This window comes from Flavobacterium agrisoli (assembly GCF_016522065.1).
Taxonomy (GTDB): domain Bacteria; phylum Bacteroidota; class Bacteroidia; order Flavobacteriales; family Flavobacteriaceae; genus Flavobacterium; species Flavobacterium agrisoli.
In genome coordinates, this window is the sequence record NZ_JAEHFV010000008.1 from 57672 (window position 1) to 110753 (window position 53082).

The 53082-nt window shown below is 35.3% G+C and carries 55 protein-coding genes (1 of these 55 cut by a window edge); 22 read left to right on the forward strand and 33 right to left on the reverse strand.

Going from position 1 to position 53082, the window contains the following annotated elements; all coding sequences use genetic code 11:
• Positions 1-135: the end of a phosphate signaling complex protein PhoU gene (gene phoU, locus I5M07_RS14725; protein ID WP_200107209.1), read on the forward strand. The gene continues 552 nt to the left of window position 1, outside the view; the window shows 135 of its 687 coding nt (coding positions 553-687); its start codon lies off the left edge, out of view; its stop codon occupies positions 133-135.
• A gap of 68 nt (positions 136-203) precedes the next feature.
• Here phoU and I5M07_RS14730 read toward each other — a convergent pair whose 3' ends face one another.
• The 5 genes from I5M07_RS14730 to I5M07_RS14750 form a co-directional block, all read right to left on the reverse strand.
• Complete coding sequence (locus tag I5M07_RS14730) at positions 204-1280, reverse strand: glycosyltransferase (RefSeq protein ID WP_200107210.1); 1077 nt, start codon at positions 1278-1280, stop codon at positions 204-206.
• A gap of 102 nt (positions 1281-1382) precedes the next feature.
• A complete protein-coding gene (locus I5M07_RS14735; RefSeq protein WP_200107263.1) occupies positions 1383-4805 on the reverse strand; it encodes a hypothetical protein in 3423 nt (1140 codons plus the stop codon).
• A gap of 118 nt (positions 4806-4923) precedes the next feature.
• A complete protein-coding gene (locus I5M07_RS14740) occupies positions 4924-6183 on the reverse strand; it encodes an aspartate kinase (protein ID WP_200107211.1) in 1260 nt (419 codons plus the stop codon).
• A gap of 23 nt (positions 6184-6206) precedes the next feature.
• Entirely contained in the window at positions 6207-6683 is a 477-nt protein-coding gene (locus tag I5M07_RS14745; protein WP_200107212.1) for a GNAT family N-acetyltransferase, read from the reverse strand.
• 268 nt (positions 6684-6951) lie between these two features.
• Positions 6952-7383, reverse strand: coding sequence for a tellurite resistance TerB family protein (locus I5M07_RS14750; protein ID WP_200107213.1), 432 nt, complete (start codon positions 7381-7383; stop codon positions 6952-6954).
• Positions 7384-7572: 189 nt separating this feature from the next.
• Between I5M07_RS14750 and I5M07_RS14755 the strand changes: the two genes are divergently transcribed.
• The 3 genes from I5M07_RS14755 to I5M07_RS14765 are packed head-to-tail and all read left to right on the forward strand — an operon-like array spanning position 7573 to position 10204.
• Positions 7573-8166: a HupE/UreJ family protein gene (locus I5M07_RS14755; protein ID WP_200107214.1), complete on the forward strand. Its 594-nt coding sequence runs from the start codon at positions 7573-7575 to the stop codon at positions 8164-8166.
• A gap of 3 nt (positions 8167-8169) precedes the next feature.
• Positions 8170-8601 (forward strand): deoxycytidylate deaminase, encoded by a 432-nt coding sequence (locus I5M07_RS14760; protein WP_200107215.1) that lies wholly within the window; start codon positions 8170-8172, stop codon positions 8599-8601.
• A gap of 28 nt (positions 8602-8629) precedes the next feature.
• Complete coding sequence (locus tag I5M07_RS14765) at positions 8630-10204, forward strand: S41 family peptidase (protein ID WP_200107216.1); 1575 nt, start codon at positions 8630-8632, stop codon at positions 10202-10204.
• A 15-nt stretch (positions 10205-10219) separates the two neighbouring features.
• Here the strand turns inward: I5M07_RS14765 and I5M07_RS14770 are convergent, their stop codons facing one another.
• From I5M07_RS14770 to I5M07_RS14780, 3 genes are all read right to left on the reverse strand, one after another.
• Positions 10220-10825: an FAD-dependent oxidoreductase gene (locus I5M07_RS14770; RefSeq protein ID WP_200107217.1), complete on the reverse strand. Its 606-nt coding sequence runs from the start codon at positions 10823-10825 to the stop codon at positions 10220-10222.
• On the reverse strand, positions 10826-11029 hold the full coding sequence (locus tag I5M07_RS14775) for a hypothetical protein (protein ID WP_200107218.1): 204 nt from the start codon (positions 11027-11029) through the stop codon (positions 10826-10828).
• Between the two features lie 101 nt (positions 11030-11130).
• Positions 11131-11709, reverse strand: coding sequence for a MarC family protein (locus I5M07_RS14780; protein ID WP_200107219.1), 579 nt, complete (start codon positions 11707-11709; stop codon positions 11131-11133).
• 169 nt (positions 11710-11878) lie between these two features.
• On the opposite strand from I5M07_RS14780, the gene I5M07_RS14785 reads away from it, so the two are divergent.
• From I5M07_RS14785 to I5M07_RS14825, 9 genes are all read left to right on the forward strand, one after another.
• Positions 11879-12454, forward strand: a complete 576-nt coding sequence (locus I5M07_RS14785; protein WP_200107220.1) for a DUF3109 family protein — start codon at positions 11879-11881, stop codon at positions 12452-12454.
• Between the two features lie 316 nt (positions 12455-12770).
• Positions 12771-13748, forward strand: coding sequence for a ribonucleotide-diphosphate reductase subunit beta (locus I5M07_RS14790; RefSeq protein WP_200107221.1), 978 nt, complete (start codon positions 12771-12773; stop codon positions 13746-13748).
• Between the two features lie 290 nt (positions 13749-14038).
• Positions 14039-16429, forward strand: a complete 2391-nt coding sequence (locus I5M07_RS14795) for a ribonucleoside-diphosphate reductase subunit alpha (protein WP_200107222.1) — start codon at positions 14039-14041, stop codon at positions 16427-16429.
• A gap of 149 nt (positions 16430-16578) precedes the next feature.
• The gene (locus I5M07_RS14800; protein WP_200107223.1) at positions 16579-16893 is read left to right on the forward strand and encodes an HPF/RaiA family ribosome-associated protein; all 315 of its coding nucleotides are present in this window, start codon (positions 16579-16581) and stop codon (positions 16891-16893) included.
• 77 nt (positions 16894-16970) lie between these two features.
• A complete protein-coding gene (locus tag I5M07_RS14805) occupies positions 16971-17474 on the forward strand; it encodes a nuclear transport factor 2 family protein (protein ID WP_200107224.1) in 504 nt (167 codons plus the stop codon).
• Between the two features lie 198 nt (positions 17475-17672).
• Positions 17673-19040 carry an ammonium transporter gene (locus I5M07_RS14810; protein WP_200107225.1) on the forward strand — a complete coding sequence of 456 codons (1368 nt, stop codon included), beginning with the start codon at positions 17673-17675 and terminating at the stop codon, positions 19038-19040.
• 114 nt (positions 19041-19154) lie between these two features.
• Positions 19155-19832 carry a tRNA (guanosine(46)-N7)-methyltransferase TrmB gene (gene trmB, locus I5M07_RS14815; protein WP_200107226.1) on the forward strand — a complete coding sequence of 226 codons (678 nt, stop codon included), beginning with the start codon at positions 19155-19157 and terminating at the stop codon, positions 19830-19832.
• 28 nt (positions 19833-19860) lie between these two features.
• Positions 19861-20499 carry a LysE family transporter gene (locus I5M07_RS14820; protein ID WP_317191334.1) on the forward strand — a complete coding sequence of 213 codons (639 nt, stop codon included), beginning with the start codon at positions 19861-19863 and terminating at the stop codon, positions 20497-20499.
• A gap of 12 nt (positions 20500-20511) precedes the next feature.
• A complete protein-coding gene (locus tag I5M07_RS14825) occupies positions 20512-20847 on the forward strand; it encodes an MGMT family protein (RefSeq protein ID WP_200107227.1) in 336 nt (111 codons plus the stop codon).
• Positions 20848-20868: 21 nt separating this feature from the next.
• On the opposite strand, the gene I5M07_RS14830 is transcribed toward I5M07_RS14825, so the two are convergent.
• Positions 20869-22479, reverse strand: coding sequence for a L,D-transpeptidase family protein (locus I5M07_RS14830; RefSeq protein ID WP_200107228.1), 1611 nt, complete (start codon positions 22477-22479; stop codon positions 20869-20871).
• Positions 22480-22882: 403 nt separating this feature from the next.
• On the opposite strand from I5M07_RS14830, the gene I5M07_RS14835 reads away from it, so the two are divergent.
• The 4 genes from I5M07_RS14835 (at position 22883) to I5M07_RS14850 (ending at position 25365) form a co-directional block, all read left to right on the forward strand.
• Positions 22883-24013 carry an Mrp/NBP35 family ATP-binding protein gene (locus I5M07_RS14835; protein ID WP_200107229.1) on the forward strand — a complete coding sequence of 377 codons (1131 nt, stop codon included), beginning with the start codon at positions 22883-22885 and terminating at the stop codon, positions 24011-24013.
• Between the two features lie 55 nt (positions 24014-24068).
• A complete protein-coding gene (locus I5M07_RS14840) occupies positions 24069-24308 on the forward strand; it encodes a NifU family protein (protein ID WP_200107265.1) in 240 nt (79 codons plus the stop codon).
• A gap of 198 nt (positions 24309-24506) precedes the next feature.
• On the forward strand, positions 24507-24980 hold the full coding sequence (locus I5M07_RS14845; RefSeq protein ID WP_200107230.1) for a hypothetical protein: 474 nt from the start codon (positions 24507-24509) through the stop codon (positions 24978-24980).
• Positions 24981-25047: 67 nt separating this feature from the next.
• The gene (locus I5M07_RS14850; RefSeq protein ID WP_200107231.1) at positions 25048-25365 is read left to right on the forward strand and encodes a 2Fe-2S iron-sulfur cluster-binding family protein; all 318 of its coding nucleotides are present in this window, start codon (positions 25048-25050) and stop codon (positions 25363-25365) included.
• 58 nt (positions 25366-25423) lie between these two features.
• Here I5M07_RS14850 and I5M07_RS14855 read toward each other — a convergent pair whose 3' ends face one another.
• The 10 genes from I5M07_RS14855 to I5M07_RS14900 all read right to left on the reverse strand — a co-directional run bounded on the left by I5M07_RS14855 (position 25424) and on the right by I5M07_RS14900 (position 34770).
• Entirely contained in the window at positions 25424-27181 is a 1758-nt protein-coding gene (locus I5M07_RS14855) for a mechanosensitive ion channel family protein (protein WP_200107232.1), read from the reverse strand.
• A 103-nt stretch (positions 27182-27284) separates the two neighbouring features.
• Positions 27285-28016, reverse strand: a complete 732-nt coding sequence (locus I5M07_RS14860) for a DUF2490 domain-containing protein (protein ID WP_200107233.1) — start codon at positions 28014-28016, stop codon at positions 27285-27287.
• Positions 28017-28071: 55 nt separating this feature from the next.
• Entirely contained in the window at positions 28072-28521 is a 450-nt protein-coding gene (locus I5M07_RS14865) for a PepSY-like domain-containing protein (RefSeq protein WP_200107234.1), read from the reverse strand.
• Between the two features lie 109 nt (positions 28522-28630).
• Positions 28631-29911, reverse strand: coding sequence for a sensor histidine kinase (locus I5M07_RS14870; protein WP_200107235.1), 1281 nt, complete (start codon positions 29909-29911; stop codon positions 28631-28633).
• Entirely contained in the window at positions 29908-30585 is a 678-nt protein-coding gene (locus I5M07_RS14875; RefSeq protein WP_200107236.1) for a response regulator transcription factor, read from the reverse strand. Before I5M07_RS14875 ends, I5M07_RS14870 begins: the two co-directional genes overlap by 4 nt.
• A gap of 124 nt (positions 30586-30709) precedes the next feature.
• Positions 30710-31492 carry a DUF3050 domain-containing protein gene (locus I5M07_RS14880; RefSeq protein WP_200107237.1) on the reverse strand — a complete coding sequence of 261 codons (783 nt, stop codon included), beginning with the start codon at positions 31490-31492 and terminating at the stop codon, positions 30710-30712.
• A gap of 157 nt (positions 31493-31649) precedes the next feature.
• A complete protein-coding gene (locus I5M07_RS14885) occupies positions 31650-32828 on the reverse strand; it encodes an acyl-CoA dehydrogenase family protein (protein WP_200107238.1) in 1179 nt (392 codons plus the stop codon).
• Positions 32829-32919: 91 nt separating this feature from the next.
• Complete coding sequence (locus I5M07_RS14890; RefSeq protein ID WP_200107239.1) at positions 32920-33627, reverse strand: tRNA1(Val) (adenine(37)-N6)-methyltransferase; 708 nt, start codon at positions 33625-33627, stop codon at positions 32920-32922.
• 43 nt (positions 33628-33670) lie between these two features.
• Positions 33671-34195: a ribosome maturation factor RimM gene (rimM, locus tag I5M07_RS14895; RefSeq protein ID WP_200107240.1), complete on the reverse strand. Its 525-nt coding sequence runs from the start codon at positions 34193-34195 to the stop codon at positions 33671-33673.
• Between the two features lie 14 nt (positions 34196-34209).
• Positions 34210-34770: a 30S ribosomal protein S16 gene (locus I5M07_RS14900; RefSeq protein WP_200107241.1), complete on the reverse strand. Its 561-nt coding sequence runs from the start codon at positions 34768-34770 to the stop codon at positions 34210-34212.
• Between the two features lie 233 nt (positions 34771-35003).
• Between I5M07_RS14900 and I5M07_RS14905 the strand changes: the two genes are divergently transcribed.
• The 4 genes from I5M07_RS14905 to I5M07_RS14920 all read left to right on the forward strand — a co-directional run bounded on the left by I5M07_RS14905 (position 35004) and on the right by I5M07_RS14920 (position 40467).
• Positions 35004-35339 carry an RNA recognition motif domain-containing protein gene (locus I5M07_RS14905; RefSeq protein ID WP_200107242.1) on the forward strand — a complete coding sequence of 112 codons (336 nt, stop codon included), beginning with the start codon at positions 35004-35006 and terminating at the stop codon, positions 35337-35339.
• Positions 35340-35574: 235 nt separating this feature from the next.
• Positions 35575-37296, forward strand: a complete 1722-nt coding sequence (locus I5M07_RS14910; RefSeq protein WP_200107243.1) for an IPT/TIG domain-containing protein — start codon at positions 35575-35577, stop codon at positions 37294-37296.
• Entirely contained in the window at positions 37283-38629 is a 1347-nt protein-coding gene (locus I5M07_RS14915) for a hypothetical protein (protein ID WP_200107244.1), read from the forward strand. The genes I5M07_RS14910 and I5M07_RS14915 overlap by 14 nt, the downstream gene beginning before the upstream one ends.
• A 122-nt stretch (positions 38630-38751) precedes the next feature.
• Positions 38752-40467 carry a tetratricopeptide repeat protein gene (locus I5M07_RS14920; protein WP_200107245.1) on the forward strand — a complete coding sequence of 572 codons (1716 nt, stop codon included), beginning with the start codon at positions 38752-38754 and terminating at the stop codon, positions 40465-40467.
• 277 nt (positions 40468-40744) lie between these two features.
• Here I5M07_RS14920 and leuB read toward each other — a convergent pair whose 3' ends face one another.
• The 8 genes from leuB to I5M07_RS14960 all read right to left on the reverse strand — a co-directional run bounded on the left by leuB (position 40745) and on the right by I5M07_RS14960 (position 49883).
• Complete coding sequence (gene leuB / locus I5M07_RS14925) at positions 40745-41800, reverse strand: 3-isopropylmalate dehydrogenase (RefSeq protein ID WP_200107246.1); 1056 nt, start codon at positions 41798-41800, stop codon at positions 40745-40747.
• 168 nt (positions 41801-41968) lie between these two features.
• Positions 41969-43486 carry an alpha-isopropylmalate synthase regulatory domain-containing protein gene (locus I5M07_RS14930; RefSeq protein WP_233622081.1) on the reverse strand — a complete coding sequence of 506 codons (1518 nt, stop codon included), beginning with the start codon at positions 43484-43486 and terminating at the stop codon, positions 41969-41971.
• A gap of 199 nt (positions 43487-43685) precedes the next feature.
• The gene (leuD, locus tag I5M07_RS14935; protein ID WP_200107247.1) at positions 43686-44282 is read right to left on the reverse strand and encodes a 3-isopropylmalate dehydratase small subunit; all 597 of its coding nucleotides are present in this window, start codon (positions 44280-44282) and stop codon (positions 43686-43688) included.
• Positions 44283-44342: 60 nt separating this feature from the next.
• The gene (locus tag I5M07_RS14940; protein WP_200107248.1) at positions 44343-44696 is read right to left on the reverse strand and encodes a four helix bundle protein; all 354 of its coding nucleotides are present in this window, start codon (positions 44694-44696) and stop codon (positions 44343-44345) included.
• Between the two features lie 67 nt (positions 44697-44763).
• Complete coding sequence (leuC, locus tag I5M07_RS14945; RefSeq protein ID WP_200107249.1) at positions 44764-46158, reverse strand: 3-isopropylmalate dehydratase large subunit; 1395 nt, start codon at positions 46156-46158, stop codon at positions 44764-44766.
• Positions 46159-47410: 1252 nt separating this feature from the next.
• Positions 47411-47839 (reverse strand): DUF1801 domain-containing protein, encoded by a 429-nt coding sequence (locus I5M07_RS14950; RefSeq protein ID WP_200107250.1) that lies wholly within the window; start codon positions 47837-47839, stop codon positions 47411-47413.
• Between the two features lie 223 nt (positions 47840-48062).
• A complete protein-coding gene (locus I5M07_RS14955) occupies positions 48063-48959 on the reverse strand; it encodes a hypothetical protein (RefSeq protein ID WP_200107251.1) in 897 nt (298 codons plus the stop codon).
• A 291-nt stretch (positions 48960-49250) separates the two neighbouring features.
• Complete coding sequence (locus tag I5M07_RS14960) at positions 49251-49883, reverse strand: ribonuclease H1 domain-containing protein (protein WP_200107267.1); 633 nt, start codon at positions 49881-49883, stop codon at positions 49251-49253.
• A gap of 253 nt (positions 49884-50136) precedes the next feature.
• Between I5M07_RS14960 and I5M07_RS14965 the strand changes: the two genes are divergently transcribed.
• Positions 50137-50481: a hypothetical protein gene (locus tag I5M07_RS14965; RefSeq protein WP_200107252.1), complete on the forward strand. Its 345-nt coding sequence runs from the start codon at positions 50137-50139 to the stop codon at positions 50479-50481.
• Positions 50482-50655: 174 nt separating this feature from the next.
• On the opposite strand, the gene I5M07_RS14970 is transcribed toward I5M07_RS14965, so the two are convergent.
• From I5M07_RS14970 to I5M07_RS14995, 6 genes are all read right to left on the reverse strand, one after another.
• On the reverse strand, positions 50656-50979 hold the full coding sequence (locus I5M07_RS14970) for a type II toxin-antitoxin system PemK/MazF family toxin (RefSeq protein ID WP_200107253.1): 324 nt from the start codon (positions 50977-50979) through the stop codon (positions 50656-50658).
• Positions 50970-51215, reverse strand: a complete 246-nt coding sequence (locus I5M07_RS14975; RefSeq protein WP_200107254.1) for an AbrB/MazE/SpoVT family DNA-binding domain-containing protein — start codon at positions 51213-51215, stop codon at positions 50970-50972. Before I5M07_RS14975 ends, I5M07_RS14970 begins: the two co-directional genes overlap by 10 nt.
• A 214-nt stretch (positions 51216-51429) precedes the next feature.
• Complete coding sequence (locus I5M07_RS14980) at positions 51430-51783, reverse strand: HepT-like ribonuclease domain-containing protein (protein WP_200107255.1); 354 nt, start codon at positions 51781-51783, stop codon at positions 51430-51432.
• A complete protein-coding gene (locus tag I5M07_RS14985; protein ID WP_200107256.1) occupies positions 51776-52075 on the reverse strand; it encodes a nucleotidyltransferase family protein in 300 nt (99 codons plus the stop codon). The genes I5M07_RS14980 and I5M07_RS14985 overlap by 8 nt, the downstream gene beginning before the upstream one ends.
• 189 nt (positions 52076-52264) lie before the next feature.
• Positions 52265-52621, reverse strand: a complete 357-nt coding sequence (locus tag I5M07_RS14990) for a helix-turn-helix domain-containing protein (protein ID WP_200107257.1) — start codon at positions 52619-52621, stop codon at positions 52265-52267.
• Positions 52622-52626: 5 nt separating this feature from the next.
• Entirely contained in the window at positions 52627-52920 is a 294-nt protein-coding gene (locus I5M07_RS14995; RefSeq protein WP_200107258.1) for a type II toxin-antitoxin system HigB family toxin, read from the reverse strand.
• Positions 52921-53082 lie beyond the last annotated feature (162 nt).

The window sequence follows — 53082 nt, forward strand, 5'->3', positions numbered from 1 at the left end:
ATTGTATTAAAACATTTGGAGCGCATTTCGGAACATTGTACCAATATAGCCGAATATGTGTATTTTATGATAAATGCCAAAATAATCAAACACGATAAGTTAGGCGATATTGAAGGTTTAGAAGGAGAAGAATAAAAGAAAAAGCGTTAGGTTCTGATGATGAACGTAACGCTTTTTTCGATTGGAAGGCAAAGAATTAATAATTAACTAGGCTTTTCAAAAACAGTAAATAAAGTTTCCCAATCAATTTGGGAATGCAGTTTGGGTAATCCTTCAAAAGTATCAATTTTGGAAACTTGTTCCATACAAAAATCATCTTGCAAAGCATACGGAACGAGTTTTTCTTCTTGTAATTTTTCGGCTAGATACACTTGCTCGTATTGACCAGGAGTAGGGATAAAAAAGGCCTTTTTTTCCAATTTCACTAAATCCATTATGGTGGTATAACCCGAACGGCAAACTATTTTATCACTTTCATTAAAAGTTTGTTCAAGTTGTTTGGTGTTCATATAATTGTAAAAAGTAATATGATCCACTTGTTCTTTTACTTGGTTTTTTTCGACAATACCTTTTATAAAAACCACTTTTCCGGTGTATTTTAAAAGTTCGGCTTTGAGTTTGTCTTCTAGCAAACTGCGTTGCGGCTCAGGACCGGATAAAATCACCATTAAATCGTATTGTTTGTCGATTTCCTTCTTTTTCATTCGGCTCAACGGACCGATGTATTTTAATTTTAAAGAATTGCTTTTTACATGGCCTAAATCGCCTGTTAAATTGGGTTTTCCGGCTAAATCGGGTACCCAGCATTCGTTGTATTTTTTTATAAAATGTTGGTGCCATTTACTAGTTAACCAAGTGGTGTTTCCGGTTAAAACATTCAGTTGGTGGGTAATGAAAACCGAAGGAACTTTCGAACTAAAAACACCCAAACGATTGTCGGAGATAATGCCTTCAATTCCGTATTTTTTTACCCATTTGTTAATTAACCGTTTCTCATCTAAAACCGCTTCAATCATTTTGGGTGAATTTTTAATCAATTTCCATTTGAAATTTTTACCATTTTTGGCGTATTCAATTTGATAAGAAGGCAGTGTTAAAGCTTGAATATAAGGGAATTCTTTTTTTAATAATTCTAATGCAATTCCGTCTGAGGCAATAATCGGAATGTAATTGTTTTCTTGTAGGGCTTTGATAATCGGAATGCAGCGTGTAGCATGACCAAGCCCCCAATTTAAAGGTGCAACTAATATGGTTTTATTTGTAGGACCAATTTGGTTCATAGTTTAAAAATTGAATTAAAGGTAATTTAAAGTTACATTTAAACTGTTTCAAGCATATTTTTTTAAGATTACTAAACGATTAAGATTCACGGTTTTTCTGCCCTAAAAATACGCTCGAAGTTGCACACTTCCGGTATGGATGGTGTTGCTTGTGGCCGCTTTTCGTCCCTGATAATTAACGTTAACGTCTAAAAATTGTGTAATGTTTTTCTGAATCAAACAGCGCCAAACTAAGTTTTGCCCCGCCTGTAATCCTTCCAACATTTGAAAGCCTACAGCCGATAATTCGTTACCTTTAAATTTGTTTTCGTATAAAGAAAATTCGCCATTGAGTGTTACTTTTTTAGTACCAGCATACGAAAAAGAAGTTCCTAATCGGTGTTGTTGTAGGGTTTCGAAAGCACCAATTTGATTGTTTTTTTGGGTGTGTTCGTAAAAGAAATCCAAACTGCTGCTTTTAGAAAAAACGTAACTCACTTTAGGCGCCAATTGGTAGCCATTAATGCGGTAATTTTTATCGACAAAATCAGCCGATTCTAACGTGGTAAAAATGCTTTTGGTGAAAAAACCCAATAGCCACGTTTTTTGCAACAAATGGTTGTATTGCAATTGATGCGAGCTGTTTTTGGTGGCTTGCGACCCAATATTAAGCAAACTCTTGGTTTGATTTTGTAAATACGTATAGGTTACCGAATGGTTTTGTTTGCCCCGATTATAAAACAAACTATTACGAATGCTGCTGTTTAATCCCAATGCATTTTCTGCATCTAAATCAAACGGATTCAATTCAAATTTAGAGCCGTCGTTTTTTACTTTTCGTTCCAAAAGCAAGGCGGTTTGGTTGTAAAAATGGGATAGTATTTTTTGAAAACCTGTTTTGTTTTGCCATTGCGAAGGGTTGAAAGTGAGTGATTGCGAAAATTTATTTTGATTGGTTTTGATGTAAACCCGATTGGGTAAAAATACCCGAATATATTGTGCTTGATCCTGAAATGCAGCAACTTCAAACTCCTCTAATTCTTGTGTGCCATTGCCGTTATAATCAATCCAAGTGTAAACGCCTTGACCAACTGGGACTTCTACATAAGTGAACTCTTGCTGTGGTAATGTTCCTGAGGTGGTTTCGTATAAAGTGGTACTCAACAACAATTGATTAAACCAGCGGTCGTTATACAACACACGCGAATTTAAAGAGGAAACCGAAGGCTGATTGGTCTCTTCATAATGCAGCGTTCTGTAATGGGCATAAACCGATAAATCACTTTTTGAAGTTTGTAAAATTCGAGATTTGATTTGCCAACTATTCGAACGGTTAACACGTTGTAAAATATTATTTTGTACACTATCGTTAACGCGATTCAAATAACCTAATTCTACAAAAACTTTCGTGCTGTCACCACGACCGGCAAAGAAACTGTATTCCGAAAAACGTTGGCTTAACGGGGTAACGGTTTGTGTAATGTTGTTTTTTTGTTGATTGTCTTCATTCCGGATTTTGGAGCTTATCCAATTTTTATTCCATTGGTACTGAAGTTTACTGTTGTTTCGTAAAAACTGCGAATTATTAGGTTCTCCTCGACTTTTTAAATAACTTCCTTTTGTGTCAAAATACCAATGTTTGCTTTGAAAATTACCCCAAACCGAATGACGATTTCCGTTGTAATAGGTTCCCAAATCCAATTTCTCGAAACTATAATTGAAATGTGCCGATACGGTGGCCGATGGTAGCCAAGCAAATTGCAAACCCGAATTTAGTAAACTTTGATTGCCCGAAAGCAAGGTCGAAATGTTCCAGTCACGACTAAACTCAATAGTATACAAGCGTTCAACCGACTGAAAATTTTCTTGAACAAATTGGTAATTAGCATACGCATCTAAATTCCATTTTCCGGTAAAAAAACGATGTTTACTGCGAATGTTTCCGGCTAGCCCCGTATTGTTAGCGTCGTCTAAATTCGAATACAAATTCAAATCGTTATTGCTCACACCCAATTCGAAATTTATATCGGTTTTTTCAGCCGATTGGTATCCGCCAAAAAAAGTCGCCACTTGTTTTTTTATGGGTGCAATTAGTTTGATAACTGGCGCATAATTCCCTTGTGAAATGCCATCAATAGGTGCTATATATTCATAAATGCGGTTAACGGTGGTGTTGCTTTGTAAGACATAATTTCCGAAGCCAGTGCCGACTAAAGAAAATTTCACATTGTAAAGCACTTGTGCCGTATCATCGGAATATTCGAATATTTCTTGACCGTCTTGAATGGTTTTTTTATATAAAACTGCATTTTCGGTATAAGTTTCTTCGTAAGCCGAAGGGGCTATCATCAAATCTGGATTGTCTCCAGCTTGGGCTAAAATAGCGGTTTGTTCGAGTGTTAAATTTTGTTGAAGCGGTTGGTTCTTTAAGTCGTTTTCCGAATAAAGGTACGAACCAAAATTCCATTTTCCAGTAGTGTGTTTGACTCCGTTGTAAGTAACAAATCGGGTGTAATTTTGTTGACTGTATTGGTATTCAACACTAATTCGCATTTCAGAAGTAATGGTAAACAAAGAGGTAAACGTGATTTCACCAGCATTGTAATCAATAGTATACTGATTGTTTTCGCCTCGGGTCAGCAGCGTTCCGTTTACATACACTCGCTCCGATCCCGAAACTACTAAAACATACAATTCACCATTTTGACCAATTAATTTATAAGGACCTTGATTGCCTTCCTGACCCACAAAATCACTTTTGGCATATTGTCCTCTAACCAAAGAAGCAGAGGCAAAGGCATTGGTTTTGCTTTTTTCTGTTTCCCAATCAACGTTAAGAGCCAAACCTTGTACTTTTTTTGTAAAGCGTAAAAACGAACTGCTGTTGTTTTCTAAGAAAATATCGCCCGCTCTAATGGACCAACTATCGGTAAATAATTCCATGAAAATGTTGTCGAATTGATCTAGTTTTTGCGAATAACCACCGTCTTGAAGCGGAATGTTACTGTCTTGTAAAGAGGTTCTTAAACTAACTTTGTCCGAAATTTTTCCGGTGATTTGAAGGTCTAAGTTTGAATTGACAACCGAATTTTGATTATTGCCAATCGTCAATCCACGGCTGATGCTTCCTGAAGTAGTCAATCCATCAAAAGGAGTGAGAATGTTTTTGGGAGGTTCAATTTCGTATAAAGTTCCCGTTACGGCATCATTGCTAATAATTTGATTGGAATTATAAGTACCGTATTCTTTGGTTAGAAAATCGGGATATAGCAAATAATAAACAGTAACGGAGTCGGTTTGAGCACGAAGTTTTTCGGTTAAAAATACAGCAGCTTTCGTGAAATCAACTGCGTAAAAATGGGGAGCAATCGTGTTTTGGTTCGCATCTTTAATTTCGAAATAACTGGCGTTTATACTGGTTTTTTCTAAATAAAGGGTATCTAAAGTGGTGGCAAAGGTACTGCTTTTGTATAGCGATTCGTGTTCTTGAGCCGTAAGCCCCAAACAGCGAAACAAAACAACAAATAAGAGTACTTTTTGCAACATAAATATACAACTCCAAAAATTCAAAAGTAGTGTTTAAAACGCTAAATTACGTAACTAAAAAAGGGTTTTGCCCGATAAGCAAAACCCTTCATGAATTGATAATTATCCAACTACAAGTTTAATTGATTTCCTTAGTGATAATTTGCATGGTTTCGCGACTTACTTGTTTTAGCAAAACCGTTTTATTTGTTTCTACCATTTCTGCGGCTTCTTCGTTGAAATGACGAATGGTATATAAAGTAACATTTTCGGTAAATTCGACTTTGAATTTTTTAGATAAAATCGAATTCAACTCGTTAAAATTTTCAAATTTATCTTCTACACAAACCGAAAAGCTAATAGCCGAATTCTGAATTAAATTCACTTTGATTTTGTAATCGTGAAATAATTTGAAGATTTCACTAATGTTTTCTTCCATGATAAAAGAAAAATCAATTGAAGAAAGTGAAATTAAAAGTTGGTTTCGTTTTACGATAAAACAAGGGTAATACGGCTCTAAATCAACTCCTTTTGATACCGAAGTTCCCGGTAATAAAGGATTAATAAATGATTTTACGTATAACGGAATTTCTTTTTTCTGTAAAGGTTGCAACGTTTTTGGGTGAATAACCGACGCTCCGTAAAACGCCAATTCAATAGCTTCGCGGTACGAAATTTGGTTTAATAAACTTGCATTTTCAAAATAACGCGGGTCAGCATTCATTACACCAGGAACGTCTTTCCAAATGGTTACGCTTTCAGCATTTAAGCAATAGGCAAAAATAGCAGCCGTATAATCTGAACCTTCGCGACCTAAAGTGGTGGTAAAGTTGTTTTCATCCGATCCCAAAAATCCTTGCGTAATGTTCAAGCTTTTGGTTTTGATGTTTTGTGCAATGTTTTGTTGCGTGAGTTCCCAATCAACTTCGGCATCGCGATAGTTGGCATTGGTTTTTACAAAGTTACGGACATCAATCCATTGAGTGTCTATCCCCATAAAACTCATAAAATGGCTCAAAATAGTGGTGGAGATAATTTCTCCCATACTTACGATTTGGTCGTAAACAAAGTTGTAATTCGGCGATTTGTTGTGCGCTAAAAAATATTCTAAATCGGAAAAATGCGCTTGAACGGCTTCAAAAACGGCATGGTTTTCGTCGTCGAATAAATCCAATAAGATTTGATTGTGGTATTTTTTTATTTCTTGAACGGATGAACTCAGTTCAGCCGATTGTTCAAAATAATTTTTAATTACGACTTCTAAAGCATTGGTTGTTTTGCCCATTGCCGAAACGACAAGCAATACATCTTCATAGCCGGCTTTTTGCAAAACCTCGTATACGTTTCTAATTCCGTCAGCATCTTTTACCGATGCGCCACCAAATTTAAATACTCTCATTTTATTCCTTCTAAAATTTTAAATCATTTTTTTTGGTTCAAAAATGCTGTAACGCCTTCTTGGTCTATTTGAACCACACGCCAGTCGTCAAACACTTTTGCTCCCGATTTTTCATAAAATTTAATTGCGGGTGTATTCCAATCCAAAACATTCCATTCTACTCGACGCACATCGTCTTTTTGAGCTTGTTTAAATATTTCGGTATACAATGCCATTCCAATTCCCAACCCTCGTTTGCTGTCTTTAACGATAAGGTCTTCTAGATGAATTGTTTTGCCTTTCCAGGTAGAATAGCGGTAATAATACAAAGCAATGCCCACAATTTCTTGTGCTACTTCGGCAATAAAAACATGAAATAACGGATTAGCTCCAAAACCATCGCGTTCTAAATCGGCAACCGTAACTTCAACCGCATCCGGTTCTTTTTCGAATGTAGCCAATTCTTGAATTAAATCTAAGACACCAGGCATGTCTTGTATGTTGCCTTTTCGGATAATCATCGTTGTTTTGAGTTTTAATGTGAAGCAGATGGACAATCTGTAAATTGAAAACCACAATTAAAGGGGCAAATATACTGTACACAAGTCAGATGAGCGGCTGTTTAACTTGTTTTTCACAAAATAGTGTTTTTTGTTATTTCGTGTTGTATTACTTGGTGTTTAAATGGGTTTGAGTGTTCATAATGAATAAAGTATAATTTGCTTAAACATAAAAAGGTTATTTCAATTCTAAAATCGAAATAACCCTTTGTATTTAAAGTGCATTATTTTATTTGTGCATGTGTTGCATTTCGTAAATAAAGGTGTCTAAATCTACTTTTTTATCAACTAAAGACAATGCTTTGGCAATAATATAATTAACATTGCTTGGGGTAAAGCCCAAACCAACACCAATTTTGCGAAGCATGATTTCTTGTTTGTCTTCCAAATGATGATCGGCATGTACCATGCGCGCTAAATCGTACAAACGCTCTAAACGTTGTGTGTGTAAATAAGGTGGGTTAATAGGGTATTTTAAAGGATCAGAAAGAATTTCTACGTATTCTGCATCTGAAATTTCAAGTTGAGAAGCCAATTTGTCCAAAAAGTCTTTTTCTTGCGGATGTAAAATTCCGTCGGCTAATGCTACACGAACAATAGCTGAAAAATGACCTTTATTACGTTGTTTGAATTCGCTATCAAATAAATCTGAAAATGACATAATTAATAAGTTTTTATGCCGCAAAGATAATTCTATTTTTAAATTTATAATTTTAATTTCTTTATAAATTTTACAGCATTTAATAGGTTAAAATACGATAATTTAGGGCGTATTTAGCCCAAATTGGTATTCGTTTTTCAAAATAAATTGTAAGTTTACAACCCCTTATCATTTTTAAATTAAGTACCTATGTCGGAGTTTTGGATTTATTTTCAATTTGGTTTACAGCATGTTCTAAATTTTCATTCGTACCATCATGTTTTGTTTTTAATAGCACTTGCTATTCCGTATGCTTTTAAAGATTGGAAACGCATGTTGTTGTTAGTTACCGTGTTAACAGTAGGTCATTTTTTAGCATTATTGCTTTCATTGTATGGTGTGATTAATGTCAAATCGAGTATGATTGTGTTTTTAATTTCTATAACCATCTTGATAACGGCATTTTTTAATTTATTCACCGCCGGTAAATCCTCGAAAACAGAAAGTGTAAACATCATATTTTTTGTGAGTTTGTTTTTTGGCGTAATTCAAGGTTTAGGATATGCGGCTCATTTTAAAAATGTTTTGGCGCGTCACGGTGGTTCAAAATTGTTACCTTTAGCGGAGTTTGAATTGGGTATCGAAGCGGCACAAATCGTGGTGGTTTTGGTAGTTTTGATTCTTTCGTATCTGGTACAAACCGTGTTTCGATTTTCTAAACGCGATTGGACTTTAGTAATGGCTTCGTTTATCATTGGTGTAGTTTTGCCCATGATTATTCAAAGCGAAATTTGGAACAGATAATCTATGGAGGTTAAAAAGTTAAATAAATACGATAAAGCCTATTTGCGCATTGCTAAAGAATGGAGTTTGTTGTCGTATTGCAAACGCAAACAAGTAGGAGCAATTATTGTAAAAGACCGCATGATTATTTCAGACGGTTACAACGGAACGCCTTCGGGTTTCGAAAATTGCTGTGAAGACGAAAACGGTCTTACCCGTTGGGATGTATTGCATGCTGAAGCGAATGCTATTTTAAAAGTAGCCCGTTCTACTCAATCTTGTGAAGGTGCAACCTTGTATATCACACTTTCGCCTTGTAAAGAATGCAGCAAGCTAATTCATCAATCCGGAATAAAACGGGTGGTGTATCAAAACGGTTACCGAGATGATTCGGGTATTGCCTTTTTAGAAAAAGCGGGTGTAGAAGTAACGCATATTCCTAATTTAGAAGAATAAATTCTAAGTTTTTTTAATTTGAACTACTATGAAGTTTAATTCCCATTATTTGCCTATTGTAATCGGTGCATCATTGGCCATTGGAGTGCTGGTGGGAAGTTTTGTGAGTAATCCTAATCCAACTTCTTTTTCTAAAACGTCGGTTTCAAAGAACAAACTCAACACCTTAATCGATTTTATTAATAACGAATACGTGGATAGTGTCAATACCGATTCTATTGTAAACATGACTGTTGATAAAATTTTGTCTCAATTAGATCCGCATTCGGTTTATATTCCTCCGTCCGAATTGGCGCAGGTTAGCGAAAATATGAAAGGGGATTTTGTAGGTATCGGTGTTAATTTTTACATGTACAAAGATTCGGTTGCCGTTATCAAAACCATCGAAAATGGCCCTTCTGAAAAAGCCGGAATTTTGGCCGGAGATCGTATTTTGTACGCTGGGAAAACGAAATTATTCGGACGAAATTTGCCTACCGATAGTTTGTTTGCTCAATTAAAAGGAACACAGGGTTCGGAGGTTGAACTTACTTTGTTTCGAAAATCCATCGGTAAAAAGTTAAAAGTCAAATTAAAACGCGATGTAATTCCGATTAAAAGTGTTGATGCCGCTTTGTTGCTGACACCGAAAATGGGGTATATTAAAATCAATCGTTTTGCCGAAACGACTTTTGCTGAATTTAAAAAAGGACTTTCGCAATTGCAAAAAAACAAAATAAATGCGTTGGTGCTCGATTTAAGAGAAAATGGCGGTGGTTATATGGAAGAAGCGATTGCTATTGCCGATGAATTTTTAAAAGAAAAGCAATTGATTGTTTTTACGAAAAGCAAAAATGGGACCGAAGAAAAAACCTACGCCACAAATAAAGGCAGTTTTTTAAATGGTAAATTGTATGTTTTAATTGATGAAAATAGTGCTTCGGCTAGCGAAATAGTCGCGGGTGCTATACAGGATAATGATCGCGGTATAATTGTAGGGCGTAGGTCTTTTGGAAAAGGTTTGGTACAACGCGAAATGGATTTTAAAGACGGTTCTGCCATCCGACTAACCGTGGCGCGTTATTACACGCCAACAGGTCGTTCTATTCAAAAGCCATACAATCACGGAAAAGAAGATTATTTTAAAGAATACGGCGCTCGTTTTAAGTCGGGCGAATTATATGTAAAAGACAGTATAAAAGTAGCCGATTCGCTAAAATTTAAAACACCAAAAGGTAAAATTGTATACGGCGGCGGCGGAATAGTACCAGACGTTTTTGTGCCTACCGAAATTGAACAAGGCGATGAGCATGTGGGGTATATTCTCCAATCTGGAATGATTGGCCGCTTTGTTTTTGAATATTTAGATGCTAATCGAAATGAATTTAAAAATACTAGTTTTGAGGATTTTCGAAATAAAATGAAAAACTCGGATCAGTTTTATAAATGGTTTCAATCGTATGTATATGATGCCAGTTTTGAGGTACCTTTGGCTAAAAACAAAGAGTTGATAAATCGGTATGTGGCGGCAGAATTTGCAAGACAATTGTATGGAGAAAAGCAGTATTACCTTTTAACACTTGGGAATGACGCCATGATTAAAAAAGTATTAAAACAAAAATAAGGATAAATTCACAGCTTATCGAGTACTGTCGTGGGCGTGAGTTTGAATGCCGTTATTCCACAAAGTAAGCAAATCGGTTGCTACCGCAGCACCACTACCAGCGGCAATGGCCAACTGACTTCTCCATCCGGCCAAAGTTCCTATTACATATAAACCATCGGCCACTTTATGATCGCAATTTTTAAGTTGGATGCGTTGTTTTTCGGGTAATGCTTTTTGATGCGGCTCTACATAGTGCATCAGTCCTTCGATAGCAAAGGTATTAGCTGATCCAATGCCAACCACGATGTTATGAGTGGTGTACGAATTTTTGTTGGTGATTACCGTAAAATGAGGAAATTCGCCCTCAACACGAATGACTTTTTCAGAAGGGATTTGAGTGATTTCGGGATATTGTTCAGATAGTTGTTCCAAACTTTCGGTTAAGATTTCTGAACCTAATTTTCCAGCAGGAATTCCATAAGCATTATTAAAAAGAGCATCTTGTAATGATGAACTTTTTTGATGAGTAAAGATGCCGATTTTTTTATCGGACATAAATGGTTTTTGTAAAGCCGAACCTAATACCAAAGCGCAAGAAACGCCCGAAGCACCTCCGCCAATAATTAAAACATCAAACATTTAAATTTTGTTGTTCAATTTGTTTTCTATCTTTTTAGAAAGTCTAAAAATGATTAAAATCAAAACGGCACAAAGTGAGGCTGCTATACCAATAAAAGCAACGGCACTGTCTCCTTGCAACGGATTTTTAAAGTCAATCAAGGTAATGTTAAAAATAATTAGGGCCAGTGCTATAACAACTAGAACGCCAGTAAAAATTTTCATATTTGGTAATTTTTATCTAAATATTTAGCTTTTTTCTTATAAAATAAATGAAAACACCGTAATATTTAGGGAATTATAGGGTAAAAGTATAAAAATTTATCTTAGACGAACAAACCTTTAACATTAGCGGCAAATAATTTAACAGCAATAGCCAATAAAACCACACCAAATGTTTTACGAATAACGCCCAATCCATTTTTCCCCAATAGCTTTTCGATTTTAGAAGACGATTTTAGGACGGCATAGACCAATATAATGTTTAATAGGATGGCTATAACAATATTAATGGTGTGAAATTGCGAGCGTAATGATAATAACGTAGTCATAGTACCAGCGCCAGCAATTAACGGAAAAGCCAAAGGAACAATCGAAGCAGTGCTGGCTTCTTCGTCTTTGTAAATATGGATGCCTAAAATCATTTCTAAAGCCAAAAAAAACAACACAAATGAACCGGCAACGGCAAACGAATGTACGTCAATACCAATGATTTTTAAAAATCCTTCGCCAATAAACAAAAAAGTAATCATGATTACTCCAGCAACTATCGAAGCTTTTTCAGATTCAATAATGCCGACCTTTGCTTTCAAATTTACAATAATAGGGATAGAGCCCACAATATCAATCACGGCAAATAAAACCATGCTAGTTGTAATGATTTCGTTTATATTAAAATCTAACATTTTAAGTTGATTAAGTTATATTTTTTGCAAATATACTACAATTTGGCTTTTGTGGGATTTTTTTTAAAACAACGAGAATGTTCGCTTTTGATTAATTCTAAATTGAAGGTAAGTAACTAAAAAGTGAATGTTTGCGTATCTTTGCAGCTTGTAATTTGATTTTGTAAATATGTTTCAGTTAGGGAAAACCATAGTGTCGGAGGATATTCTTGAAAAAGAATTTGTGTGTAATTTGAGTGCTTGTCATGGGGCTTGCTGCGTGGATGGGGATGCAGGCGCGCCCTTACAAGAATCGGAAACTAAAATTTTAGAAGAAATATATCCCAAAGTTAAGCCGTTTTTAAGGAAAGAAGGTATTGCAGCTATCGAAGCGCAAGGGACTTGGGTAGTGGGTACCGATGGTGATTTGGAAACGCCACTTATTGATAATAAAGATTGTGCTTATGTTATTTTTGACGGTAAAACCGCGCTTTGCGGAATAGAGCAGGCCTATAACCAAGGAATTGTAGATTGGAAAAAACCAGTATCGTGTCATTTGTATCCTATTCGGGTTAAGGATTTTACCGAATTTGCAGCCGTTAATTACGATAAATGGGATATTTGCGACGCGGCTTGTTCATTAGGTAAAGAATTGGAAGTGCCCGTATATAAATTTGTAAAAGAAGCGCTCGTAAGAAAATTTGGTGAAGATTGGTATGCTGAATTGGAATTAACGGCACAAGAATGGAGCAAACAGAAAAAATAATTTCCTAGACTTTTTTCGATAAAATACAAGCTGAGTAAGTCGGTTTTCAGAATTTCATTTTTTCAAATTTTAACTTGCTTATTGTTTTAAAAGTTCTATATTCTACGCCTCTTTGGAGGCTTTTTTTTGTATTTAAATATTTGAAAAATAAGCAGTTAGTAGTTGGTGCTAAATAAGTGTCTTTTCGGTGGGTTGTTAAAAACTAGGAGTTATTGTGGATAAGTTTAGCTTTTATTTTTGACAACAAATTGCAACCTTTGTAAGGTACTCAAAAATCCAGAATGGGTTGCATTTATTTACAGAAAAAACTTAGGATATGTCTCAAATAGAACCAATTTTACAAGAAAATAAAAATCGTTTCGTAATTTTTCCAATCAAACACCACGATATTTGGGAATGGTACAAGAAAATGGAGGCTAGCTTCTGGACTGCTGAAGAAATCGATTTGCATCAGGATTTGTCAGATTGGAACAATAAATTGTCAAATGAGGAGCGTTATTTTATCAAACACATCTTGGCTTTTTTTGCTGCTTCAGACGGAATTGTAAATGAAAACTTGGCAGAGAATTTTGTAAACGAAGTGCAATATGCTGAAGCAAAATTCTTTTACGGCTTTCAAATCATGATGGAAAATATCCACAGTGAAACCTATTCATTATTGATTGATACGTATGTGAAAGACGATGCCGAAAAAGACGAGTTGTTTAATGCGTTAGAGGTTTTTCCGGCAATCAAGAAAAAGGCTGAATGGGCTTTGAAATGGATTGAATCAGATTCTTTTGCTGAGCGTTTAATTGCTTTTGCTGCGGTTGAGGGAATTTTCTTTTCGGGTGCTTTTTGTTCTATTTTTTGGTTGAAAAAACGTGGTTTAATGCCAGGTTTGACTTTTTCTAACGAATTGATTTCGCGTGATGAAGGTGTTCATTGCGATTTTGCGGTGCACTTGCACAACCACCATTTGGTAAACAAAGTGCCAGTGGAAAGAATCAAAGAGATTATCGTTGATGCTTTAAATATCGAACGAGAATTTATCACGGAATCTTTACCGGTGAGTTTGATCGGAATGAATGCTACTTTAATGACGCAATATCTTGAGTTTGTTGCCGATCGTTTATTGGTAGAATTAGGATGTGAAAGAGTATATAATTCAGCTAATCCGTTTGATTTTATGGACATGATTTCGCTTCAAGGAAAAACCAATTTCTTCGAAAAAAGAGTTGGAGAATACCAAAAAGCAGGCGTTTTGAATAACGATTCTGATGCGCAAAAAATTTCATTTGACGCCGATTTTTAATAAAAGCCTTCTGTTTTAGTGTTGACCACGAACACTAAAAAATTAAAAAAGAATAGAAACGAATGATTTTCTGTGTTCGTTGATTAAAATACGGTATTGCTTTTCGCTTAAAAAAGAAAGGGAATAACGAACAGAAACAGTTGCCAATTTGCTCGAAAGAGTAAAAGCGACCTAGTAATTTATTGCAAATAACGTTTGGGATAAAAAAGTTAAAAATAAACACCATTGAGGTTTTAAAATGCCCTTTTTAAAGCTTCAAAATATTTAATAACCACTATAATAATAAGCTTATGTATGTAGTAAAAAGAGATGGCCACAAGGAGCCGGTAATGTTTGATAAGATTACAGAGAGAATTAAGAAATTATGTTATGGTTTAAATGAGTTAGTCGACCCAGTAAAGGTAGCCATGCGTGTCATCGAAGGTTTGTATGATGGCGTTTCTACATCTGAGTTGGATAATTTAGCTGCCGAAACTGCTGCTTCAATGACCATTGCACATCCTGATTATGCGCAATTAGCAGCTCGTGTAGCAATTTCAAATTTACATTCGAATACTACAAAATCGTTCTCTGAAACGATGACCGAAATGTATAATTATGTAAATCCAAGAAACAATCAAAAAGCACCAATGATTTCGGATGAGGTGTATCGCGTAATCAAAGAGAACTCAGAGTTTTTGGATTCGCATATTATTTATACCCGTGATTTTAATTACGATTATTTTGGATTTAAAACCTTAGAACGCTCTTATTTGTTGCGTATTAACGGTAAAATTGTAGAGCGTCCGCAACACATGTTGATGCGTGTTTCGGTAGGAATCCATTTAGATGATTTGAAATCGGTTTTGGAAACATACGACTTAATGTCTAAAAAGTTTTTTACGCACGCCACGCCAACTTTATTTAACGCGGGTACGCCAAAACCACAAATGTCTTCTTGCTTTTTGTTAGCCATGCAAGACGATAGTATCGACGGAATTTACGATACCTTAAAACAAACGGCTAAAATTTCGCAATCGGCCGGAGGAATTGGGTTGTCAATTCACAACGTGAGAGCTACTGGTTCGTACATCCGTGGCACCAACGGTACTTCAAACGGAATCGTACCGATGTTGCGTGTTTTTAACGATACGGCACGTTATGTAGATCAAGGTGGGGGAAAACGTAAAGGAAGTTTTGCCATTTATATCGAAACTTGGCATGCGGATATTTTTGACTTTTTAGATTTGAAGAAAAATCACGGTAAAGAAGAAATGCGCGCAAGAGATTTGTTTTTTGCTATGTGGACTTCTGATTTGTTCATGAAACGAGTACAAGACGATGCGGCTTGGACGTTAATGTGTCCGAACGAATGTCCAGGATTGTACGATGTATATGGCGAAGAATTCGAAGCGTTATATACCGAATACGAAGCCAAAGGTAAAGGAAGAAAAACCATCCGTGCTCGCGAATTGTGGGAGAAAATTTTAGAGTCGCAAATCGAAACGGGTACTCCGTATATGTTGTATAAAGATGCCGCAAACCGCAAATCCAATCAAAAGAATTTAGGTGTTATCCGTTCGTCTAACTTGTGTACCGAAATTATGGAGTACACTTCTAAAGATGAAATTGCGGTATGTAACTTGGCTTCTATTTCGTTGCCTATGTTTGTAGAAAATGGCAAATTTGACCATGAAGCATTGTACAATGTTACCAAAAGAGTAACCCGAAACTTAAATAAAGTAATTGATAGAAATTACTATCCGGTTCAAGAAGCCGAAAATTCAAACTTACGCCACCGTCCAGTTGGTTTAGGGGTACAAGGTTTAGCCGATGCATTTATTATGTTGCGTTTGCCTTTTACCAGTGACGAGGCTAAAAAATTGAACCAGGAAATTTTCGAAACCCTATATTTTGCTGCTGTAACCGCTTCTATGGAAATGGCTAAAGAAGAAGGTCCATATTCTACATTTGAAGGTTCACCTATGTCACAAGGAGAATTCCAATACAACATGTGGGGACTTAAAGATGAAGAGCTTTCTGGTAGATGGGATTGGGCTTCTCTTCGTACAGAAGTGATGAAAAACGGAGTGCGTAACTCTTTATTAGTAGCGCCAATGCCAACTGCATCTACGTCTCAAATATTAGGAAATAACGAAGCATTTGAACCTTATACGTCTAATATTTATACTCGTCGTGTATTATCGGGTGAGTTTATCGTGGTAAACAAACATTTGCTAGAAGATTTAGTGAAGTTGGGTTTGTGGAACGAAGACTTGAAGCAAGAAATTATGCGTAACAATGGTTCGGTACAAAACATTGCAGTTATTCCGCAAGAATTAAAAGATTTGTACAAAACCGTTTGGGAAATGTCTATGAAAGACATTATCGATATGTCGCGTCAACGTGGCTACTTTATCGATCAATCACAATCGCTTAATTTATTTATGCAAGATGCCAATTATTCCAAATTAACCTCGATGCACTTTTATGCATGGCAATCAGGTTTGAAAACAGGAATGTATTACTTGCGTACCAAATCGGCTGTAGATGCTATTAAATTTACGCTTAACAACGATAAAAAAGCTGAATCGCCTTCTGAAAAAGTAGAAACCGAAGCAATTAACGTGGAAGATTATAAAGCAATGTTGCTGAAAGCACAAGCAGCAGGTCCTGAAGATTGCGAAATGTGCGGATCGTAAGCGATGCACTCGAACTAATAAAAGCAGTTACTTTCTAAGTAGCTGCTTTTTTTATAGGTAAATTTTCTTTCATAAAATTGTATTAACGAAGCCTATTTTTTGCCTAAAAATGATTAAGTTTGAGTAATACTCATTAAAATTATGAATTTATGAAAGTACAGATTAACACCGACAAACACATAGAAGGACATGCTCGTTTAGAAGCTTATTTTACTGGAGAAATAGAAAAATCATTAGAGCGATTTGAATCAAAAATAACGCGAATTGAAGTGCATTTAGGCGATGCAAACGGAGAAAAGTCGGGTACACACGATAAACGTTGCCTGATTGAGGCAAGACCAGTGAACATGCAGCCTGTTGTGGTAACCGAACATTCGGATACGGTAGAAAAAGCATTTCATGGTGCCATTGATAAAATGAAAAAAACACTAACCACCACTTTCGAAAAGCAAAAAACACATTAAATAAAGTATCGTTTGTATAAAAGGCACCAATGAGTGCCTTTTTATATGAACTTTATCGACATAATTTAATTTTTAAAATGAAAAGAAATTTCTTACTTGTCCTGTTGATACTGGTATTTCCAGCGGCGTTAATGGCACAAAAAACCGAAAAATCAGAAATAAATAGCTTTTTAGATGCTTGGCACAAGGCGGCCTCAGAAGCTAATTTTGAGTCTTATTTTAGTTTTTTAGCAAAAGATGCTATCTACATTGGTACCGATGCAACCGAAAATTGGGATGTAGCGGCTTTTAAAAAATTTGCTAAACCCTTTTTTGACCGAGGAAAAACATGGCATTTTACAGCTGTGCAACGCAATATTTATTTTGCTCCTTCTAAAGAAATGGTGTGGTTTGATGAACTATTAAATACCCAAATGAAGCTATGCCGCGGTTCTGGAGTTTTGATTAAAGAAAAGGGACAATGGAAAATCAAACATTACGTGTTGTCTATGACGATTCCTAATGACGATGTTGACGCAGTAGTAACAATTAAAACGCCGAAAGAGGATATTTTGCTTCAAGAACTTCAATCAAAAAAATAAGATTTAGCTGATATATTGATAGGGAAATTTATTTTAGTTAAAAGTATTTTTATTTTTAAAGCCTCTTTTGGGGCTTTTTTTATTGATTTTGTATTTATGGTGGTTTTACCGGGCGTGAAAGAGGGTAGGGTTTTTTAAAAAAATATTTTTTTTAACTTTGCCCCTCCAAAAAATAGGGTTTAAGTAAAAAATGAAAAGATGAATATTGAAAGTCGCTGGGTGGTTTCCTTTGTAATAATTAGTTTCGTTTGCATTACGGGCGTGTTTTGGCCGGCTGTAAATGAAACAAGTTATATAAATTCGGAATTTATAACAGTTGATCATATTGTGCCAGCCGATGTGGCTTGGTTGTTAACTTCGGCCTGCTTGGTTTTAATCATGACGCCCGGTTTATCTTTTTTTTATGGCGGAATGGTCGGAAAAAAAAATGTGATTTCAACCATGTTGCAAAGTTTTATTTGTTTGGGAGTCGTAACCTTATTATGGGTGGTGGTAGCTTTTAGCTTGGCTTTTGGAGAACCAATCGGAATACAGTCTGGTAGTCATTTTTATAGTTTTATCGGTAACCCAACAACTTTTGCTTTTATGGATTATGTGGGGGTTTTGCCTCATAAACAATTGGCTAACACGGTGCCGTTTATGCTTTTTGCATTGTTTCAAATGAAATTTGCGGTAATTGCTCCAGCGATCATTACGGGTTCTTTCGCAGAACGTGTTCGTTTTATCTCGTACTTATTGTTTATCTGTCTTTTTACATTGTTGATTTATGCACCTTTATGTCATGCCGTTTGGTATCCAACGGGTGTTTTAGGGAGCTATTTTGGGGTAAAAGACTTTGCCGGAGGCACAGTGGTGCACATGAGTGCGGGATTTGCTGCTTTGGCGGGTGTTTTGGTTTTGGGTAAGCGTAAAAACAATCAACACATTCCAACCAATATTCCCTTTGTTTTGTTGGGAACCGGAATGTTATGGTTTGGTTGGTTTGGTTTTAATGCGGGTTCTGCATTGGCGGCTAATGGTGTAGCAGCCATGGCTTTTGCTACTACAACCACTTCTTCGGCGGCGGCTATGTTAACTTGGGTTTTCTTCGACAGAATAAACGGTAGAAAAGTTTCGGCACTTGGTGCTTGTATTGGTGCTGTTGTTGGTTTAGTGGCTATAACTCCTGCCGCAGGATTTGTTTCAGTTCCAGAAAGTATGTTTTTTGGTTTTATAACCGCAGTAGTATCAAATGCTATTGTAAATGCTTCTTATCTGAAAAAAATAGACGATACCTTAGATGTGTTTGCGTGTCATGGTGTGGGCGGAATTATGGGAATGATACTAACAGCTATTTTTGCTCATGGAGAAAATGCTAGTTTGTTGCATGGTGGCTGGATTGTTTTTGCACACCATATGATGGCACTTGTTTTAGTTTCGATATTTACTTTTTTTGGAGCCTATTTGTTGTTCAAAGTGACCAATTGGATTATTCCGATGCGAGTGTCGGAAGAATCGGAGCATATCGGACTCGATTTGTCTCAGCATGATGAAAGCTTAGATCCAAATTTAAAAACGGTAGTTTAAATTTAATAAAACTAAAAAAGCACTAACAGGATTACCTTTGGTGCTTTTTTAGTTTTTAGCATCTTATGTGGTGCATTCGTTTATATTGTTTAATTTTGGCAAAAATTTTAAGCAGTGGGGAGCAAAAATAAACTTAAACGATTCAAAGAAAACGAAACTTTTACCAATGTATTTCAACCAACCCGCGAAGAGGTGGTTAGTAATTCTTTCCCTTTGAGAGGAAAATGGAATGCCGATTTTTTTAAAAATGACAATCCGATAGTAGTCGAATTAGGTTGTGGTAAAGGAGAATATGCGGTTGGACTCGCTGAGCGCTTTCCGAATAAAAATTTCATTGGTGTCGATATTAAAGGAGCTCGTTTTTGGAGAGGTGCTAAAACCGCTGTTGAGTCAGGTATGCACAATGTGGCTTTCGTTCGTACACAAATCGAACTTATCAATCATATTTTTGCCGAAAATGAAGTAGATGAAATTTGGATTACCTTTCCTGATCCTCAAATTAAATACAAACGCACCAAACACCGCATGACCAACTCCGAATTCTTGAAATTGTATACCAAAATCCTCAAAAAAGATGGCGTTGTTAATTTAAAAACCGATAGCGAATTCATGCACGGCTATACTTTAGGACTTTTGCATGGAGAAGGACACGAAGTAGTGTATGCCAATCATAATGTTTATAGGAATGAAGGGAGTCCCGAAGAGGTAACGGCTTTTCAAACCTTTTATGAAAAACAATATTTAGAACAGAATAAAGCCATTACTTTTATTCGTTTTAAAATTAAATCATAATCGATTGGTTTAACCTGATACTGCGATTATGATGCGTTTTTTCTTTCTTTTATTAACTGGTTTTATTACGGCTTTCCCGGGAATTATGTTGCCTGGTTTGATTAATATGACGGCAGCAAAAATCAATTTAAAAGAAGGATCTAAAAATGCAATTTCGTTTGTTTTTGGGGCACTTTTGGTAATTACCTTCCAGATTTCAATAGCTATTTTTTTTGCCCGAGTAATCAATGCTCGTCCAGAAGTTGTGGTATTGCTTCGCGAAATTGGCTTCGGAGTGTTTACGGCTTTGACTATTTATTTTTTGTTTATTGCCAAAAAGCCTAAATTCAAAAAAACCAAAATCAAAAAGAAATCCAAAAAGAACCGTTTCTTTTTCGGAATGTTATTGGCAGCTCTTAATCTGTTTCCGATTCCATTTTTTGTTTTCGCTACAATTGCTTTGGCTTCTTATAATTTATTGTCTTTTGAAATAAATTCGTTGTTCGTTTTTATACTTGGTGCCATTTTGGGCACTTTTACCGGATTGTATTTGTATATGGTTTTTATGAAAAAAATGGAAACCAAAACCGATAAATTATCCAAAAATATGAACTTGATTATTGGAACCATCACAGCTGTTGTAGCCTTTATTACGTTAATGAATATTGTGGATTATTACTGGAGTTAGACAGAAAACACGATGAAAGAAGGTGATTTTTTTGAGCGAGTATACGATATCGTACGACAAATTCCGTATGGGCAAGTGACCAGTTATGGTGCAATTGCCAATGCATTGGGAGCAGCTCGTTCAGCCCGAATGGTAGGTTGGGCAATGAATGCAGCACATAATCGGGAAGATGTTCCGGCTCACAGAGTTGTTAATCGATTAGGTTTATTAACGGGAAAGCATCATTTTGATGGTACCAACGTCATGCAGCAATTATTAGAAAGCGAAGGAATTGTGATTAAAAACAATCAAATTGTAAATTTTAAATCTTGTTTTTGGCAGCCCGAAATAAAAAAGGAAGATTACTAAAAACCTTCCTTTTGTGTTTGTTTAATTTTGTTCTTCGTGCAGCATTTTGCTCAAACGTTCATCTCTACTGTAAATATCGGTAAAAAAGCTAATGTTTCCCGAATCATCAGCCCAAGCGGTAAAATACCCAATGTAAATCGGAATTTTATTTTTTAACGCATAAGGCACTTCCTCTTTTCCACTCATGGCTTCGTTTATTTTGTCGGAAGTCCATTTTGGGTCATCTTCTAATACCTTATTGGCTAATTCTTTGGCTTTTTCTACGTTAATACAACCGTGACTAAAAGTTCTAGACTCAAAATTAAAAAGGTTTTTGGCGGGTGTATCGTGCATGTAAATGTCGTTTGGATTTGGGAATAAAAATTTGACCAATCCCAAAGAGTTATTCGGTCCCGGTTTTTGACGGTATTTGCCATTGACCACTTCAATATTTTGTTCATTGAGATAATTGGGGTCTTGCGACATTTTAAATTTTAAATCATTTTGGACTATACTGGCCGGAACATTCCAATACGGACTGAAAACAATGCGGTCAATTTTTCCACTAAAAATGACGGTTTCATTCATCCGCGTTCCTACAAACACATTTGATTCTAAAGCATATTGGCCATTTTTTACATATATCAATCGAAATGACGGAATGTTAATCATGACATATTCATGATCTTTTTCGAGTGTTGGCGGAATCCAACGGCAACGTTCCATGTTAATACTAATGGTTTCGATGAGTTGGCTAATAGGGGTGTTCATCAATCGTATGTGCTCTGGAGCAATGGTATAATTGAGTTTTAAGCCATGACGTTTTTTGTATTGCATCACGCCGTCCATTAATTCGCGGTCATAAACAGGATTTTTAGAGTCGTTTTGTATATCACCCAAAACAAATAAACGATTTCGAATTTGGGTAATGGTGGCGCTAGAATCATCAGGTTTGTATTCTTTATATACGGCACTAGTGTCAATACGCGTCCATTTGTGTTCGTTTTCAATAGCTTTGTATTTTTTAAGAATGTCTTCTAATTTATAATATTGGCTAAAAAGGACTGTCGAATTATCATTGATCAATTCAGGTTTAACCAATAACGAGTCTAATATTTTTTCGTATGAAATTTCTTTTTTAGGTAAATACCAACCTAAATCTTTTACTTTTTGTTCGTCTAAACCTTTATAAACTTTGTCTGCATAAAAAATATACATGCAGGTTAATAAAATTTCCGATTCCATTTTGGTAGGTTTCTCTACGGCGGTTTCGTTAAAAACATGATCAATATCTTCTTTATACGGAAGGTTGTTTTTAACGCCTTGATCTTCTGGGAGTTTGGTGAATTTGCTGTATAACAAATGGCCAAGTTCGCATATACTGCGATCATCATACCAGATGGTATTGTAATTTCGGTTTTTGTATAAGGTTTCGGTTGTGCCTCGGTATTTACTGAGTTTGGAGTACTTTTTAAAAAAAGTTGCAAAAGCAGCATTGTTTACATAAAAAACCGAATCTGAAGGCGTTTTTTCAAAATGCTCTATAGCAAAAGCATGGTATTTGTCCCGATGTTCTTTGGCACGAATAGAACGAAAAGAGCAAACAATAAAAATAAGAGCTAAGAAACTTAGCGATAAGGTAATGTTTTTCATTTGTTTCATTTTAGAGTTAACAGTAGGTAGGTTGTTTGTTGGGGCTCTAAAACAGAGTATAAATTTACAAATAAGGAGTTGAATTTGCAATAAATCTAGTAATTATCTTAAATCATTTAATTAATTTTATTTTTTGCTATTGTTTTATGGTAATTATATAAGGTTAGCGTGATATTGTATAAGTGTAGCTTTTGTTAAAAGGGTATGATTTTTAATTAAAATTGACTTTGTGCCTTTTTATTGACGAATTGTTTATTTTGTTAGGATTTCGTAATAACGACAAAACCATTTTAAAATACAGGAAAATAAGTGCGGAAAGCGTATCTTTGCACTCCTGAACAGTATACTTGTATTGTTCGTTTTTTTTTAGCTGTTTAGTAGCAATTTGATAAAATTACGTAAAATGAAATTAGATAGAAAAGAAATCCTTAAGGCACTAGAAACGATTACAATAGCCGGAGAAGGAAAAAATATGGTGGAAAGTGGTGCGGTAACCAATGTAATTACTTTTGGAGACGAAGTAGTGGTTGATTTAGTTTTACATACGCCTGCAATGCACATTAAAAAACGTGCAGAAGATGATATCAAAAAAACAATTGCCGATTTGGTTTATGCCGATGCAAAAGTAAAAGTTAATACTAAAGTTGAAACACCAGAAAAAGTAGAAATTAAAGGGAAATCAATTCCTGGAATTAAAAACATAATTGCCGTTGCTTCTGGAAAAGGTGGTGTCGGAAAATCTACCGTTACGGCTAATTTGGCGGTAACTTTGGCTAAAATGGGATTTTCTGTCGGAATTTTAGACGCCGATGTGTACGGACCTTCTATGCCAATCATGTTTGATGTTGAAAACGAAAAACCAATTTCTATTCAAGTTGACGGAAAATCAAAAATGAAACCAATTGAAAGTTTTGAAATAAAAATGCTATCGATTGGGTTTTTTACTTCGCCAAGTCAAGCGGTAATTTGGAGAGGCCCGATGGCTTCCAAAGCATTAAATCAAATGATTTTTGATGCCGATTGGGGAGAGTTGGATTTTATGTTAATTGATTTGCCTCCAGGTACGGGTGATATTCATTTGTCTATCATGCAATCTTTACCGATTACAGGTGCTGTTGTGGTGAGTACACCGCAAGCAGTTGCCTTAGCCGATGCTAAAAAAGGTGTTGCGATGTTCATGCAAGAAACCATCAACGTGCCGGTTTTAGGAATTATCGAAAATATGGCGTATTTTACACCGTCTGAATTACCTGACAATAAATATTATATCTTTGGTAAAGAAGGAGCAAAAAACCTAGCCGACGATTTAGGTGTTCCGTTTTTGGGAGAAGTGCCAATTGTACAATCTATTCGTGAAGCAGGTGATTATGGCCGACCAGCAGCCTTGCAAACAGGTTCTGTAATCGAAACCATTTTCGAAAATGTAACCCGAAATGTGGTGCAAGAAGTGGTAAATCGCAATGAGTCATTACCGGCAACCGAAGCTATTAAAATTACAACGATGGCGGGTTGCTCGGCCGTTAAAAAGAATTAAGTAAACAAGATATAGAGCGGTCCAAAATAACCTGCTGATAATATAAAATATAATGATGACAACAGAAGAGTTAACAACAAATGTTTTAAAGGCTTTGGATGAAATTCGGCCTTTTTTGAAATCGGATGGGGGCGATATTGCCTTGGTTTCAATCGAAGATGATAAACATGTAAAAGTGCGTTTAGAAGGAGCTTGTATTAGTTGCAGTGTCAATCAAATGACGTTGAAAGCAGGCGTGGAAACCACCATTAAAAAATACGCACCTCAAATAGAAACGGTTGTAAACGTATTTTAATACATTTCTAACAAAAACGTTTGTTTCTTAGGTATTTGTACTGTTTTATTGTGAAATAATCCAACTTAGGTTTTAATTTCGCAATAAAACAGTATTTTTTTTGAAAAATCCTAAAAAAGTAGTTGTTATAATTATCACTTTTTGTGATGATTTTGTGGTGTTTTCTTATAAATTTGCTCCTGTCTCAAATTTAAATTTATGAAAAAATACTACAAAATGCTTCTTTGCCTGCTGTTTATTTCTTTTTGCATGGCACAACAAACAACCGAAAACCTATATGTCGATAAAGCATGGGTTAATGAAAATGAAGAATGGGATACGTTTCAATATAGTGGAAAAATCGTGATTTCTATTCTGCCTGAAGAGGGAAATATTCAGATTACCAACTATGACTTTTTGCGTGATTTTACTAACGGAAAGGCAAAGTTTTCTAATAAACTAAGTTACACTTCGGCAAATTTTGAAAACAAGCGTAAAATAAGTGCAACCGTAGACAAACAAGGTATCTTGTGTTCTACTTATGAGGGGATCTTGGTTTTTCAATCGGGAGACGACTATTATTCTACGTTCGCTACCATCACCATCTTAAAAAAGGGCTATGTGGTGGGCTTAAAAATGCAAGAAAAAAATAATAACAAAGAATATGCATTTAGTTTTAAACCGAATAGCTAAATTTTAAAAGATAATGTATTTTTGCATTCTTAAAAATCACAAACGGAAAAGCTGAATTGTTTTTGAAATGGATGTATTAATAAAGATTAAAGACCGTGATGGAGTAGTGCATGAATTGCAAGCTCCAACTGATATGGCCATGAATATCATGGAATTGTGTAAGGCATACGAATTACCTGTTGAAGGGACTTGTGGCGGAATGGCCATGTGCGCGTCTTGTCAATGTTATGTTTTAAATGATGTAGCCTTGCCTGAAATGGGCGATGATGAAGAAGCGATGTTGTCAGAAGCTTTTTATGTAAAATCAAATAGCAGGTTGGGTTGTCAAATTCCAATTACGGAAGATTTAGATGGACTTGAATTAGAACTTGCTCCAGAATATTAAAATACCAAAGCCATTTCGAAAGAAATGGCTTTTTTCATATAAAAATACTCAGGAAAACCTATGATTTGCTTTGGCTACTGCCTTTAGGAGGATATGGGATGGATCCTTTTAGAGAATCAATTCGTTTTGAATCAAATTTTGGTAATTGTACCTCGTTTTTTTCTTGCCAATCCTCAACTAGCGTACTGATTTTTTCCGCTTTTTCTTTAAGTGGTTTTTCATCTTTACTTATATAGAGTGTTTGAGAAGGATAGGCTAAACCAGTACCACTTTCCTCAATTATAGCCATCATTCGTAGTAACAAGTCTTCTCGGATTTCTTGAAACTCATCATAATTGGGTGCTTCTACATAGGCAGTAACATCTACTTTATAAGCATCAGCAGTAATACCCGTAAAACGTACATTCGCCGGATTTGGATTTACTTTAGGATGCGCATACAAAAGCGCTCGCAACTCCACTAGCAAAAATTGTAATTGTGCAGATGTGGTTTCCATACGAAATGTAAACGCTGGATTAAACAGGAAATGATCACGGTAGGCAAAATTTTCGATTTGACTCGCTGCAAGTATACCATTCGGAATGGTTATAATGGTTCGTTGCGCGGTACGTAATATGGTGGAGCGCATTCCAATAGATTCCACCGTGCCTTTTACCTCACCAATCTGACAAAAATCACCAATACGAACGGGTTGATCGGCAATTAAAGTAACACTTCCTACAAAATTTTCTACTGTTTTTTGTGCTCCTAAAGCTAAGGCTAAACCACCAATACCGAGCGCCGCAATCCAACCGGTTAGGTCGAAACCCAACACGCCAAGTATGGCAATTATTCCTAAGGTTACAATGGCTACTTTTGATGCTCTTTGAAGAAACAATATGGCCGATAAGGCAGACGCCCTACTTTGCAAGGTCATCCTTTTTTTGGAAAGTGTGCCGAGTACGTCGATTAATCGCCATAAAAGAATTAATAAAGCCACAATTCCAATTGTAATGGTTATGTAGCTAAAACGTTGGCGTACAATGATAGAAATACCTACCTGTTGTGAGATGTAAACAAAAATCCATACGGCAAGATACAGTTGCAAAGGCAATGAAAAAGCATCCACCACTGCTTGAACCCTTGCTTTATGTTTCGCTTTGGAAAAGAAAACCACACTATAGCCTATTAAAAACGTGCAGCTCATAGCAATGAGAAAGGCAATTAAAACAATGATTAAAACCGCCAACCAATGGCCAATAGGTACGCCTCCAAGTTTTTTTTCTTTTAAATTGTTTGGAAGTGTTTTTTCCAAAAAAGTAACGTCGTCTGTATTGATTTGGGCTATGCTGTTGACTGTTTCAGCGTTAAATAACCATAAAGGTGGAGCTTCGTTGGCAGATTGGTTGCTTACGTATAAATTAACAGTTTCTTTATTAATAGTAAGGGTTCCTACCAAATCGGTTCCGGGTTCTAAATCGTCTTCCGCGCGACCAGTTTCTTTATTACTGATTAAGGACATTGGAAATATATAGCCATTATTGTCTAATAAGCGTTCGAAAGATTTCACAATTCGCAAGCGTTCTTTTTCTTTCCGGTAAGCACGTTTGTTCAAGTCAAGGTATTGGCTAGCTCGGGTATAGTTTTGTTCGGCCATAGCTTCAATAAAACCTTTAACAGTTCCGTTAGGTGTGCGGCGCCCTAAAGAGTCTGGCGGAGTTTCATTTGTTGCAGTATCTGTATTGGTTTGAGTTTTAGATAAATTGAGCTGTTGTGCCGAAGAATAGCAGGTTGTAAAAAGGAAAAGGAAACTAATTAACCGAAAAAATAATGGCATGATCTGTTTTTTATTTTTAAAAATACAAAAAATAGTAAAGAGAATAGGTAATTCGCCTTTCATCTATTTGTTGATTTTGCCATTGCTTTATAAAAGGCCTTTTTTAACTGTGAAATGGATTTTGGATTACCAAATCCAATGCTAAGTAATGCACACCATAGGCTTTACTCCGACCAACTAAATTGTGTACATAACCCAAATCCAAAACGACGGGCAGCGTGTTGAGTTTATAGGAATAATACAAAGAAAATCGACTTTCATGATAGTTAAAATCAGTCCATTTTCGGGTGTCATTTTTTTGGCTCACGGCAAACAATTGTTCCGAACTAAATAACAAACGATGTCTTTTTTCATTATCTAAATTTGCTTTTACTTGTAACCGAAAACGCGACCGTAACTGTAATAGTTCAGAAATGTTTTTAAAGTCAGTTGCATAAAAACGTCTAAATTCTTGCCTAAAAGTGGGTTCGATTTCTAAATTCCCAATAGCAAAGCCATATGATAATCTTCCATAAAGCCGAAATTCTTGTTTCAACTCCAAAGCATCTTCGGTATACGGAGCTGTGTCTAAATACGTATTTTGCCTTCTGTAACTTATAGCAACAGCATATTTCCAATGGTGTTTTAGTCGATGGTAAAATTCTTGATTAAATACCACTATAGCCGATTTAAACAACGGGTCATAGTTGTTCGGATTGCTTTTTCGTCCCAATCCAATATACGACATTGATTGCCAGTTTTTTTCTTTTGAAGCGCCTAAATCTTGTCTCAAGCCCACCGCAAACCATTCTGCTGTGTGGGCTTTTCCTAAACCCGACGGACTAATTTGTGCCATGTTTTTACAGATTGGAAACCACAAAATAAACAGTATGATGAATGTTTTTTTCAATTTAATCGGCTATTTTACGAATGGTTTTTCCATTAGAATTACATACTATTTTCCAGTCTTGAGTAAAACTTTCAAGTTCCATCTTATACGTAACAGTAAGACCTTCTGTGATTTTTTCAATATCATCTATTTGGTAGCCGTTATATGTGGTTTGGATGTTTTTTAAAACCGAAGCTGGTAAATCACTTTTTGAAATTTCTTCAACGTGTTTGACTAATTTACCGGTTGAAGTATACCAAGCCTCGTGATCGTTTCCTAAAATACCGGTTTCAAATGCTATTTTATAACGGTCGCCATCCATTTCCCATTCGATATCATATGCTTTTTGAAAATTTTGTTGAAATACGTTAACCACCACCGAAGGAACTTGACTTTGTGGTACATCTTGTGCATATAAAGCGTTAGATAAAAAATACAGCGACAAAGCGCTAAGTAAAATAAGTCGTTTCATTTTGTTGTTTTTTTAAAATTATACAACAAAATAAATGGGGTAATCTGGAAAGACTTGGGAATACAATTCCCAAAAGAAAATATTTTTCTAAAAGTGTATTGAAAAAGTCTTACTTAAAACGCAATCGAAAAAGATGTTGCTGTTTTTCAAAATGATACTCAATCGAAATAGCGTACAACTCGCAAATGGCTTTTATGATGGCCAGTCCAAGTCCGATGCCAGCAGAATTGGGCTCGGATTTATAAAAACGAGAAAATATTTTTTCGGATAAAAGGGCTTCGGGCTTGCCAGAATTTCGAATTTCCAATTGATTTTCATAAAGTGTAATGGAGATGTTTCCGTTTGTAACATTATGAAAAAGGGCATTCCGAATCAAATTGCCTATAATAATATTGGCCATGGCATGATCCATAAAAAAGGTGAGTTCAGTATTTTCGATGACCGAAATAGTAATGTTTTTATACTCAGCCAATTCTTCTAAATCAGATAGGTTTTGGCGTACTATTTCGTTTACGGAAACCGTTTGATTGTTTAAAAATTGTTTGTTTTCAATCTTACTTAGCAATAATAACGATTTGTTTAAACGAACCAAACGATCCACCAGCTGCATAATCTCGGCAATGCTTTCTGCTTGATTTGGTTGTAAAGAACTATTTTCTAATAATAATTCTAGTTTGTTAGTCATAATCGCCAACGGTGTTTGCAACTCATGCGATGCATTTCCGATAAACTTTTTTTGCTGTTCGTAGGTTTTGTTATTTTGCTCCAATAGAGTATGAACCGCTTTTTGTAAAGCAACAAATTCTTTGGTGTGGGTGTTTACTGTTGGAAATTCTTCGGTATGACCAATTCGGTATTTTTTGAGTTGATGAAGAAAGGAATAAAATGGCTTCCATACTCGTTGCAAAACTACATTGTTAATAAGGATTATACTTGCCATCAAAATAAAATACAAAGCAAGGGCTTCTTCGAGGAGTTCACCTACCAAATCATCTTCTTCTACCATCGAATTGATGATTTTTAATTGATAAAACCGACCGTTACTTTCAAAAGCCGTAGTTAGCATTCGAACGGGTTCTAGTTCCAATTCGGTGTCATCGGCATCTTGCATATACATAAAAGTATCCAAATAGCGATCTTTAAAATGCAAGGCTTCTTTGGCGGAAAGGGGTTTAAAGGCAAAAAAACCTTCTTCAAAGTTGGTTTTATCCAAAATACTAGGGTCTTTTTCTGCTCGATAAATAATTTGTCGTTTGTAATTTTCTAAACCTTCATCGACACTTTCTTTGATTTCATACTGAATGTTGAAATAGAAAACCACCGACCACAATCCGATAATCACAAAAAGTGAAACAGAGAGGTACAGGAGTGATTTGTTTGCTAATTTCATGTGGCGACTAACTTGTATCCAATACCGTAAATAGCTTCTATTTCAAGGGCTGCAGCGGCTAATTGTAATTTTTTACGAAGGTTTTTGATTTGATAATAGATGAAATCAAAATTGTCCGATTGGTCGATGTGGTCGCCCCAAACGTGTTCGGCTAGAGCGGTTTTGGTAACCAATCGGTTTTGGTTGAGTAAAAAATATTTTAAGATAGCAAATTCTTTTCGGTTTAAGGGCACGTTTTCGTTGTTAATCAACAAAGTGCGTTCGTTCAAATCCAAAATCAAATTGCTTATTTCTAATGTGTTTTTCCCATCTAACAAGTTGCGCCGCAAAACGGCTTTTACTCGTGCGGTGAGTTCTGCAAGATGAAACGGTTTGGTGAGATAATCATCGGCACCCAATTCGAGTCCTTTTAATTTGTCGTCGAGCGAATCTTTGGCTGAAATGATAATGACATTTCCTGCTTTTCCTTGTTTTTTGAGTTCTTCTAAAAGGGTTAAACCGTTTCCTTGTGGTAACATAATATCGAGCAAAATACAATCATATTGGTACAAATCGAGTTTTTCGCTGGCAGTACGAAAATCCGATGCCGTTTCAATTACAAAATGTTCTTTTGTAAGCGAATCGACAATGTTTTGTTGTAGTTCTTTTTCGTCTTCAATTACCAAAATTTTCATACTGACAAAGTAAGTTTTAAAATTGGGAAAGATCTGGGAATGATTTTTTTAGATACGAAATTGATTTTCTAAAGAATTAAATAATCATTTTTGATACCCTTTAACAGAAATCCCAGTACCAATATTAAGCCATTTCTGCCTGCATTTCGATTGCTTCTTCAATGGCATTCCAAAGTCCAATTCTTTTTTCCAAAGCCATAATTGAAATTTCTTGTACCTCGTTCCATTTGGTTTCGTCGTCTTGACACAATTCGGTAATCATTTGCATTGCCATCGGGCCGTGTTCATCGGCATCCAATTCAATATGTCTTTCAAAATAATAAAGTAATTTTTCCAAATTGCTTTCAGGGAAATGCATTTGAATGTTTTTAAGAATGTTGGTAAACATACTCGGAATCAAATCTTCTCTACCAAAAGTAAAAGCGGCGGCAATTTCATGTGTTTTGCCTTCTTCAATTACCCTAAAAGTAAAATCTAAAAAAGCTTTAATATTAGGATGTAAATTACTCTGTTTGATGGCAACAAAAATATTGTGTAGCGACTGTACTTCGGATAGAAATTGTAATATACCCGTGGTGTTGGCACCGCAGGCTTTCATGGCATCTAGGTACATTTCGTAATGACTTAAATGGGTTCCGTCTTGGCATAAATCGCTTTCTTCGGCCAAAACAATTTCGTTAATTAAGTAACGAGTTTCTGGGTGTTCTGAAGCCATCCAAGGGGTAGTGGTACAGGTGAGTCGACCTTGCAATCCTTTGAGTAACGACATGAAATCCCATACAGCAAAAACGTGGTTTTCTAAAAAACAATGTAAATTTTCGACCGTTTGTATTTTGGCGTATAAAGGATGTTGTAGTAATAATTCTTTTTGAGGTTGAATGCTATGGTTGATAGTTTCAATAGTCATAGGTGGTATTTTTTGTAAATATAAAAAAGCAACTTTATAAAAAATACGCTAGGTTTTATTTTATAATTACTTTAACGCCTTATTTAGATGGTTTGGGTGTAGCGATATGAAATCTGAAAATGCCTCCGCTCTTCATTTTTACTTTTTTTATTCTTCACTATTTAAAAGCCGAAATACCCGTAATGTCCATTCCGGTAATCAACAAATGGATGTCATGGGTTCCTTCGTACGTGATAACACTTTCTAAATTCATCATGTGGCGCATGATGGAATATTCGCCAGAAATACCCATTCCGCCTAAAATTTGTCGGGCTTCTCTAGCAATTTCTAACGCCATGGCAACATTATTTCGTTTGGCCATCGAAATTTGGGCGCTAGTGGCCTTATTCTCGTTTTTTAAAACACCCAATCGCCAAGTTAGTAATTGGGCTTTGGTGATTTCGGTAATCATTTCAGCGAGTTTTTTTTGCTGCAATTGGGTTGCTGCAATGGGTTTTTCAAACTGAATGCGCTCTTTGGCATAACGCAAAGCAGTATCGTAGCAGTCCATGGCGGCTCCTATAGCGCCCCAAGCTATTCCATACCGAGCCGAATCCAAGCAGCCGAGCGCTGCGCCTAATCCTGATTTGTTAGGTAATAGATTTTCTTTCGGAACTTTTACATTGTCAAATAACAACTCGCCCGTAGCCGAAGCGCGTAACGACCATTTGTGATGGGTTTCTGGAGTAGTAAAACCCACCATGCCTCGTTCAACGATTAAACCATGAATTCTGCCCGCTTCATCCTTAGCCCACACTACAGCAATATCGGCAAATGGAGCATTTGAAATCCACATTTTAGCCCCATTCAAAATATAATGTGTTCCGACATCTTTAAAATTGGTTAACATACTTCCGGGGTCTGAGCCATGATTGGGTTCGGTAAGACCAAAACAACCCATCCATTCACCTGTAGCTAATTTTGGTAAATACTTCTGCCTTTGGGCTTCATTACCGTATTTCCAAATGGGATACATCACCAACGACGATTGTACCGAAGCCGTTGAACGAATGCCTGAGTCGCCACGTTCAATTTCTTGCATAAGTAAACCATACGAAATTTGATCAAGTCCAGCACCGCCGTATTCTTGTGGGATATAAGGGCCAAAAGCGCCTATGCTTCCCAAACCTGCTATGAGTTGTTTCGGGAAAGTGGCTTTTTGAGCATAATCTTCTATGATGGGACTAACTTCTTTTTTTACCCATTTCCGAGCCGCATCACGTACCAAAAGGTGTTCTTCGTTGAGTAAATCATCTACGTGGTAGTAATCGGGCGATTGAAATAAATCCGGCTTCATGTTCTGTTGTTTTGTAGTGGTAAAATTATAGAATTAATACAACAAACAAGAAGGTTTCTGTTACAGAAATGATTTTGTAAAATGAATTAGCTTACATTTTAAGATAAAAATCTTGAGTTAAGGCTTTGTAATCCGGGGTGTAAACGTGTCTTTCTATTTCGATTACTAATTCGTCGATTTCGGGTTGCAAAGATTGACTCCGACTAAAAGCCAGTAAACTGCGTTTGATTGGGGATTTTGCGGTGCCTTTTACTCGGGTAATTTTTATTGGAAATAAGTCAACTTCTTGAGCCAAAGCGATGAATTTGGACTCTTCTTTAAACGGAATGATAACAGCAAACACACCATTTTCTGAAAGTAATAAATCAGTAGCTTCGACCAATTCTTCAAAAGGCATCGCGTCTTGAAAACGAGCTAAATCACGTTGTTGGCTTTCTGTTTTGTAATCTTCAGCATAAAAAGGCGGATTGGATACAATTAAGTCATATTGCTCTTCTGGTTCTTCAATAAATTCATCTAAACCCGCATGGAAACAAAATAAACGATCGCTCCAAGGGGAATTTTCAAAATTTTCTACAGCTTGCTCATACGCATTTTCATCAATTTCTAAAGCATCAATTTGTTCGGCAGCACTGCGTTGGGCAATCATCAAAGCCAATATTCCTGTGCCAGCACCAATGTCTAAAACGGAAAAAGGATGGTGGTCAATAGGAGTCCAAGCGCCTAATAAAACGGCGTCAGTGCCCACTTTCATGGCGGTTTTCTCTTGCTGAATAGTGAATCGTTTAAATGAAAACATATAGAAATATTGTATTAATACTTAATACTTAATACTTAATACTTTATAAATAAAGATCGATTAATCCTTCGGGTAAATTCATGATGACCTTTTTGTTTTCGCGGTCAATTTTAATCAAAAAATGATCAATCATCGGAATTAATAGTTCTACTTCTCCGTTTAAAACCTCAAATAAAGGCTGTGCAGTAGTGTCGTTAATGCCAACAATTTTTCCGAAAACACCCAAACGTTGGTCTTCAATTTCAAAATCAATGACTTCGTGAAAATAGAATTTATTACCGCTAAGTTTTGGTAATTGAGATAAAGGAAGGTAAATGGCGCAACCTAATAAGTTTTCGGCGGCTTCTTCGGTGGCAACGTCTTCAAAACGAACTCGTAAAAAATCGTTTTTATGCAAGGAAGCATTTTCAATAAAAAAAGGAACCAAGTGTTTGTCGTATTCAACAAACACTGATTCCAGATTTTCGTATAACTCGGGTTCATCTGTATCTAAATAGATCAAAACTTCCCCTTTAAAACTGAATTTTTTAGCGATTTTACCTAAATAGAAACACTCTTCTTTACGCATATCGCTTCAATCAATTAAGCTTCAGTAGCTTCGTTGTTTTCTTCAGCAGCAGGAGCTTCTACTTCAGCAACCGCTTCTTCTTCTGTAGCATTTTCAGCTTCAGCCGCAGCAACCGCATCAGCTTGTGCTTGAGCAGCAGCAGCAACACGTTTAGCGTTTACTTCTTGTTCTGCTTTCAAAGCTTTAGCTCTAGCATCAGCTTGCGCTTTTGATAAACCATCTTTTTTAGCATCTACTTTTCCAGCTTTAGCTTCTAACCAAGCTGTTAATTTAGCATCAGCTTGTTCTTGAGACAAAGCACCTTTGCGAACTCCTCCATCTAGGTGGTGTTTCAATAAAGCTCCTTTGTAAGAAAGAATAGCTCTTGCAGTATCAGTTGGTTGCGCACCATTATGCAACCATTTTACCGCTGCATCTAAGTTTAAATCGATAGTTGCAGGATTGGTGTTTGGATTGTAAGTACCGATTTTCTCTAAGTATCTACCATCTCTTTTTGAGCGAGCATCTGCCGCTACTACCCAGTAAAAAGGTTTTCCTTTTTTACCGTGTCTTTGTAATCTAATTTTTACTGACATAATCGTATGATTAAATTTTGAGGTACACGACCTCTGTTAATTAAGGCTGCAAAGATATAATTTAATTATGAATTATCGAATCTATTTTAATGTTAATTATTTTGTCGATTTTTAGGGCGGTTTGACTTAAGAAAAAGAGTATCAATTGGTAATAAAAACATAAAATAAATTAAAGTATAGTAGATTGGTAAATAAATAGTCTACATTTGTCTCAATTATTATAAATAAATTTTATGAATATTTTTGTTGGAAGCCTTCCATTCAGTATTGAGGAAGCAGATTTAAGAGAGTCTTTTGAGGCTTACGGAACAGTAGATTCTGTAAAAATTATCACTGATAAATTTACTGGAAGAAGTAAAGGATTTGGTTTTGTTGAAATGCCAAATGATAGTGAGGCTCAAAAAGCAATCGACGAATTGAACGGTGCAACTGTTCAAGGTCGTGCTGTCGTTGTAAATAAATCGGAGCCAAAACCAGAAGGCGAAAGAAGAACTTACAACAACAATCGCGGTGGAGATTCACGCGGTGGTTACGGTAACAACCGTGGCGGGAACAGAGGAGGATATTAGTATTTTTTTCTAAATAGTAATCAAACGGCTACCTTTGGGAGCCGTTTTTTTTTGGTAAAAAATAACTTTCTGAAACATTATAGCTTTGCAATAGGAAATATATTGTTTTGTTGTGTTTTAATTCGGATTTTTAAAATTTTGTGATTTTTATTTTTCTTTTGATAAATTACTTATTTAAAAGTATACTTTAGTCCTTGAAATTTAATAAGCAAAATTTGTGAATAGGAACAACACAATGAGGAAATTTCTTAAAAAACTTGAGTTAGTTTTTTGGGTTATTAGTATATGTGCTATGATTCAATGTAATGGTGCAGAAGAAGATATTTATTTGCCGCCTACAGTGATTGATTATCAAAAAACGGGACTGTTGGGACAGGAACTTACTTTAGATATTCAAGATGTGGAATTTGGCAAATTACAAGTTTTTTTTGATTTAGAAGAGGCACCTATTAAATACGTTTCAGATGAAGAAATAAAGGTTACTGTACCAAGGACTCTTAAAAGAAGTAATCCTATTTTAAAAGTAATTGATTTAAATGAGAACAAAACGATACTCAGCGAAAATTTCTTTTTAGACAAACCCCTTGTTACAAAATATAGCCATGAAGAAGTTTCTTTTGATGAGGTATTTACTATTTATGGAGAAAATTTTGACATCAATAAAGATTTTTTGTCTGTATTGGTTAACGATGAAAAAGCGACTATTATTAGTTCCGATTATAATAAAATTGAAGTAAAAATACCTACAAAAATAACTAATGCTACTTTAGAGATAAAAGTAAATGCCCAGCTTCAACAAAGTATTTCACCCATTTCTTTACAACTAAAAAAACCAATAATTAAAGGCTTTGATAACGATGCTTTGTGGTTAGGAGCAGTTTATAATATAGAAGCTACAAACTTCAACCCCGATCCAAATTATGGAGAGCTGTTTATTAATGGCATTCCAAGCCCTTTTTCGGTTTATAATAATAAGTTACAAATAGCAGTACCACCTGGGCCTTATAACGATTTTAAAATTACGAACATTACCTATAAAACAGCAGGGTTAATAGATAGTTACGATTGTAATCTGCCCATTTTGTCTGATTTTATTTTAGTTGACCAAATCGAGGACTCCGCTATTGAACATAGTATTTTTACGCATAAAGGTAATGCGTATGCTTTACAATATGAATCTAAAAATAATGGCTTTTTTTTTAATCGAAACTATTCTTTTATTTCGTTTTCGCCAAGTACAGAAAAATGGACACAGTTGCAGGGGTTTACTTTTACGGGTTATATCACTAATGCTGTTTATGATGGCGTAGATACGGTATACTTGTATAAGTTTGATCAACAAAACCAAACCTACTCGTTATCTTGCGTTAATATGAATACGCTTAAAGAGACGAATTTAACTCTTCCAAGTAATAAAATTGCGGCTCCAATTTTATTTGCTTATCAAGATGATCTTTATTTGTTAAGTGGTTTAAATACAAGACAAACGGACGTCAGTGTAAGAGAACAAAAATATAAATATTCTAAAACAGACAAAGTTTGGACAGTGCTTCCTTCAACAGCATTTTCAGCCCTTCCACTTGCGAGCATTGACAGTGCTGGGGGAAATTCATGTAGTTATACCTTTAGTGGCGGTAATATTTACATATCCTATGGGATTAATTTTAAAACCTATAAAATTGATTCGAATTTAAATATTACGGTATATCCGTTTGAAAAGTATTTTGAATATAAAAATACTATTATAGGTAGAAGTCAAAATTCATATAATTTTTTATATAACTATACTACTCTGAAAGGAATAGCGGTTAATATTGATAGTCTTTTTGGATATAGTTCCAACTGTTTTACTTTAAATAATAACGTCTATTATATAAGAAATAGTTGGTCAAGTTATTATCAAAATTCAACCTATACCCAAAAATTAAAAAAAGAATTTCTAGATGGATTACTTTAAAAATAAACTGATTATTAGTGTTTTTTTAATTTTTACTCTATTGGGTTGTAGCACCGATGACCAACCTAAAGAGGAGCTAGAAATTAAAGTAACTCATTTTGAAACTTCTTATCATGAGGTAAAAATAGAGTGGCAATTAACAAAACCTAAAACCATTATAATAGATGATTTGGAGTTGTATAGGGCAGAAAAAAATACGGAATCTGATTTTTATCAAGAAGTTAAAATTGCAAATCTTCCATCCAATGAAGTTTCTTTTATAGATTTTGATGTGCCTTATAAAAAAGAGGTTATTTATACTGTTAAAATTAATTATCGAGATGAGAGTAATGGGAAACTAAATGTTATAAGGGGCGAACTAAAATCAGAACCACAAAGTTTTAAAAGAGATATCGTTATTTTTGACCAAATACCTTTTCAAGTTGAACAAGATCAATTACAACAAGATGTTTTTCATATTTTGTTTCGTTACGGATCGGGCTCTTTGCAAAAATACAATAGCAATCTGAATACAATAACCAAAACAAAACGGTTTGAAGCGGCAACACTTTTAAATACTAAATTCCAAATACTAGATCATAATACTATTTTTTTGGCTGATGCCAAGGGTATTATTCGTAATATCGATACCGAAAGCTATCAGATTAATAATACCTACCAAGTAACTATTGAAGATAATTTAAAAGCATTTGCGGTGGCAGGAAGTCGTATTTATTATTTAGATAATGATGTTTGGTGTTTTTATAATAGGAGTACGGGTTACTCGGTTAATTCCGGTATTATTAAAAATGCAGACTATATAACTTACTTAGGAGAAAATAAATTACTTTTCTTTTATACCCAAAATGGGAACTCATTAGATATTTGGAGTTATACACCCGAAAATTGTCCAGATCAAAAAAATTGCAACGGAACTCACTACAATAGCAATTGGGAAAATTTTACCAATAATGCTGTTGATCCTAATATAATATCTTGGAATAAAGATAAAACTAAACTGATAACCTCTATTAAAGGAGGTGTTTTCAATTTTAAAACTCTAAAACAAGAGCAGCGGTTGTTTGATAGTACAGGGAAACATTATTTTCAATGTGTATTCGACGATGATGATAATATTTACGCTACTGTACAGGGGGAAAAAAGCATTCATAAATTTAATTCCAACTACGACCTGATCGAAGTAATTCCAACTAAATTATACCCTCTTTTTCCGCTTCTAAGCAAAGAGGGGTTGAAGGTGATTGGGGCTTATAATCCTATTTCATACTGGAATTATGAGTATGGATATGGTTTTAATTTTAATGGAAGTTGCGGGATTGAGATTTTAAAATGATTTTCTTTCAAAAATAAAACTATGAGAATCATGTTTTAAGTTTTTGAAATTCATTAACTTAGATTCATAATTGCCCTGAATTTTTGATAAAAAAGATTGATTAATCTAAATTGTAGATTCATATGAAATGGCAATTCGGAATTTTGGTCCTACTTATTGGTTGTTTCAGTTGTAAAAAGAACGAAGCAGTTAAGCAACCTGTTGTATTAAAACCAGTGATGGCAACGAGTAGTTGCTATACTCCCGCCACTACCGACTCGATTTGGTATACCACATCTAAAAAAGCTCCGTTATTTAAAGGGCTGCAAGTTTTAGATTTTAAAATTTCAACGCATAATACTTTGGCACAAGAGTATTTTAATCAAGGTTTATTATTGGCTTATGGATTCAATCATGCCGAAGCGGCTCGGTCTTTTCATGAAGTCACTAAAATAGATTCGACTTGTGCCATGGGATATTGGGGATATGCCTATGTATTAGGGCCAAATTACAATGGCGGAATGGAAAAGGATAATTTCCAAAGAGCCTTTCAAGCTGTAAATAAAGCAAAAGAGTTGGCTTATAAAGTTTCTCCTAAAGAAAAAGCTTTAATTTTTGCCTTGAGTCAGCGGTATGCCAGAACGCCTCCTGATAACCGGCAGTCATTAGATCAAGCCTATGCTACAGCTATGGATAACGTATACCGGCAGTTTCCAGACGACCCTGATATTGGGGCACTATATGCAGAGTCTTTACTGGATTTGCATCCGTGGGATTTATATGAAAAAAACTCAAAAGCACCTAAAAAGTGGACTTTAGAAATCACGAAACTCTTAGAAGAGTTGTTGAAAAAACATCTAATACATCCCGGAATCCATCATTTTTACATTCATGCAATAGAAGCTTCGGCATCCCCCGAAAAAGCCCTGAAAAGTGCAAAAATATTAGATACCTTAGTGAAAGGAGCTGGACATTTAGTACACATGCCCTCTCATATTTATATTAACACTGGGGATTATCACTTAGGAACACTAGCTAATATAAAGGCTATAAAGGCGGATAGTTTGTACACTACAGTTTGTCATGCGCAAGGCATATATCCACTGGCCTATTATCCGCACAATATTCATTTTTTAGTGGCTACAGCAGCTCTAGAAGGAAATTCAAAATTGGCATGGAAAGCTGCGCTCCAATTGCAAAAGCATACTGCTGTGGCGCTTATGGATCAAGAGGGTTGGAGTACCTTACAACATTATTATACTATACCTTATTATACAGCTGTAAAATTACAATTGTGGGATACAATTTTGAAATTTCCTATTCCTCAAAAAAAATTAACCTATCCGATGTTGATGTGGCATTATGCGCGTGCTATGGCGTATCTGCATAAAAAGGATTTGAAAAAGGCAAAGGACGAAAACAACCGAGTACAGCTTTTAGCAAAAGATACGTCCTTAGCCAATATTACTATTTGGGATATTAATACTACTGCCGATTTGGCTCAAATTGCTGCTTTAGTTGCACAAGCAAACATCAATTGGGAACAAGGTAATCCTAATAAAACCATTCAGTTACTCACAAAAGCGGTGGCATTAGAGGATAATCTGAATTATAACGAACCACCTGATTGGTTTTTCTCGGTTCGGTACTATTTAGGGACTTTTTTATGGCAATCAAAACAATATGCCAAAGCCGAAATAATTTTTAAAGAAGATCTAAAAAAATGGAAAAAAAATGGCTGGGCGCTTTATGGTTTGTATCAATCTTTGGAAAAGCAAAATAAAAGAATTGAAGCTATCCAAGCAAAAGCTGACTTTGAAAAAGCTTGGCAGTATGCCGATTTCAAATTGCAATTTTGAAATGAAGTCACTTTGGTGAAATCTAAAATAATTTTAGAGTTAATTTTGTGACTTGAAAAAGTGTAGTTGAAAGTGTTTTTTTAGTATCCTATTTTAAAGCCTATTGCCTACAGTCTTTAGTTTCTGTCTATATTCTATATTATTTTCTCTATTTTCTTTCTTCTCCAAAAAAAAAAATCCAAATCCCATAAATTTGGAATTTGGACTTTATATTATTTTTTAAAGCTGATAGCTGATAGCTGATAACTCAAAGCTCAAAGCCGACAGCCCAGAGCTATTACACGTTTGCTGCCAACCAGTCACCAACTTCTTTAGTTCCGTATGCTTTACCTCCGTTAGCTAAATCTTCAGTAACAATTCCAGCTTCTAAAGCTTTATTTACGGCATCTCTCATGGCTTTACCTTCTTCCATCAGTCCGAAATTTTCAAACATCATTGCGGCAGATAAAATGGTAGCCATTGGGTTAGCAATGTTTAATCCTGTTGCTTGAGGGTAGGAACCGTGAATAGGTTCAAAAAGTGCAATTTTGGATCCCATAGAAGCCGATGGCATCAATCCCATTGAACCTGAAATTACCGAAGCCTCATCGGTTAAAATATCTCCAAATAAGTTTTCAGTGATTAAAACGTCGTAAGAGTTTGGCCATTGTACCAAACGCATCGCAACAGCATCAACAAATTCGTAGCTTACTTCAACTTCAGGATAGTCTTTTTCCATAGCTTGTACCGTTTCTCTCCACAAACGTGAAGTCTCCAATACATTCGCTTTGTCCACACAACATAATTTTTTAGAACGAGTCATCGCTAATTCAAATCCTTTTTTTGCCAAACGTTGCACTTCTTCGCGAGTGTACACACAGTTATCAAAAGCGGTGTCGCCGTTATCTCTACGACCTTTTTCACCAAAGTAAATTCCTCCGGTTAATTCTCTTAAGAAAACTAAATCGGTTCCTTCGATTCTTTCTCTTTTTAAAGGCGATTTGTCTAATAAAGAAGGGAAGGTAAAAGTTGGACGTACGTTGGCAAACAATCCTAATTTTTTACGCATTTTTAACAAACCTTGTTCAGGACGTACCGGTGCACTTGGGTCATTATCGTATTTCGGGTGACCAATAGCACCAAATAAAACAGCATCAGCAGCCATACAAATATCGTGAGTAGCATCTGGGTAAGGTTCTCCAACAGCATCGATGGCAGCTGCTCCAGTTAAAGCGGGTGTCCAAGTTATTTCATGGTTGAATTTTTTAGCAACAGCATCCGAAACTTTTACGGCTTCATTAATTACTTCTGGACCAATTCCGTCTCCAGCTAAAAGTGCGATGTTTAATTTCATATTTTTGAGATTATGTTAATTATTTTTTTAGGTTCATAGTGGCAAAGATTCAAAGATTCAAAGTTTTTTGTGGTTAAAATCTTTTTTAAGGATTTTTTCTGAAATAGCTAAATTTTCAAAAGTTTTACTTTGACTCTTTGATGCTTTGTTCCTTTGCATCTATATATTTTAATTTGTGATTACATTCAACATTTTTTGAGTAGCAATAATGGCAGCTACTGTTTGATCCGAATCCAATCCGCGGGTTTTGAATTCTTTGTCGTTATAAAACCAGGTGATGATGGTTTCGCATAATGCATCCGAACTACTGCCTGGCGGGATGCGTACCGCATAATCAATCAGCGTAGGTAAGGCTAATTTCTTGCTTTTGTAAATCTTCGTTAAGGCATTCATAAAAGCATCAAATTGTCCATCACCCTGAGCGTGTTCTTCAATTACTTCTCCTTGCATATCCAGGCATAATGTTGTAGAAGGTCGCATGCCTTTGGAGTGGGATAACAAATACGAAACCACCGTAATTTTATCTTGGTAGGTTTGGCTATCCAATACATCGGAAATAATATAAGGCAAGTCTTCTTTAGTTACCGTTTGCTTTTTGTCGCCCAATTCGATGATCCGTTGGGTTACCAATTTTAAGTCTTCTGGGTTGAGTTGCAAGCCCAATTCTTGAAGGTTTTTTTCGATATTGGCTTTACCCGAAGTTTTACCTAAAGCATATTTTCGTTTTCTTCCAAATCGTTCAGGGAGCAAATCGTTAAAATATAAATTGTTTTTGTTGTCACCATCGGCATGAATACCGGCAGTTTGTGTAAAAACATTGTCGCCAACGATAGGTTTATTGGCCGGAATACGATATCCGGTAAAGGTTTCAATTAATTTGCTAACCGAAAAAAGCGCCGTCTCTTTTACATTAATATGAATCTCGGGTAAGTAATCGTTAATGACGGCAACTGTACTTTCTAATGGAGCATTTCCAGCGCGTTCTCCCATTCCGTTAATGGTTAAATGGATGCCGTCTACACCTGCTTTAAGTGCTTCCATCACATTGGCTACGCTCAAGTCGTAATCGTTGTGGGCATGAAAGTCAAAATGCAATTGCGGGTAGCGACTTTTTATTTGCGATATAAAATCAAAAGTCAAAGAAGGAATCAAAACACCTAACGTATCAGGAAGTAAGATGCGTTTGATAGTTTGCGTGCTTAAAAAATCAATGAATTGAAATACATATTCGGGTGAATTACGCATACCATTACTCCAATCTTCCAAATAAACATTGGTCGCAATTCCTTTTTCTTGCGCTAACGAAATGGTTTTGGCAATATCGCTAAAATGTTGTTCGGGTGTTTTTTTAAGTTGGTGCGTGAGGTGATTAATGGAGCCTTTGGTCAATAAATTTTGAACGCGGGCACCGGTTTTCGTCATCCAATCAAGCGAAAGGCCATTGTCTACAAAAGTCAAAACTTCAATTCGGTTGGTATACCCTTTTTCTTCAGCCCACGCCATAATGCCTTTTACCCCTTGAAATTCGCCTTCGCTTACACGAGCGGAAGCAATCTCGATACGGTCAACATTGAGTTCTTCTAACAACAATTGGGCAATGGTGAGTTTTTCTGCAGCAGAAAAGGAAACTCCCGAGGTTTGTTCACCGTCGCGGAGTGTGGTATCCATTATTTCAATTTTTCTCATTTGGTATACTTTTCGTAAAAGGGATGGTACTTGTTTTAGTGCCAATGGGTTTTACAATTTTAGTAGCTAAAATTGCAAAACCCAGTATTATTATAGTCAGAAGTTAGAGATTTGAAAAGTAAAACGAGTTATTAAATTGACCTATTAGTCAATATTCTATTGTCTATACTCTTTTATCTATATTCTTTCCTCTAGATAATTAAATAATTTGCTTTCCTGCGAAATCTACAATTTCCGATTTCATGTTTTGTAAATAATCGATATCGTCAAAACCATTAATCATGTTGTTCTTTTTGTAACCGTTGATGTCGAAAGATTCTTTTTCGCCAGTACTTAACAATGTAAGGGTTTGTTCTGGAAGGTTGATTTCCAACTCGGTTTTCGGATCGGTCTCAATTGCTTTGAAGATGTTTTCTAAGAATTCTGGGCTAATTTGTACGGGTAAAACACCAATGTTCAAACAGTTTCCTTTGAAAATATCAGCAAAAAACGACGAAACTACAGCACGGAATCCGTAATCATACACTGCCCAAGCAGCGTGCTCACGAGAAGATCCAGAACCAAAGTTCTTTCCGCCTACTAAAATTTTCCCCGAATAAGTTGGATTGTTCAATACGAAATCAGCCTTTGGAGTATCATCTCCATTGTAGCGCCAATCTCTGAATAAATTATCACCAAAACCTTCACGTTTGGTAGCTTTTAAGAAACGAGCCGGAATAATTTGATCGGTATCTACGTTCTCAATAGGTAGTGGCACTGCACTACTAGTCAATATGTTAAATTTATCGTATGCCATTGTTTTTTGTTTTTGGCAGTCAGCTTTGGGCTTTGGGCTTAGAGCAAAACTGCAATAGTTTTATTGATTTAATTTTAGTTTTAATTGATAAATCTGCTTTCTAATTTGAATTATTTTACTTTCTAAAACTTGATGAATTTCAGTTTCTAAATATTTCAAGTCGGATGTGAGTAACAATAGATACTCTACTTCTGAACAGGAAGCAATTGCAATATTCAAATATCGTTCAAACTCTTTTTCGGAATTAGAGCCACAACCTTCAGCAAAATTTGTTGGAATAGAAGAAGTTGCTCTTCTCAATTGACTTGTTAATCCAAATAATTCTTCTTTTGGAAATTCTTTCGTTACCTGATAAACTTCAAGTGTAAACAAATGACTTTCTTGCCAAACGTTATATTTTCTAAAATCTCTCATTTTTGGGCTTTTGGCTATCAGCTATCGGCAGTGGGCTCATAGCTCACAGCTGATAGCTCATGGCTTTCTAGAACAATTCTCTCGGATCCGTCAATTTACCTGTAACAGCTGCTGCTGCTGCCATAATTGGAGAAGCTAACAAAGTTCTAGAACCAGGACCCTGACGACCTTCAAAGTTTCGGTTTGAAGTACTTACTGCGTATTTACCAGCTGGAACTTTATCATCGTTCATGGCTAAACATGCCGAACATCCCGGCTGACGCAATACGAACCCTGCTTCAGTTAAAATATCTAAAATTCCTTCTTCTTTAATTTGAGCTTCTACTACGTGAGACCCCGGAACTAACCAAGCGGTAACATTATCGGCTTTTTTGCGACCTTTTACAATTTCAGCAAAAGCTCTAAAATCTTCAATACGACCGTTGGTGCAGCTTCCTAAGAATACATAATCAATTGGTTTTCCAATCATAACGTCATCTTCGCTAAAGCCCATGTAAGCCAACGATTTTTTATAGGTTTCCTCACCGCCTTCAACTTGGTTGGCGCTTGGAATATGTTTGGTGATGCCAATTCCCATTCCTGGGTTAGTACCATAGGTAATCATAGGTTCAATGTCGGCAGCATCGATGTTCAATTCGGCATCAAAAACAGCATCTGCATCGGTTTTTAAGGTTTTCCAGTAAGCAACGGCTTTATCCCATGCTTCACCTTTAGGAGCGTATAATCTTCCTTCTAAAAAGTCAAATGTTTTTTGATCGGGAGCAATCATTCCACCACGAGCACCCATTTCGATACTCAAGTTACATACTGTCATACGACCTTCCATAGACATTTCTTCAAAAACGTTTCCAGCATATTCAACAAAATAACCGGTTCCACCAGAAGTAGTCAATTGAGAAATAATATATAAAGCAACATCTTTTGGGCCGACACCTTTGCTCAAAGTACCGTTCACGTTAATGCGCATTTTTTTTGGTTTAGGTTGCATGATGCATTGAGTAGACAATACCATTTCCACCTCAGAAGTACCAATACCAAAAGCAATAGCACCAAAAGCACCGTGTGTAGAAGTGTGCGAATCTCCACAAACAATAGTAGCACCCGGAAGTGTAATTCCGTTTTCTGGACCAACTACGTGTACAATTCCGTTTTTTTGATGACCCAATCCCCAGTGCGAAATGCCATATTCGTTTGCATTGTCTTCTAACGCTTTTAATTGGTTAGCAGATAATGGGTCTTCAACCGGTAGATGTTGGTTAATTGTTGGTGTATTGTGGTCTGCAGTAGCAAAAGTTCTTTCTGGAAATAATACCGAAACCCCTCTGCTTTTTAAACCAAGAAATGCTACAGGACTAGTAACTTCGTGAATGAAATGACGATCAATAAAAAACACATCCGGTCCATCTTCAATTTTACGCACAACATGTGAATCCCATACTTTGTCAAATAATGTCTTACTCATTTTTATTTTTTTTTAATTGTAAATATTATAAATACAGCGAACTGTATGCTATAATGGATTGTCAAAATTAAACAAACTACTATTATTACAAATCGCACTATTTTATATAATACGATGTTCAACATCACTTCTTTTTCCTTGACACTGAAGCAGTACCCTACATGGCTAGATGCATTTATTGTAAAGCCTAGGTTTGTTTTTCTAAAAATTAAAGCCGTAATAAAATGCTGTTGGTTTTTAAATTTTGGCAAATTTATTGCTATTATCTTTAAATTATTGGGTTTTTCGATAAAAAATATAACATTTTCGTTTTAAAAAGTAATAATTTGTAAGTTTCAGTAGAATCGTTCTTTTTGTCTTTTTCTTTTCTAAATCTTGAAAATTTCAGTTTTATTTTGTTTAAAACACCTTTTTATTTAATTGAATTATACGAAATCCAAAACCCATAATTTAGATTTTGTTTGGGTATTTTAACAAATAAACTACTTGGTTTTGTTTGTTTGAATTTTATAAATAGAAAAGGAGGGTGGAATGAAGTTTACTGTTTTTAATCCCTTATTTTAACTATATTAAAATAAAGCATTAGATTGTTTAGGCTAAAGCAGATTTGCAAAAGGCTTATCGGAATCGATTTTGAGGATTTCCGTTTAAATTTTGCCCATCAATTCCGGAATGACTTCTATATAGATGGATTCCTAATTCGCAATCCAATAATTATTTTAAAGTTCCTTCTAAACCAGGTGTTCCTTTTGCTTTTTTTTTGTAAAGTGGTACTGCGAATAACTGTTGCCGAAGGTAGTTGTTAAATGATATTTGTAAAAATAAAAGTTCCCGTTTTGTATACAGGCTACAAAGACTTATTTATGAATGTCAAATAGTCATAAAAATAGGGTGAGACTAAAAAAAACACTTGATAGCGTTTCATTTAAAAAAGTGCTTATTGTAAATTTCGTTTTTTTAATAAGTCAGCCACTTCTTTTTTTCGTTTTGAATTTTGTAGAAGTTTGTAAATAAAAAATAGCGGAATTAATGTAAATATTCCCCAGCTGTTTTTAACTACACTGTAAAAAATAATTCCAAATAAAAAGCCGATAAATAAAGCATTCACGAAAGGACTTAGGTGCTTCTTTTTGGATTCCAATAACAATTCTTGGTTTGTTAGTTCGGATACATTTTTTTCTTTCATACAAGATTCATTTGTATAAATATAGTAATAATAAGGACTATTTGTACCAAAATTTTTATCGTATTTTTATTCTATTTTGCTCCAGCCGGGCAAATCCTTAGCCTGAATAAACCAGGAATCTAATAGGCTTTCATTACAGTCAGATAGGTCTTTTATATCAATTCTTCGGCCTTTGTATTCTGTGTTTTTATTCCATGGACCTGACATCTTGGTTACAGCAGGTTCTGGATTTAAAAGAGTACCTGCTATAAAACCAACGCTAAAATGATTTTTGAAAGACCATAAGGCAAACATCCATCCTTTGTTAGGTAAACCGTAAAAGGGAATTCCGAGTGGTTGTGAAGGTTTGTGCCATTTGGTATGGCAAATTATATCAGGGTAATGTGTTCGAATAAGGCCATCAACTCGGATGGCAATTAGGGAATGTTCGGGTTTTAAACTATCAATCCAAGTTTGTATATTTTCTTTCCCATTCGCAGTTTTATCCTTTGTCATTTTGTTTGAAATGTTAAGGTGAAACGAGTTAGTAAAAATTACAATTTAAGTTAATAAAATTTTTAATTTACTGTAATGTGTTGAATAATAATTTGTTATTATGGGTGTTGAGCGGTGTTGACAGAATACCATCAAATCATGATGGGTTAGTTTTTAGTAAAATCTTCACAACCATCTGAAATTTTTGTTTCAGATGGTTGTGAAGGTTGAAAATTTTTATGTGCTACACACCTAAATTGGGTAATACAAAAGATTTGGTGTTGGGGTGGAGTCTTATCCACAATCCTGGATTGGTATTTAATTGCTGTAAAAGTTCATCTTTATTAGAGCTGAGTTGTGTGTTAAGCACATTAGCGTAGGTTTGAACTTTAGCGGGGGCAGAATCGGCATCGACAACCGATTGAACTATTTTTTTTGCTTGTAAAATCGCTGCAGGTCCTAAAGTAAGGATATACGCTGCCGATCGACACTCGTTTTCGTCATTTGTGTTCACTAAGCTACCACCTGCTTTAAATTTGCTAATATGATGCTCTAAAATACTGTTAGAGATAGGAATTATACCAGCCAAATGTTGTGGTTTCGCTCCAGAGAACGGTTTGATGTAGGCTAAATGTGAGGCTTGATTCGCTTCGGGACCATGACCAATAAAAAAGATATCCAAACCACCTAATTCTTCTAATTTTGTCAAATACGCAACAAGGGCCGACTCTAAATCTTGGGTGTCGGTTTGCATAGGAGTAAAACTTTTTACTTTTTTGAAAAAAGCATCACCCAAAATACGCTCAAAATCACGTACAAAACTAAAACCATTATCCATACTCAAAGGAGCAAGCGCATCCTGAGTAAATACATTTAGTCGAGCCAGTAGCGCATCGTTTTCGTTAGATTTGGCTAATTCTCCAAGTAAACGGTGTAATTCTTGAGCGCCTCTACCACCCAAAAGAGCAATATTTATATCGCCTTCTTTTGATTTAGCCGTATTATAAAGTTCTTCTAACATGGCTTGTCCGACCTCAGCTTCGGTGTTCAGAACGGTCGGTACTATGCCGTAATCAGTACAATTAAAAGGGAATTCGCTTTGTTTAGACAACCATATATTTTGGTTGTCTTCGTGCCTCATAAAGGATGTTTTTTGTGTCTTCATTGTATAGTATGAATGCTGATGAAAGGATAAAACGGAATTGGATTCTTAAAATTATATTTATTTAGAACGAGAATGAATGGTTAACTTTAGTAGCTTCGGAGTGCAAATTAAGTACAAATCTTTTTCCTTGTCAAATAGTTGTTTCTTTTATTTGCCATTCATTTGCTGTGATAATAACAGCGTCCTTTTTGGGTCATTTAGAGTACTTAAATCCATCTTTGTGTTTGCTTCCATAATTTAATCCATATTTTAGTGTAAATATCTGAATTATTTTCTTCCGAAATCTGCTGGATTTTCGCCCCATGCTCGTGTTTCCCATTTCAGGATCTCATTATCATAGTTGTTTTCATTGAGCCATTTAATGGCTCTGTCAATAAGTTCAAATAATTTATTGTTTTTATCACTTTTTTGGTGATTAGTTCTTGCTTGTTTAGCTCTTACCCAACTAATAGCACTTTTGCTATCAGAATAAATTGGTAGTTTCAAATTATTTTGTTTGCAATAGGCTAATGCATGAACTATTGCTAAAAACTCGACAATATTGTTTGTTCCGTCTTCATATGGTCCAACTCGAAATATGATTTCGCCTGTGTCAGTATGAATACCTTGGTATTCTACAATTCCACTTGTTGTATTCCAAGCGCCATCAACAGCAATGCTATTTTTTATTGGTTCTCCAATAAGTGCTAATTGTTCGGAATTTAAAACCGTTTCAAAAATGTCTTTTCCAATAAAATCTTTACTTGAACTGTTAAATGCCTTTTCAGCTAATTCTTTTGTTGCGAAAGATTTAAATTGTGCTTTAGGAAAACCAAATATTTGTTTGTTGCAATCTTCCCAAGTTTCGAAAATTCCTGTTTGTCGTCCAATCCAAACTACATAGTATTTTTTCTTTGCTATTTACAGTTTTGTCTTTTTGGTTATGGGTCGCTTATGGTTGGTTACTTATAAACTTCTGGCACTTGGCTAAGTTGCGAAGTTTGGTATCGATTATTTCTCTTAAAGATAATTTTTTTTGCTAAATGTAAAGGTGATTTTATCTTTAAATCCCCAATGTCACAAGTATCTATGTAAAAGCATAAATTTGAGCGTGCTAAAAACCAAAATTATGCAATCGCGTGACAATCAGATCGTTTTAAAGTTATTCATTGCATTGGACATATGCAAGAATAGTTGGAAAGTTTTTATTCAAACGGATTTATTTTTTCACAAAACCTTTTCGATTCCTTCAGTTTGTGAGGAACTGTATCGGTATGTTGAGAATACTTTTCCAAATTACCAAGTTGCTTTGGTTTATGAAGCAGGCTGTTGTGGTTTTTCTGCAGCGCGCTATTTTCTTAATTTGGGTTGGCACGTTTTGGTAGTGAATCCAGCGGATCTTAAAACAAGTGATAAGCATCGCTATCAAAAAACAGATTCCTTAGACGCTAAAATGCTCTCGATTGAGTCTTTTGTAAGCTGTTTTCATACTAAAATTTTATACATTTTTTGGTTATAAAATTGCGTTATATTCTTGACTCTGCGTAAAGTGTCGCCCAACGTTCTCGCGCCTTGCGCGGTTTGCGACTTACGAAGACGAGTATTTTCGGCTGAACGAAAATACGATTAAAAAACGGTAATTCCACTAAATTCGCAAATGGCGCAAGACGTGTGTTAGCGGTAGTACTTTTTATTAATCAACAAATGTTTCTTTAAGTACTTCTTTCGTTTGTTTAATTTCAGTTTTAGACAATTTCCCAAGTATTTTTATAATTCTTTTTTTATCAACTGTTCTAATTTGATCAATTGCTATCATTCCCTTTTTATCATTATGTTTTACTGGAATTCTGGTTGGATATTCTTTTAAACTTGAAGTCATTGGAGAAATAACGATGGTGTTCAAATATTTATTCATTTCATTTGGAGAAACAATAACACAAGGTCTAGTTTTTTGAATCTCGCTTCCAAAAGTTGGGTCAAGGTTTATTAAAACTATAGAATATTGAACTAATTCCATTCTTCGAAATTTTCATCGTTAAATACATCGTTCATTAACATTTTATCATCTCCTTCTTTGCTCATTTTTTCAAAAGCAGTTTCCCAATTTTTTCTTGGAGCCTCGATTGGTTTAAGAATGATTTGTCCCATTTCAAGTATAATTTCTACCTTATCTTTAATATTATACTTTTCTAATATAGTTTTGCTTAAACGTAAACCTTTTGAATTTCCTATTTGAATTATTGCAGTTTCCATATCTTTTATTTTAAGTTATTACAAAGTAAGCACATTATGAATTAACATCAAAATATTTCGTCATTTTTTTTCGGTAACATTACGGCTAACGTTCTCGCGCCTTGCGCCGTTTGCGACTTACGAAGACGAGTATTTTCGGCAGAACAAAAATACGATTAAAAAAACGATAATTCCACTAAATTCGCAAATGGCGCAAGACGTGTGTTGGCAGTAGTTATTTTTCTTCCTTTTGGATTAAAATATCAATTTCTATTTTCAATTTCGGCAAATGGTTTATTAAGATTGACCAAATGTTTTCGTCAGAAATATTGTCGTAAGCATGAATTACATGATTTCGGAGACCGATAATAGCTTTTGCGTTTGATATTTTCTCAATGTAAGAAACATCACGAGTAATTATTCGGTTAATTGCTTCACCAATAATTTCAAGATTTCTTTCGACAGCTCTTTTTAGCATTAAGTTGTTTCTGTATTTGAAAAAATCTCTTTCTTCATTATGGAAGAATTCGTTTATTTCATCTATGGATATTTTTACATCAAACAACCATTTAAGAATCCTTTCATCCATAAATTAATTCTTTTGAATTGTCGATTGATTTAATTAAGATTGGATTTTTTAAAGTCTGTTCTTCAAGTAGGTCAACTTCACGACCAAATAATGACTCTAGTTTTTCTTTGAAATCTATGTAATTATCAAAATATTTTGAAAGTTCAATTTGCTTAAACTTAACTAATAAATCAACATCGCTTTTTTCGTTGAAACTTGAATTTAAAGACGAACCAAACAGATACATTTTTTCCACATTGTATATAAAACAAAGCTTTTTTAAGTTGTCTATATTTTTATCGATAATTCCCATACAACAAATTTAAACAAAAATATCTTCTAAATTCCAGATTCGTCGAATGATTACTGCCAACGTTCTCGCGCCTTGCGCCGTTTGCGACTTTCGAAGACGAGTATTTTCGGCTAAACGAAAATACGATTAAAAAACGGTAATTCCACTAAATTCGCAAATGGCGCAAGACGTGTGTTGGCATTCGTACTTTTAATACGTCTGAATTAAAACGTCAGTAGGTATATGAAGCATTTCATGTAATTGTCTAATCATTTCCAAAGAAAGCTTTCTTTTTCGATTTAAAATCTCACTTGCACGACTTTTCAAACCTACAATATTTGCTAAATCATTTTGATTATAACCCATTTGCTCCATTCTAAATTTAATTGCTTCAATGGGATCTGGAAAACTGATAGGAAATTTTTCATTTTCATATTTGTCAATTAAAATACCAAGCACCTCAAGTTCGTCTCCTTCAGGAGAGCCATTTTTTGCATCAAAGATTACTTCAAGTCTTTGTAAAGCTTTATTGTAATCGCTTTCTGTTTTTATAGGTTTAATTTCCATAATATTTAAATTTCATTTGCATTAATCTTGTCATATTCAGCATGTGTTCCAATAAATCGAATCCAAATCATTTGATATTCATAAGTTATCTTAACAATCAATCTATAATTATTTCCTTTAATATTGAAAACTATTCTATTATCATTTAATATACTAGCACTAGGATAATCTAATTTTATTTCATTCGGATTTTTCCATTGAGCTGTACTTGCTTCTTGAAACCATGATTTTAATTGTTGTTCACAATCACCATGTATCTCCCAAAAATCTCTTAATATTTTTTTTGCTACTACTCTCAAATGTATTAATTTTTTTCAAAGATAATAAAAAAAGTTCCCAAAACGGGATTTTTATCTTTTTTCGTCGCGAGCGCGTATGACTGCCAACGTCAGACTGTGAAAAAACGCCACCGCCTGCAAAACAAATATAGATTTTTATTTATCTCATAGGGATAAAAATCG

What these genes read in the sequence shown, in the direction of transcription:
- I5M07_RS14730 (WP_200107210.1), bottom strand. Translation starts at nt 1,280, where the DNA reads ATGAACCAAATTGGTCCTACAAATAAAACCATATTAGTTGCACCTTTA.
- I5M07_RS14735 (WP_200107263.1), bottom strand. Translation starts at nt 4,805, where the DNA reads ATGTTGCAAAAAGTACTCTTATTTGTTGTTTTGTTTCGCTGTTTGGGG.
- I5M07_RS14740 (WP_200107211.1), bottom strand. Translation starts at nt 6,183, where the DNA reads ATGAGAGTATTTAAATTTGGTGGCGCATCGGTAAAAGATGCTGACGGA.
- I5M07_RS14745 (WP_200107212.1), bottom strand. Translation starts at nt 6,683, where the DNA reads ATGATTATCCGAAAAGGCAACATACAAGACATGCCTGGTGTCTTAGAT.
- I5M07_RS14750 (WP_200107213.1), bottom strand. Translation starts at nt 7,383, where the DNA reads ATGTCATTTTCAGATTTATTTGATAGCGAATTCAAACAACGTAATAAA.
- I5M07_RS14755 (WP_200107214.1), top strand. Translation starts at nt 7,573, where the DNA reads ATGTCGGAGTTTTGGATTTATTTTCAATTTGGTTTACAGCATGTTCTA.
- I5M07_RS14760 (WP_200107215.1), top strand. Translation starts at nt 8,170, where the DNA reads ATGGAGGTTAAAAAGTTAAATAAATACGATAAAGCCTATTTGCGCATT.
- I5M07_RS14765 (WP_200107216.1), top strand. Translation starts at nt 8,630, where the DNA reads ATGAAGTTTAATTCCCATTATTTGCCTATTGTAATCGGTGCATCATTG.
- I5M07_RS14770 (WP_200107217.1), bottom strand. Translation starts at nt 10,825, where the DNA reads ATGTTTGATGTTTTAATTATTGGCGGAGGTGCTTCGGGCGTTTCTTGC.
- I5M07_RS14775 (WP_200107218.1), bottom strand. Translation starts at nt 11,029, where the DNA reads ATGAAAATTTTTACTGGCGTTCTAGTTGTTATAGCACTGGCCCTAATT.
- I5M07_RS14780 (WP_200107219.1), bottom strand. Translation starts at nt 11,709, where the DNA reads ATGTTAGATTTTAATATAAACGAAATCATTACAACTAGCATGGTTTTA.
- I5M07_RS14785 (WP_200107220.1), top strand. Translation starts at nt 11,879, where the DNA reads ATGTTTCAGTTAGGGAAAACCATAGTGTCGGAGGATATTCTTGAAAAA.
- I5M07_RS14790 (WP_200107221.1), top strand. Translation starts at nt 12,771, where the DNA reads ATGTCTCAAATAGAACCAATTTTACAAGAAAATAAAAATCGTTTCGTA.
- I5M07_RS14795 (WP_200107222.1), top strand. Translation starts at nt 14,039, where the DNA reads ATGTATGTAGTAAAAAGAGATGGCCACAAGGAGCCGGTAATGTTTGAT.
- I5M07_RS14800 (WP_200107223.1), top strand. Translation starts at nt 16,579, where the DNA reads ATGAAAGTACAGATTAACACCGACAAACACATAGAAGGACATGCTCGT.
- I5M07_RS14805 (WP_200107224.1), top strand. Translation starts at nt 16,971, where the DNA reads ATGAAAAGAAATTTCTTACTTGTCCTGTTGATACTGGTATTTCCAGCG.
- I5M07_RS14810 (WP_200107225.1), top strand. Translation starts at nt 17,673, where the DNA reads ATGAATATTGAAAGTCGCTGGGTGGTTTCCTTTGTAATAATTAGTTTC.
- I5M07_RS14820 (WP_317191334.1), top strand. Translation starts at nt 19,861, where the DNA reads ATGATGCGTTTTTTCTTTCTTTTATTAACTGGTTTTATTACGGCTTTC.
- I5M07_RS14825 (WP_200107227.1), top strand. Translation starts at nt 20,512, where the DNA reads ATGAAAGAAGGTGATTTTTTTGAGCGAGTATACGATATCGTACGACAA.
- I5M07_RS14830 (WP_200107228.1), bottom strand. Translation starts at nt 22,479, where the DNA reads ATGAAAAACATTACCTTATCGCTAAGTTTCTTAGCTCTTATTTTTATT.
- I5M07_RS14835 (WP_200107229.1), top strand. Translation starts at nt 22,883, where the DNA reads ATGAAATTAGATAGAAAAGAAATCCTTAAGGCACTAGAAACGATTACA.
- I5M07_RS14840 (WP_200107265.1), top strand. Translation starts at nt 24,069, where the DNA reads ATGACAACAGAAGAGTTAACAACAAATGTTTTAAAGGCTTTGGATGAA.
- I5M07_RS14845 (WP_200107230.1), top strand. Translation starts at nt 24,507, where the DNA reads ATGAAAAAATACTACAAAATGCTTCTTTGCCTGCTGTTTATTTCTTTT.
- I5M07_RS14850 (WP_200107231.1), top strand. Translation starts at nt 25,048, where the DNA reads ATGGATGTATTAATAAAGATTAAAGACCGTGATGGAGTAGTGCATGAA.
- I5M07_RS14855 (WP_200107232.1), bottom strand. Translation starts at nt 27,181, where the DNA reads ATGCCATTATTTTTTCGGTTAATTAGTTTCCTTTTCCTTTTTACAACC.
- I5M07_RS14860 (WP_200107233.1), bottom strand. Translation starts at nt 28,016, where the DNA reads ATGGCACAAATTAGTCCGTCGGGTTTAGGAAAAGCCCACACAGCAGAA.
- I5M07_RS14865 (WP_200107234.1), bottom strand. Translation starts at nt 28,521, where the DNA reads ATGAAACGACTTATTTTACTTAGCGCTTTGTCGCTGTATTTTTTATCT.
- I5M07_RS14870 (WP_200107235.1), bottom strand. Translation starts at nt 29,911, where the DNA reads ATGAAATTAGCAAACAAATCACTCCTGTACCTCTCTGTTTCACTTTTT.
- I5M07_RS14875 (WP_200107236.1), bottom strand. Translation starts at nt 30,585, where the DNA reads ATGAAAATTTTGGTAATTGAAGACGAAAAAGAACTACAACAAAACATT.
- I5M07_RS14880 (WP_200107237.1), bottom strand. Translation starts at nt 31,492, where the DNA reads ATGACTATTGAAACTATCAACCATAGCATTCAACCTCAAAAAGAATTA.
- I5M07_RS14885 (WP_200107238.1), bottom strand. Translation starts at nt 32,828, where the DNA reads ATGAAGCCGGATTTATTTCAATCGCCCGATTACTACCACGTAGATGAT.
- I5M07_RS14890 (WP_200107239.1), bottom strand. Translation starts at nt 33,627, where the DNA reads ATGTTTTCATTTAAACGATTCACTATTCAGCAAGAGAAAACCGCCATG.
- rimM (WP_200107240.1), bottom strand. Translation starts at nt 34,195, where the DNA reads ATGCGTAAAGAAGAGTGTTTCTATTTAGGTAAAATCGCTAAAAAATTC.
- I5M07_RS14900 (WP_200107241.1), bottom strand. Translation starts at nt 34,770, where the DNA reads ATGTCAGTAAAAATTAGATTACAAAGACACGGTAAAAAAGGAAAACCT.
- I5M07_RS14905 (WP_200107242.1), top strand. Translation starts at nt 35,004, where the DNA reads ATGAATATTTTTGTTGGAAGCCTTCCATTCAGTATTGAGGAAGCAGAT.
- I5M07_RS14910 (WP_200107243.1), top strand. Translation starts at nt 35,575, where the DNA reads ATGAGGAAATTTCTTAAAAAACTTGAGTTAGTTTTTTGGGTTATTAGT.
- I5M07_RS14915 (WP_200107244.1), top strand. Translation starts at nt 37,283, where the DNA reads ATGGATTACTTTAAAAATAAACTGATTATTAGTGTTTTTTTAATTTTT.
- I5M07_RS14920 (WP_200107245.1), top strand. Translation starts at nt 38,752, where the DNA reads ATGAAATGGCAATTCGGAATTTTGGTCCTACTTATTGGTTGTTTCAGT.
- leuB (WP_200107246.1), bottom strand. Translation starts at nt 41,800, where the DNA reads ATGAAATTAAACATCGCACTTTTAGCTGGAGACGGAATTGGTCCAGAA.
- I5M07_RS14930 (WP_233622081.1), bottom strand. Translation starts at nt 43,486, where the DNA reads ATGAGAAAAATTGAAATAATGGATACCACACTCCGCGACGGTGAACAA.
- leuD (WP_200107247.1), bottom strand. Translation starts at nt 44,282, where the DNA reads ATGGCATACGATAAATTTAACATATTGACTAGTAGTGCAGTGCCACTA.
- I5M07_RS14940 (WP_200107248.1), bottom strand. Translation starts at nt 44,696, where the DNA reads ATGAGAGATTTTAGAAAATATAACGTTTGGCAAGAAAGTCATTTGTTT.
- leuC (WP_200107249.1), bottom strand. Translation starts at nt 46,158, where the DNA reads ATGAGTAAGACATTATTTGACAAAGTATGGGATTCACATGTTGTGCGT.
- I5M07_RS14950 (WP_200107250.1), bottom strand. Translation starts at nt 47,839, where the DNA reads ATGACAAAGGATAAAACTGCGAATGGGAAAGAAAATATACAAACTTGG.
- I5M07_RS14955 (WP_200107251.1), bottom strand. Translation starts at nt 48,959, where the DNA reads ATGAGGCACGAAGACAACCAAAATATATGGTTGTCTAAACAAAGCGAA.
- I5M07_RS14970 (WP_200107253.1), bottom strand. Translation starts at nt 50,979, where the DNA reads ATGGAATTAGTTCAATATTCTATAGTTTTAATAAACCTTGACCCAACT.
- I5M07_RS14975 (WP_200107254.1), bottom strand. Translation starts at nt 51,215, where the DNA reads ATGGAAACTGCAATAATTCAAATAGGAAATTCAAAAGGTTTACGTTTA.
- I5M07_RS14980 (WP_200107255.1), bottom strand. Translation starts at nt 51,783, where the DNA reads ATGGATGAAAGGATTCTTAAATGGTTGTTTGATGTAAAAATATCCATA.
- I5M07_RS14985 (WP_200107256.1), bottom strand. Translation starts at nt 52,075, where the DNA reads ATGGGAATTATCGATAAAAATATAGACAACTTAAAAAAGCTTTGTTTT.
- I5M07_RS14990 (WP_200107257.1), bottom strand. Translation starts at nt 52,621, where the DNA reads ATGGAAATTAAACCTATAAAAACAGAAAGCGATTACAATAAAGCTTTA.